Source organism: Methyloversatilis sp. (assembly GCF_030698125.1).
GTDB lineage: Bacteria > Pseudomonadota > Gammaproteobacteria > Burkholderiales > Rhodocyclaceae > Methyloversatilis.
Window position 1 is genome coordinate 1 of sequence record NZ_JAUYNV010000058.1, and the last position, 57,202, is coordinate 57,202.

The 57,202-nt window shown below is 64.2% G+C and carries 48 protein-coding genes, 2 tRNA genes, 4 pseudogenes and 1 other annotated feature (1 of these 55 cut by a window edge); of the genes and pseudogenes, 22 read left to right on the forward strand and 32 right to left on the reverse strand.

Annotation, left to right across the window (positions count from 1 at the left end):
* From Q8Q80_RS19085 to Q8Q80_RS19115, 7 genes are all read left to right on the forward strand, one after another.
* Positions 1-208: hypothetical protein (locus Q8Q80_RS19085; protein WP_305634650.1), on the forward strand; the 208-nt coding region annotated here is incomplete at its 5' end.
* 1,046 nt (positions 209-1,254) lie between these two features.
* A complete protein-coding gene (locus tag Q8Q80_RS19090; RefSeq protein ID WP_305634652.1) occupies positions 1,255-1,593 on the forward strand; it encodes an H-NS histone family protein in 339 nt (112 codons plus the stop codon).
* Between the two features lie 122 nt (positions 1,594-1,715).
* Positions 1,716-3,251 (forward strand): AAA family ATPase, encoded by a 1,536-nt coding sequence (locus Q8Q80_RS19095; RefSeq protein WP_305634654.1) that lies wholly within the window; start codon positions 1,716-1,718, stop codon positions 3,249-3,251.
* 446 nt (positions 3,252-3,697) lie between these two features.
* On the forward strand, positions 3,698-4,450 hold the full coding sequence (locus tag Q8Q80_RS19100; RefSeq protein ID WP_305634656.1) for a hypothetical protein: 753 nt from the start codon (positions 3,698-3,700) through the stop codon (positions 4,448-4,450).
* Between the two features lie 677 nt (positions 4,451-5,127).
* Positions 5,128-5,430 (forward strand): helix-turn-helix domain-containing protein, encoded by a 303-nt coding sequence (locus Q8Q80_RS19105; RefSeq protein WP_305634658.1) that lies wholly within the window; start codon positions 5,128-5,130, stop codon positions 5,428-5,430.
* 41 nt (positions 5,431-5,471) lie between these two features.
* Positions 5,472-6,407 carry a site-specific integrase gene (locus Q8Q80_RS19110; protein WP_305634660.1) on the forward strand — a complete coding sequence of 312 codons (936 nt, stop codon included), beginning with the start codon at positions 5,472-5,474 and terminating at the stop codon, positions 6,405-6,407.
* A 331-nt stretch (positions 6,408-6,738) separates the two neighbouring features.
* A protein-coding gene (locus Q8Q80_RS19115) for an IS3 family transposase (RefSeq protein ID WP_305634661.1) occupies positions 6,739-7,970 on the forward strand; the annotation gives its coding sequence in 2 pieces (ribosomal slippage) (positions 6,739-7,027 and positions 7,027-7,970; 1,233 coding nt in all).
* Positions 7,017-7,133: a sequence feature (AL1L pseudoknot), on the forward strand. Its footprint overlaps the gene before it by 117 nt.
* A gap of 55 nt (positions 7,971-8,025) precedes the next feature.
* On the opposite strand, the gene Q8Q80_RS19120 is transcribed toward Q8Q80_RS19115, so the two are convergent.
* Positions 8,026-8,340: a hypothetical protein gene (locus Q8Q80_RS19120; protein WP_305634663.1), complete on the reverse strand. Its 315-nt coding sequence runs from the start codon at positions 8,338-8,340 to the stop codon at positions 8,026-8,028.
* 561 nt (positions 8,341-8,901) lie between these two features.
* Complete coding sequence (locus Q8Q80_RS19125) at positions 8,902-9,972, reverse strand: hypothetical protein (protein ID WP_305634665.1); 1,071 nt, start codon at positions 9,970-9,972, stop codon at positions 8,902-8,904.
* Positions 9,973-10,344: 372 nt separating this feature from the next.
* Here Q8Q80_RS19125 and Q8Q80_RS19130 point away from each other — a divergent pair, with 372 nt between their 5' ends.
* A complete protein-coding gene (locus Q8Q80_RS19130; protein WP_305634667.1) occupies positions 10,345-11,559 on the forward strand; it encodes a hypothetical protein in 1,215 nt (404 codons plus the stop codon).
* 132 nt (positions 11,560-11,691) lie between these two features.
* Here the strand turns inward: Q8Q80_RS19130 and Q8Q80_RS19135 are convergent.
* The 14 genes and pseudogenes from Q8Q80_RS19135 to ilvD form a co-directional block, all read right to left on the reverse strand.
* Positions 11,692-12,712 (reverse strand): annotated as a pseudogene (locus tag Q8Q80_RS19135) (IS3 family transposase); the annotation flags it as partial.
* A gap of 331 nt (positions 12,713-13,043) precedes the next feature.
* A tRNA-Lys gene (locus Q8Q80_RS19140) sits at positions 13,044-13,119 on the reverse strand.
* Between the two features lie 39 nt (positions 13,120-13,158).
* Positions 13,159-13,234 (reverse strand) — tRNA-Lys (locus tag Q8Q80_RS19145).
* 86 nt (positions 13,235-13,320) lie between these two features.
* Positions 13,321-14,436, reverse strand: a complete 1,116-nt coding sequence (locus Q8Q80_RS19150) for a YeeE/YedE family protein (protein ID WP_305634669.1) — start codon at positions 14,434-14,436, stop codon at positions 13,321-13,323.
* Positions 14,437-14,475: 39 nt separating this feature from the next.
* On the reverse strand, positions 14,476-15,165 hold the full coding sequence (queC, locus tag Q8Q80_RS19155) for a 7-cyano-7-deazaguanine synthase QueC (protein ID WP_305634671.1): 690 nt from the start codon (positions 15,163-15,165) through the stop codon (positions 14,476-14,478).
* 14 nt (positions 15,166-15,179) lie between these two features.
* Positions 15,180-15,938: a tol-pal system protein YbgF gene (ybgF, locus tag Q8Q80_RS19160; RefSeq protein WP_305634673.1), complete on the reverse strand. Its 759-nt coding sequence runs from the start codon at positions 15,936-15,938 to the stop codon at positions 15,180-15,182.
* The gene (pal, locus tag Q8Q80_RS19165) at positions 15,938-16,501 is read right to left on the reverse strand and encodes a peptidoglycan-associated lipoprotein Pal (RefSeq protein ID WP_305634675.1); all 564 of its coding nucleotides are present in this window, start codon (positions 16,499-16,501) and stop codon (positions 15,938-15,940) included. The genes ybgF and pal overlap by 1 nt, the downstream gene beginning before the upstream one ends.
* 67 nt (positions 16,502-16,568) lie before the next feature.
* A complete protein-coding gene (gene tolB, locus Q8Q80_RS19170; RefSeq protein ID WP_305634677.1) occupies positions 16,569-17,843 on the reverse strand; it encodes a Tol-Pal system beta propeller repeat protein TolB in 1,275 nt (424 codons plus the stop codon).
* A 34-nt stretch (positions 17,844-17,877) separates the two neighbouring features.
* Positions 17,878-18,699 (reverse strand): energy transducer TonB, encoded by an 822-nt coding sequence (locus Q8Q80_RS19175; protein WP_305634679.1) that lies wholly within the window; start codon positions 18,697-18,699, stop codon positions 17,878-17,880.
* Complete coding sequence (locus Q8Q80_RS19180) at positions 18,699-19,109, reverse strand: ExbD/TolR family protein (RefSeq protein WP_305634893.1); 411 nt, start codon at positions 19,107-19,109, stop codon at positions 18,699-18,701. The genes Q8Q80_RS19175 and Q8Q80_RS19180 overlap by 1 nt, the downstream gene beginning before the upstream one ends.
* Positions 19,110-19,123: 14 nt before the next feature.
* Entirely contained in the window at positions 19,124-19,813 is a 690-nt protein-coding gene (gene tolQ, locus Q8Q80_RS19185) for a protein TolQ (protein ID WP_305634681.1), read from the reverse strand.
* Positions 19,814-19,815: 2 nt separating this feature from the next.
* Entirely contained in the window at positions 19,816-20,283 is a 468-nt protein-coding gene (gene ybgC, locus Q8Q80_RS19190) for a tol-pal system-associated acyl-CoA thioesterase (protein ID WP_305634683.1), read from the reverse strand.
* Between the two features lie 112 nt (positions 20,284-20,395).
* Entirely contained in the window at positions 20,396-21,193 is a 798-nt protein-coding gene (locus Q8Q80_RS19195; RefSeq protein ID WP_371132793.1) for a DMT family transporter, read from the reverse strand.
* A 75-nt stretch (positions 21,194-21,268) separates the two neighbouring features.
* Positions 21,269-23,134, reverse strand: coding sequence for a dihydroxy-acid dehydratase (gene ilvD, locus Q8Q80_RS19200; RefSeq protein WP_305634687.1), 1,866 nt, complete (start codon positions 23,132-23,134; stop codon positions 21,269-21,271).
* A 70-nt stretch (positions 23,135-23,204) separates the two neighbouring features.
* On the opposite strand from ilvD, the gene Q8Q80_RS19205 reads away from it, so the two are divergent.
* The 3 genes from Q8Q80_RS19205 (at position 23,205) to Q8Q80_RS19215 (ending at position 25,954) form a co-directional block, all read left to right on the forward strand.
* Positions 23,205-24,284 (forward strand): glycosyltransferase, encoded by a 1,080-nt coding sequence (locus tag Q8Q80_RS19205; protein WP_305634689.1) that lies wholly within the window; start codon positions 23,205-23,207, stop codon positions 24,282-24,284.
* 166 nt (positions 24,285-24,450) lie between these two features.
* On the forward strand, positions 24,451-25,041 hold the full coding sequence (locus Q8Q80_RS19210) for a hypothetical protein (protein ID WP_305634691.1): 591 nt from the start codon (positions 24,451-24,453) through the stop codon (positions 25,039-25,041).
* Between the two features lie 136 nt (positions 25,042-25,177).
* The gene (locus tag Q8Q80_RS19215; RefSeq protein WP_305634895.1) at positions 25,178-25,954 is read left to right on the forward strand and encodes a ferredoxin--NADP reductase; all 777 of its coding nucleotides are present in this window, start codon (positions 25,178-25,180) and stop codon (positions 25,952-25,954) included.
* Here Q8Q80_RS19215 and Q8Q80_RS19220 read toward each other — a convergent pair whose 3' ends face one another.
* The 4 genes from Q8Q80_RS19220 to Q8Q80_RS19235 all read right to left on the reverse strand — a co-directional run bounded on the left by Q8Q80_RS19220 (position 25,955) and on the right by Q8Q80_RS19235 (position 31,144).
* Complete coding sequence (locus Q8Q80_RS19220; protein WP_305634693.1) at positions 25,955-27,655, reverse strand: glycosyltransferase family 2 protein; 1,701 nt, start codon at positions 27,653-27,655, stop codon at positions 25,955-25,957.
* Positions 27,652-28,848, reverse strand: a complete 1,197-nt coding sequence (locus Q8Q80_RS19225) for a glycosyltransferase (RefSeq protein ID WP_305634695.1) — start codon at positions 28,846-28,848, stop codon at positions 27,652-27,654. Before Q8Q80_RS19225 ends, Q8Q80_RS19220 begins: the two co-directional genes overlap by 4 nt.
* A 72-nt stretch (positions 28,849-28,920) precedes the next feature.
* Positions 28,921-29,958: a PEP-CTERM sorting domain-containing protein gene (locus tag Q8Q80_RS19230; protein ID WP_305634697.1), complete on the reverse strand. Its 1,038-nt coding sequence runs from the start codon at positions 29,956-29,958 to the stop codon at positions 28,921-28,923.
* A gap of 124 nt (positions 29,959-30,082) precedes the next feature.
* A complete protein-coding gene (locus Q8Q80_RS19235) occupies positions 30,083-31,144 on the reverse strand; it encodes a glycosyltransferase (RefSeq protein ID WP_305634699.1) in 1,062 nt (353 codons plus the stop codon).
* A gap of 161 nt (positions 31,145-31,305) precedes the next feature.
* Between Q8Q80_RS19235 and Q8Q80_RS19240 the strand changes: the two genes are divergently transcribed.
* Positions 31,306-32,529, forward strand: coding sequence for a glycosyltransferase (locus Q8Q80_RS19240; protein WP_305634701.1), 1,224 nt, complete (start codon positions 31,306-31,308; stop codon positions 32,527-32,529).
* A 40-nt stretch (positions 32,530-32,569) separates the two neighbouring features.
* Positions 32,570-33,664, forward strand: coding sequence for a lipocalin-like domain-containing protein (locus Q8Q80_RS19245; protein ID WP_305634703.1), 1,095 nt, complete (start codon positions 32,570-32,572; stop codon positions 33,662-33,664).
* Here the strand turns inward: Q8Q80_RS19245 and Q8Q80_RS19250 are convergent.
* Positions 33,640-33,879: a demethoxyubiquinone hydroxylase family protein gene (locus Q8Q80_RS19250; protein ID WP_305634705.1), complete on the reverse strand. Its 240-nt coding sequence runs from the start codon at positions 33,877-33,879 to the stop codon at positions 33,640-33,642. The genes Q8Q80_RS19245 and Q8Q80_RS19250 overlap by 25 nt on opposite strands.
* Positions 33,880-34,032: 153 nt before the next feature.
* Here Q8Q80_RS19250 and Q8Q80_RS19255 point away from each other — a divergent pair, with 153 nt between their 5' ends.
* The 4 genes from Q8Q80_RS19255 (at position 34,033) to Q8Q80_RS19270 (ending at position 40,383) form a co-directional block, all read left to right on the forward strand.
* Positions 34,033-34,608: a TMEM165/GDT1 family protein gene (locus tag Q8Q80_RS19255; protein WP_305634707.1), complete on the forward strand. Its 576-nt coding sequence runs from the start codon at positions 34,033-34,035 to the stop codon at positions 34,606-34,608.
* A 210-nt stretch (positions 34,609-34,818) separates the two neighbouring features.
* Positions 34,819-37,797 carry an EAL domain-containing protein gene (locus Q8Q80_RS19260; protein WP_305634709.1) on the forward strand — a complete coding sequence of 993 codons (2,979 nt, stop codon included), beginning with the start codon at positions 34,819-34,821 and terminating at the stop codon, positions 37,795-37,797.
* A 56-nt stretch (positions 37,798-37,853) separates the two neighbouring features.
* Complete coding sequence (locus tag Q8Q80_RS19265; RefSeq protein WP_305634711.1) at positions 37,854-38,684, forward strand: spherulation-specific family 4 protein; 831 nt, start codon at positions 37,854-37,856, stop codon at positions 38,682-38,684.
* 7 nt (positions 38,685-38,691) lie between these two features.
* Positions 38,692-40,383, forward strand: coding sequence for a SulP family inorganic anion transporter (locus Q8Q80_RS19270; RefSeq protein ID WP_305634713.1), 1,692 nt, complete (start codon positions 38,692-38,694; stop codon positions 40,381-40,383).
* Positions 40,384-40,550: 167 nt separating this feature from the next.
* Here the strand turns inward: Q8Q80_RS19270 and Q8Q80_RS19275 are convergent, their stop codons facing one another.
* From Q8Q80_RS19275 to Q8Q80_RS19295, 5 genes and pseudogenes are all read right to left on the reverse strand, one after another.
* Positions 40,551-40,730 carry a transposase gene (locus Q8Q80_RS19275; RefSeq protein WP_305634897.1) on the reverse strand — a complete coding sequence of 60 codons (180 nt, stop codon included), beginning with the start codon at positions 40,728-40,730 and terminating at the stop codon, positions 40,551-40,553.
* A pseudogene (locus Q8Q80_RS19280) lies at positions 40,716-41,069 on the reverse strand (transposase); the annotation flags it as partial. The pseudogene Q8Q80_RS19280 and the gene Q8Q80_RS19275, both read right to left, overlap by 15 nt.
* A gap of 61 nt (positions 41,070-41,130) precedes the next feature.
* Positions 41,131-42,552, reverse strand: a complete 1,422-nt coding sequence (locus tag Q8Q80_RS19285; protein WP_305634716.1) for a GntP family permease — start codon at positions 42,550-42,552, stop codon at positions 41,131-41,133.
* On the reverse strand, positions 42,549-43,691 hold the full coding sequence (locus Q8Q80_RS19290; RefSeq protein ID WP_305634718.1) for a patatin-like phospholipase family protein: 1,143 nt from the start codon (positions 43,689-43,691) through the stop codon (positions 42,549-42,551). Before Q8Q80_RS19290 ends, Q8Q80_RS19285 begins: the two co-directional genes overlap by 4 nt.
* Before the next feature lie 207 nt (positions 43,692-43,898).
* A complete protein-coding gene (locus Q8Q80_RS19295; protein WP_305634720.1) occupies positions 43,899-44,324 on the reverse strand; it encodes a hypothetical protein in 426 nt (141 codons plus the stop codon).
* Between the two features lie 295 nt (positions 44,325-44,619).
* Between Q8Q80_RS19295 and Q8Q80_RS19300 the strand changes: the two genes are divergently transcribed.
* Entirely contained in the window at positions 44,620-47,349 is a 2,730-nt protein-coding gene (locus Q8Q80_RS19300; protein ID WP_305634722.1) for a cation-transporting P-type ATPase, read from the forward strand.
* Positions 47,350-47,445: 96 nt separating this feature from the next.
* Here Q8Q80_RS19300 and Q8Q80_RS19880 read toward each other — a convergent pair.
* From Q8Q80_RS19880 to Q8Q80_RS19310, 3 genes and pseudogenes are all read right to left on the reverse strand, one after another.
* Positions 47,446-47,523, reverse strand: a pseudogene (locus Q8Q80_RS19880) (hypothetical protein); the annotation flags it as partial.
* Positions 47,496-48,123, reverse strand: a pseudogene (locus tag Q8Q80_RS19305) (transposase); the annotation flags it as partial. The pseudogenes Q8Q80_RS19880 and Q8Q80_RS19305, both read right to left, overlap by 28 nt.
* 70 nt (positions 48,124-48,193) lie before the next feature.
* A complete protein-coding gene (locus Q8Q80_RS19310; RefSeq protein ID WP_305634724.1) occupies positions 48,194-49,396 on the reverse strand; it encodes an MFS transporter in 1,203 nt (400 codons plus the stop codon).
* Positions 49,397-49,499: 103 nt separating this feature from the next.
* On the opposite strand from Q8Q80_RS19310, the gene Q8Q80_RS19315 reads away from it, so the two are divergent.
* Entirely contained in the window at positions 49,500-50,276 is a 777-nt protein-coding gene (locus Q8Q80_RS19315) for a helix-turn-helix domain-containing protein (RefSeq protein WP_305634726.1), read from the forward strand.
* Between the two features lie 22 nt (positions 50,277-50,298).
* Here the strand turns inward: Q8Q80_RS19315 and Q8Q80_RS19320 are convergent, their stop codons facing one another.
* On the reverse strand, positions 50,299-51,090 hold the full coding sequence (locus tag Q8Q80_RS19320) for a hypothetical protein (RefSeq protein WP_305634728.1): 792 nt from the start codon (positions 51,088-51,090) through the stop codon (positions 50,299-50,301).
* A gap of 19 nt (positions 51,091-51,109) precedes the next feature.
* Positions 51,110-53,230: a type IV secretory system conjugative DNA transfer family protein gene (locus Q8Q80_RS19325; RefSeq protein WP_305634730.1), complete on the reverse strand. Its 2,121-nt coding sequence runs from the start codon at positions 53,228-53,230 to the stop codon at positions 51,110-51,112.
* Between the two features lie 303 nt (positions 53,231-53,533).
* Here Q8Q80_RS19325 and Q8Q80_RS19330 point away from each other — a divergent pair, with 303 nt between their 5' ends.
* From Q8Q80_RS19330 to Q8Q80_RS19340, 3 genes are read left to right on the forward strand one after another with little or no spacing between them, the layout of a single operon-like run.
* Complete coding sequence (locus Q8Q80_RS19330; RefSeq protein ID WP_371132794.1) at positions 53,534-54,574, forward strand: aliphatic amidase; 1,041 nt, start codon at positions 53,534-53,536, stop codon at positions 54,572-54,574.
* Positions 54,571-55,395, forward strand: coding sequence for a CbbQ/NirQ/NorQ/GpvN family protein (locus Q8Q80_RS19335; RefSeq protein WP_305634734.1), 825 nt, complete (start codon positions 54,571-54,573; stop codon positions 55,393-55,395). Before Q8Q80_RS19330 ends, Q8Q80_RS19335 begins: the two co-directional genes overlap by 4 nt.
* Complete coding sequence (locus tag Q8Q80_RS19340) at positions 55,379-57,085, forward strand: nitric oxide reductase activation protein NorD (protein ID WP_305634736.1); 1,707 nt, start codon at positions 55,379-55,381, stop codon at positions 57,083-57,085. Before Q8Q80_RS19335 ends, Q8Q80_RS19340 begins: the two co-directional genes overlap by 17 nt.
* Positions 57,086-57,122: 37 nt before the next feature.
* Here the strand turns inward: Q8Q80_RS19340 and Q8Q80_RS19345 are convergent, their stop codons facing one another.
* Positions 57,123-57,202: the end of a LysR family transcriptional regulator gene (locus Q8Q80_RS19345; protein WP_305634738.1), read on the reverse strand. Its footprint extends 835 nt past the window's final position; the window shows 80 of its 915 coding nt (coding positions 836-915); its start codon lies beyond the right edge, outside the window; the stop codon is at positions 57,123-57,125.

Here is a 57,202-nt window from a genome sequence, read left to right on the forward strand (position 1 = left end):
TCTGCCCATCCTTGATCCGTTTGACCGCCAGTTCCTTGAACTCGGTCGTGTATGCCTGTTTCGGTATCTTCATTTCCTGCCTTCCAAAAGTGACGCTAATTCTAGGTCACCCTTGGCAGACGAAATTTCGGGGGAAGCTCAGAAAACGTTCTATTCGCTGCGCCCATTTCGATCGAAGGCAGACCGAAATCAACCATCGCTGTTTTGAGGCTTCTTTTCTTTTCAGCCATGTGTGTGTTGGTCTTCGTCTCAGCGTCCTAAGACGCGAAGCACCCATCACTTTGATCCATTGATAGCCAAACAGTGCTTGCCGTCGTGTCCCCCTAAAGCCGGCGCTCACCCCCGGCTTTAGGGGGACACGCACCGCGTGCGCTGGGATCATCTCGACCCAAAACGCTTCAAAAAGGGAAAGTAATACTTTTGGCTGCTTTCCCTCCCCCAATTTGGGTTTTCTCCTCTTTACGTTATCACTACACGAAGTTTTCGCCTTCTCACAACCTTGTGAGAAAACTTGATGCTCGCGCTTACAGTGCTCGCGAAAAAAGACAACCTTACTCTTTTAAGCTCACTCAGGTTTTTAAGATTTCTCTTGTAGATAAGGATCCTTTCCCCCCGCATTTACAGCGCCGTCTGTCGCGCTGTAAAAGCTCCCCCTAAAGGGCGTGAGGCGTCGGAAAAGCTCCCGACGCCTATATTCTGCGCATGCGCAGAATATTCTTGAAAGGATCCCTTGTAAATCGCAAGAAATCTAATGTGTCAAGTTTTGTGAGCCTAAGCAAAAAATTGGGTTGTCTCTTTAAAAAGTTTTCACGCCTGCCCTTAAAGACATCTATCAGTGACCAAGAACTCATGGATTGAGGTACATCTGGTGTTCAGTTACTCATCGATGAACGCCAGGTCAATCAGCGAAGCTCCGAAACGATGTAACCGTTACCTAATCGATGAACACTCGTTGCTCGTTTGATGGTTTTCTAACGTGCACTTCCGCAGGGCCTTCTGGCACCGCGCCAGAGGTACTCCGCGATTGCAAGATCGTGGTCGTGGGCGACCGCCTTTGTGCGAGAAGGGAATAACCCTGTATTTTTTGGAGTTTTTCTACTTTAAAGCCCCTGAATCTGGCGTTTTTACAGTTTTCGACGCAAAATAAAACAGTGTTCTGCCCATCCATGTCCGCTCACTTGACAGACTGCACGTTTGGGGTAGCGCACCTAAAATTTGAAGTTTTATAGATATCTGACACCTAGAGAGTGAAAAATGGCTACTTATAAAGAACTGACGGCTCAGCTCCAGGCTCTTTCTGCCAAAGCAGAAGAAGCCCGAGTACAAGAGTTAGGCGAGGCAATTCAAAAAATCATTGAGTTAATGACCGAGTACGACATTTCTCTCTCAGAGATCAACAAGGCGCTTCCAGCGAAACTCAAGGCAGCCACAAAGACAAGTAGCAGCCCAAAGCCCGGAAAGACAAAGGGCGTAGCGTTTCGTGATTCGGTGACCGGAAGGGAATGGAACGGGCATGGCCGCCCTCCCGCTTGGGTTCTAGAAGCGGACCGCACCGCCGGGGGGCGTGAGCAATACAGGGTAAGTCAAGACTGAAGTGCGACTTTCCTGACGGGCAAAAAATAGGGGCCGAGTTTTTCGCCCCTATTTTTTGTATTTTCTTGCGGCTTTACTGTCTTTATTGTTAAATAGCCCGACTACATACAAAGTCAACGGGCATGTTTCAGGCCAAAGTCAAGGGTTTCATTGGCAGTCCTCGTGGGTACAAGAGTTACGTTTCTGGATTGAGGCGGCTGCTGTCTGTTCGCTGGCCTTTTGCATCCCAAGTATCTGGATTCCTTCCACCGGGTTATGCACGACTTCTTCCACGCTTCCTGGGTGAGGTGACGCGAATCGTCGGAAAGGACGATCTTTCTTCGAAAGACTTCTTTCTTCACGTTCGTTTCTCTAGACGGCTCGATGTATATGTCCATCTCGATGGGGCGAACCCTCAGGTTCTTGAGGCTCTGAGTGACATTGCCCGTGACTTCCGACACCGGACCGGTGCTCTGTGTGCCTTCTGTGGAGAGGACAGCACACAAACCAGTGCGTTCTGTGAAGCCCACGAGCACCTCGCAGGATTTCCAATCGCTGAGTGGTTCGGTAGAGCGATTGAGAAGATGCAGGTTGTTGAGCTCAGCGACCCCTCGTCAAGCATTGAAGAGATTGAAGTCGAAAGTGCAGCGAGCAAAACAAGTGAGTTTTCCGAGGCCGTCGGCGAGGCGCAGGCAGATGAGCCTTGCGAGGTGGAGGAACACCCCTCTGTACTACTCTGGCGGTGCGATGAGCTTGAGTCCATCGAGTCACAGGGGGCTCACCTTGATCGAGATAGTTCATCGCGGATTCGGGGTGTCATCAAAACCCTGGAACAGCTCTCGGCGAGGCGAAGTCTTTTGCGCTACTCCTCGGACGTCTTTGATTATCTTGATTATCTGCTGCGTATCTTCCCAAATTTCAACGATGTCATCGAGTATGTCCGCTCGCAAGCCCACCTCGCTGCACTGGGTAGTGGAGTCATTGCGCTGGAACCTCTGTTGCTGAGTGGACCGCCAGGTTGCGGCAAGACGACATTCGCTCAAGCGCTACGCGAAGTGCTCGGATACGAGAAACACCTGCACCTTGACATGGCATCGGCACAAACCGGAGCGCAACTGAGCGGCAGCGAAACATATTGGGCGAATGCGCATCCTGGGGAGTTCTTCTGGCATCTAGTCAGATCCCCCGTTGCCAATCCTTTTGTGCTGCTCGATGAAATCGATAAGGCATCAGTGGATCGGTACCCGCCGACAAACGCGCTCTACAGCCTACTGGAGCGTCGGACAGCAAATGAGTTTCGCGAGTTATCGCTCCCTTGGCTGGCGCTGGACGCGAGCCATGTGCAATGGATTGCAACGTGCAATCGGTTGCACAAGATCGATTCGCCACTGCGACAGCGGTTCCTCGTGTTCGAGATCCCGCGACCATCTCCTGAACAGTCAGCGCAGATCGTTCTTTCTGTCTTCACGCAGTTGCGTCGAGAGTGTTCATGGGCAACACAGGTGGACCCCCCAATACAACCGCACATCCTCCATCACTTGGCCAAACTTCCGCCGAGGCGAATTCGTCAGCAACTGACCGTGATGTACGGCAGAGCACTGGCAGCGGGCAGACGTTACGTCTCTATGGACGACTGTCTTCCGTCGGATTGGCTTCGTCTAAGCGAGACGGTGCACTGATTGAGGGAAGATCTTGTACAGATGTTGGTTGAGCGCTATCCGATTTTCATGCGGGGGATTGGAGGCACTTTTCGGCCCGAACTCCGTTACGGAGTATTCGAGTGTGGTGACGGGTGGTTCGAGATCCTGGATCGATTTTGCTTTCAGTGCGAGTCGTCCGTGCGCTACACGGTCGAGAGAAAATCGGGGCACATCAAGGATCAGGCCCTGCTCGTGCGCATCAAGAACAAGTTTGGAGAGATGCGAATTTCCGTGGCGCAATCGAACCCCCATATTTCGCGCTGTTCCACGGTGGCACAGATGCACGCGCGTGAGACCTGCGAACTTTGCGGACTGCCAGGTCACATGACAAAAGGTAGATGGCTACAAGTCCTGTGTAGTCAATGTCAAAACAAGTCAGGAGAGAAAATCTATTAATGGCTGGAAAAAAAGAGGGATGGTGAAGGATGGCGATAGCAGACGGCGACTTTCTTGCTGAAATGTGGCGGAGTTCGGCACGGCAACTTCAGGGCGTAGAAGCACATGTTGTCAATTGCCTGATCCGACGCTACGGCTCGGCATCAGAGATCGAACTGCTGGATGACACGGGTTTGTCTGCGCCCGCGTACCGGCTCACTCGGCAGAGTCTGATCCGAAGCGGATGGTTAAAAGCGAAGCGAGGCCCCGGACGACGCGTGTGCTTCAACAGTGACTCCGGAGAGATGGATGCCGGCCTCTTTGCGCCGGCCATCCCAGTGGAGCAATGGAAAGAGAATCAGTACTACGGCCCCTTGGCGCTGGCGTTCGAGCGGGGCATGTCGATTGTACTTGGGCGTCCGCTCGCTATAAAGATCTGTGCCCACGAAGGAAAACGACACGCCAGAGGATGGGGATCCTGTCCTGATGCGCGCGGCTACCTGCGCAATGACACGGGACAACTTGTCACGACATCTCCTGCTGTCACTGTCGAGTTCAAACGAGCCCCCGTAGCCGACGCGCAGGCGATCTACGTCGCCCACAACCAAATGCGGGTCGAGGGCGCCCGTGCAGCATGTGTGGTGATCGGGGCCTTCTCCTGCACGCATGTCGCGACGCTACGCAAGAAGATGCCCGCGATGATTCAGCGAGGCATGGAACTCGGCGTTGGCATCCTTGTAGTTTCGCCTGGTGAGCAAGGGTTACGCTGGACTGTCCTTCTGCGTCCACGTTGTAGTGTCTGACACCGTGATATCGAGGAAGTCCTCTTAACGTCGGATGCCCTCGTCAGCGAAATACCCAGGGTAAGCCGATATCAGGCGGACGCCCTGTCAAGCCGACACACCTCAACTACCTGCGCCTGCGCCCGCATATGGATATGCGGGCCGCGCCGAGCACGATCGCCCTGGGCGCAAACGCGTGCTGACTTCGCCCTCTAGCCTTGAGACGGACGGTGCGCAACTTGGGCCTCGTTCGTCCCGAATCGACGGTTCTTCGACCGTAATCCTTCTGGTTTTCCGGCGCTTGTCCCATTACGCGGACGCCCGTAGCGCATTCAACATTCCGGTCACGGATTCTCGTGTGTTCTTGCCGCGGGTCCCTGGCACGTAAGTCCGTTGATCAAAACCATGCAGTGCGATGGCCAAGTGACTGCACATCTATAAGGATGCGATCACGACTTTTACTCTAAATGCCCACTTTAACAAGCTCGATTGAAAAGCAATTGAAGTCAGGGCGGGCTTTTGTCCATCAAATCGCGCGCTATTTGTAGGAAAAATAGACTCCATTCGCCAGGGTGCCTTTGTGCACCCGAGAAAATGCCAGTGGTTCATTATATATATAATTTACTTATTTGCTGCGTCTCATATATTGAGTTTGGCATTTGCCAAAAGACCTTGTGCAACTACTCAATTTATTCGCCATGAGAAAAACACTTATTGTTTCGGAAGTCTCGACTTTTCTGCGTCTCCACAAGGTGACGGTCAGCGAAATGGCGAGGAAAGGTCGTTTGCCTGCCGCAAAAGTCGGCGGCAAGTGGATCTTTTTTCTTGATGAAATTGAGCAGTTTGTGCAAGAGAGCGCCACATTCAAGTTACAAGAAAAGGATATTTCGGAAAAATGGCCCTATTCAAACGGAAAGACTCTCAGTTCTTCTGGATCAAGATATCCTTCACTGGAGGACCGCCTATACAGGAAAGCACTGGGACTTCCAATAAAAAGCTAGCGAAGGAGTATCACGACCGTCGCCAAGCTGAGATATGGGAGATGCGTCGCCTAAACGTGCGCGCGAAGTACTCATGGAAAAAGGCTGCGGCGCGTTGGCTCAGCGAACGCGCATATAAGCGCACGATCGATGCAGATCGAAAAAAGCTGTGCTGGCTTGATACTTATCTGGCAGATTGCACGCTCGATCAGATCGATCGAGAGCTGCTTGAACGAATTCGACTCGCGAAGACGGAGGAAGCGTCCTCGACGACAGCCAATCGTTACATGGCGCTTGTGCGGGCGATCCTAAGATGTGCGCAAATTGAATGGGCGGTGATTGACCAAGTGCCCTCCGTCAGGATGACGCGAGAGAACAATGCCCGTGATCGCATGCTCAGTGAAGCGGAACTCCGACGCCTGTTGGCTGAGTTGCCTCCCCACCAGAGAGATATTGCGCTTTTTGCGCTGCTGACCGGTCTGCGACAAAGTAACGTGCTCAACCTCATGTGGTCGCATGTCGACCTTGAGCGACAGCATGCATTCGTGCCGCGCGATCAATCCAAGAACGGTCAAAGCATCCCCGTTCCACTGAGCCCGCATGCCTTGAGTGTTTTGGAGCGACAAAAGGGCAAGCATCCGACACACGTTTTCAGTTTCAAGGGAAAGCCCATGAAGTCGGTGAATACCCGTGCGTGGCACCTTGCCTTAAGTCGAGCCGGGATCGAGAACTTCCGTTGGCATGACCTGCGTCATTCCTGGGCCAGCTTGCAGATTCGCAATGGCACTTCACTGTACGAACTCCAGAAACTGGGGGGCTGGAAGTCCGACGCCATGGTGCAACGATATGCGCACCTTGCTGCAGACCAACTCAAGGTCGCAGCGGCGCGCATCGATCTGGGGGTGCCCGCCGACCTCGTCAATGCGGAAGACAACCTCCCCCGTGACGCTGACGCGGCACTACGGGAAAAGGAGTCGCCGTCGAAAGACGAGCACTAGCCGCAGAAAACGAAAAAGGCCCGCCGTGATGGCGGGCCGTGTGAAGGAGCGGTGGTGGAACGGCACCACGCAACAAACCATAGTACAAAAGCCTGTTGGGTTAACGAACAAAATTACGCAATTACCCACATCTGCCCACACGAGAAAAGCTTAGACGCATTGGGCAATCCCCATTTCTAGCGGTAGTCAGAATTATATTTCATTAAAAGTGCTGACTTCCCTTTCGGGGTGATGCGTTTCGTTCCCTGCAAGGAAATACAGAAAGTGAAGCGCCCCGGGTTTGAAGCGCCCCGGGTTTTGCGGAGGCTCCAACTCTTGAGAAGATGGAGCCATGAACAAGTCAAAGAAGTTCTCCCCTGAAGTACGTCAGCGCGCGGTTCGCCTGGTGCAGGAACATCGCGGCGAGTACCCGTCGCTGTGGGCAGCGATCGAATCGATTGCACCGAAGATCGGCTGCGTTCCGCAGACGTTGTTGGACTGGGTCAAACGTCATGAGATCGATTCAGTCATACGCGAGGACGTCACCACGGCCGAGACGCAATGCGTCAAGGAGCTCGAACGTGAGGTCAAGGAGCTTCGCCGCGCCAACGAGATCCTGAAGCTGGCCAGCGCGTTTTTCGCCCAGGCGGAGCTCGACCGCCGTTTGAAGTGATGTACGGACTCGTCGACACGCACCGCGACACCCATGGGGTCGAGCCGATCTGCAAGGCTCTGCAGATTGCCCCGTCGGCCCATCGTAGCTACGCGGCGCGATGCAGTAACGCCTCCTTGCTAAGCGCCAGAGCGAAGCGGGACGACGCCCTGCAGCCCCGGATCGAACAGGTCTGGAATGCCAATCTGCAGGTCTATGGCGCAGACAAGGTCTGGAAACAGATGAAGCACGAGGGCGTGGAGGTGGCGCGTTTCACGGTCGAACGCCTGATGCGCCGGCTGGGCCTTCGGGGCGTGATGCGCGGCAAGGTGGTGCGCACCACCATCAGAGACCACAAGGCGACGTGCCCGCTGGACAAGGTCAATCGGCAGTTCCGCGCCGAGCGGCCGAACCAGCTCTGGGTATCGGACTTCACCTATGTCTCGACCTGGCAGGGCTGGTTGTATGTGGCCTTCGTCGTCGATGTGTTCGCCAGGCGGATCGTGGGCTGGCGCGTGAGCGCTTCGATGAGCACCGACTTCGTATTCGACGCGCTGGAGCAGGCGCTTTACGCGCGCCAACCGGAGCGTGACAGCAAGCTGATTCACCACTCGGATCGCGGGTCGCAATACGTGTCGATCCGGTACAGCGAACGACTCAGTGAGGCCGGCGTCGAGCCTTCGGTGGGCAGCAAGAGCGACAGCTACGACAACGCTTTGGCCGAGACCATCAACGGGCTATACAAGGCTGAACTGATCCATCGCCGTGCGCCGTGGAAGACTCGGGAAGCGGTGGAACTGGCCACGCTGGAATGGGTGTCCTGGTTCAACCACCACCGCCTGTTGGAACCCATCGGCTACATTCCGCCAGCAGAAGCAGAGGCAAACTACTATCGGCAACTTACCCGTCAGGCTTCCGCGGTGGAGGCCTGACTTAACCCAGCGGGCCTCCGCGATACCCGGGGCGATTCATGTTCCTGAGTGGTGCTTAATCTACGTCATCGCATTGCCACGAAAGATCTCCGTCAGGGAACGAGCCCATGGCGTTTGACTTGCTACCTATCCCCGTGTCGCCGCGGTTTGTGTTCTTTCCAAAGCTGTCTAAAATAATTGCGCCGCCTACCCCAGGTCCGGTATGAAGAACAGCGGCTTTAAGCCCCCATGAGGCAACCCTGCCGTTCGAGACTCCAATGGCATTTCTATCTCCCTCCCATGTGTCGGAGCCAATAAAAGAATCAATAATCTTAATAATCGTTTTGTGAACACCCGTCGATTTAATTGTAACGTAGTATATTTTTGCCATCCTCTAAACCTCTCCTAAAAACCAATGGCCAAACCAACCTATAAGAATTTCTAACCAAAGCCCCGGGTTGCGCTTTTCTATCCAGAGTTTTCGTTTGCAAAATTTGAACCGATATAAAATCGATTCCCGCGCTATTTTTGCTATCCGATCAGTGATTCGCTTTCTTTTTGCAGGTACGCCACACAATTTCGCATTCTTAAGATCTGCATCGCCTAAACGATTGGGAACACAGAGTTCGCTGAGGTCACGCCGAATTGGCCAATGAGATCAAAGAAATTGCAGTTATGCGGTATTGCTCGCCAGACCCTTAATGCGGCACTTGTCGATGCCGGAACAGATTCGTCACTACACGGAACACCTTGGTGGCTTTTGCACGCGTCTTTGTCAATAAATTTGCGCACCGAGTATCTCTCGCCGAACTTCTTGTGCGTCGAACGCGTGAGCCTAATAACAAAACCAAGGCGATTCAATCGAGTTAAATCAGAGTATTCGTAGGGTGATTCTCGGCGCCGCAGCGAAGGCTGTGGCGCGTGGTTCTAAACAGCGGTAAATATAAAATAGTCAGTTCTTCTTACAAATAAATGGGTGGGTCCATCCCCATTTGCCACCGTGGGCGGTTCCTGGGGGTGATCCATATCTTTGGTAACCATGGTCCCAAATTAGGAATCCAATCTGCGCAATGTTCTGCCAACCAGACGGGCAATCCGTGGTTGGGGAAATAAATGTCGCGACAGCAGGTGCTAGACTGGACGCGACATTCGATGCGTTATCTGCTGTCTTCTGCGCGGCGCTGGCTGCGATTTCCAGTTTTGTTAGCTTCGCAGAAGTGGAATCGGAAAATTCTTTAAACTTGTTGTTTAGGGTCTCAATTTTTTCATCTATATGTCTTTTCTCGTTTCTTGATAATTTTGGTTCTGTCATTTCTTCGAAATTTAGAGAAATCGTGGTTCCAGTGGTTGCAATGTGGATATAACCGAACTCATAAAGATCTAACTTCTCTCCCTCAAATACAACTTCTACGGGTTCAGTTCTAGTGCAGTGGATTGGCATCCCGTCCGCGCTTATGTCGTTGTTGAAATCATTGGCATTCAAAGGACTTAGGCCGAGGTCAACTGAGCCTTTTTTGCAGTTAAATTTTTCCGCCCTGAGACTTTTTAATTGCTCGATCGCACCGTCGCCGCGTCTTAACAAGAACGCGACATATTTTTCGTTTTTTGATATATCAATATTGAATTCCGTTGTACTGCTTTTGCACGCGAGCCAAGCTTTCACCGACTCCGCGTAAACAAGTGAACTGCTACTTAATTGAGTTTTGTTTTTTTCGTACGTTTGCTGATTCGTAGTACACCATTCCCTTAGCGCCTCCTGCCTTTTATTTAAGCTTGCTCCACCGCCCCCGGCGCCGGAACCGAAGATCTCAACTTCAAGTTCATATGTTTGACTTTCAGTCAGTAAGGAGAAATCCTTTCCGCAATTCTTTTGGTGTTTGTTCGCGACCACGTGCTCAGAGCCAAAACTGCTCTCTACATTTCTAGCGGCGTGTATCAAGACTGAATCACAACCACCATTTGCCTCAATGTTAGTGGCTGTTATTTGCATGAGTCCGATTGCAATAAGATGTCGTTTATTCATTTTTTTCTCCAAAAAACAATCAAGGCATGACTTTTTAATCCATGATTTTTTGAGTGCGCCGATCCTGGGGGCGGATAATGATTGCGTAGTGCTCTTATTGGCTTGTTTCTTTATATTATCGGCGCGCAGACAGCTAACTCCTCTCACGCTATTCGATGCGCAAGTTCGTCAAGGTAGGCACGAAATTGAACCTCGGCATCCCCCATATTGGTGAAACCCCGTCCTTACGTTCAGCTTTTGCTCTGCAGGGCGGCATCTCCCCCATTTGGATGAGTGGTACATACCCTGTCGGCATGTAACATCAGGTATGTACCGTTTCCACAGTGTCGCCGCATCGCGCTTACGTGGCGTTATGCGTTGTTCGGAGATGTTATGGAGCAAAGGGCGGGACTGGATGAGGTGATCGCACGTCTTTATGAAGCCGGGGCGGGTAGCGCCGGCGTGAGTTGGACGGTGGCGCTGCGGGGGATGCAGCGCGCGGTTAAGGGACATACTGTGGCGGTGCTCGCGCTGGACGTGACGCGGCGCTCGCTGGTGTTTCATGCTGTGGTGGGCCATGCGCCGCCGGAGGCGCTGCTCGATTACATGCGCAGCATCCACTTCATCGATCCGCTGCTGGAGCAGATGCTGCAGAGGCCCGTCGGGCACTGGCTGCATTGCCACGAGGCTTTCGGCGTTGATTTCGTCGAAGCAAGTACCTTCTATCAGGAGTTCCTACTGCCGTATGGGGGGCGCTGGGCGAGTGGCATCAAACTAATTGAGCAGGGCGATACCGCGGTCATACTGGTGGTCACGCGGCGGCCGGATCAGGGTCCGCTGATGGGGGAAACTTTCGCGCTCTGCGATCGGCTCGCGTGGCATGTTGCCAAGGCATATAGTCTCAACGGCATACGCGTGCCGACCGATGATTGCCACGCAGCGGTGTCGGCGATGCTGCACCAATTGACTGCGCCCGTACTTCTGCTGGATGCGGAATGCCGCATAAGGTTCTCGAATCGGAGCGCCCGTGCGCTGATGTCCGCAGGGTTGGCGCTGTTCGAGATGAATGGGCGGCTTGCGCTGCGGTTCACGGAACAGGACAACGCCTTGCGCGCTCTGGCGGCTTCACTGTATGGCTTGCCGGAGGATGATCGCTTCCCAGCGAGTGCGTATCTGCCATTGGCCCCGACCGGCCACGAGGGGGTTATCAAGCCCGTACGAAACCGCGTCATGGGGGTAATGCTGAGTTCACTGCTGCCGGAGCGCACGAACGGTGCTTTCGGTTCCGGCCCGGTGTTGCTAGCTGTGGCCCATGAACTGCATGGCGTACCGGAACTCGACCCCGGAGTGGTCGCCAGTGCCTTCTGCATCACCCTTGCCGAAGCCGAAGTGGCCATTGGCCTCACCTCGGGCCTGTCGGTCGAGCAGATCGCCGCACGCCGTTGCAAGGCGGTGAGCACGGTACGCAGCCAGGTGAAATCCATGCTCGCAAAGATGGGCTGCAGCCGACAGGTCGAGGTAGTGAGCCGAGTTCTTTCGATGCCCTTCATTTTCCAGGGCATGCGATGCGGCGGTGGTAGGGGACGCCGGTTGCGCCGACCTGAGTGAATCGCCCCTGGTTTCGCGGACGCTCCAGTTCTTGAGAAGATGGAGTTGACCTGCCCCGATTCTTCGGGCCACGAATCACTTGAGAGAAGTGACTTCGTGGTCCTTGCCTGACAGGGATTCATCGAGCTGCGACGGGGTCAGGTAGCCCAGTGCAGAGTGTGGTCGTACTGCGTTGTAATGGCGCCGCCACTGCTCGATCACAACACATGCTTCTCTTCGGTTCCGGAAGTATTCCATCATCGACAGACACTCGTCGCGAAACTTACCGTCGATACTCTCATCGCTGCCGTTCTGCCACGGCTTGCCGGGCTGCGATAGCGCCATCTGCAATCCCTCGTCCGCAGCCAAATGCAACAACCGTGCCGAGACGAACTCCGGGCCGTTGTCCGAGCGCAGAAACTTCGGCGCACCGCGTTCGCTGATCAGACGGCTGCGGACATCGACTACGCGCTCCGAACAAATGCTGCCCGCCACATCGATCGCCAGTGCCTCCCGCGTGTGCTCGTCGATCACCGTCAGGCACTTGAGTTGCTGACTGTTGGCGCAGGTGTCGAACACAAAGTCGTACGCCCACACATGGTTTGCTGCGGGCGCACGTTGCACCTGGTCCCGCTGGCTTGCCACCCGCCGCCGCGGTCGTTTGCGCGGCACCTGCAAGCCCGCCTTGGTCCACAGCCGCCAGGTGCGCCCAATGCTCAGACTGAGTCCGGCACGGCGCAGGAAGATACGAATGCGCCGGTAGCCGTACCGTGGGTACTGACCCGCCAGCTTCTGCATCTGCTCGACCACCGGCCGATCCCGAACATCCAGTCGCGACACATAACCCAGGCAGGAGCGCGATACGTTGAGTAGCGCGCAGGCACGCCGCCTGGACAACCCTTTACCTTCTGCAAGCAGCACCTGCGCCCGACGGGCGCAGGTGCTCACCATTTTTTGACGCGATCTCATTCATCACGTCGATCTCAAGGTCGCGTTCAGCAAGCATCTTCTTGAGCCGTGCGTTCTCCACTTCGAGCTGGCGCAGACGCTTGACCTCATCGGAGTTCATCGCGCCGAAGCGCTTTCTCCACGTGTAGATCGTCTGCTCGCTGACACCGTGCTTCTTCGATACCTCCGCCACCGGCGCCTTGTCGGCTTCACGAAGAATCTTGATCCTCTGCTCATCCGAAAAACGGCTCTTGCGCGCATGACTTCCGCTTTGCTGTTGGAAGCCATCCTCTCAAGTTTCTACTGGTCCGAAAAGTCAGGAGCAGGTCAATGCAGGAATACGCTCACCTTGCTGCTGACTAACTGAGGGTCGCAGCGGCGCGCATCTATCTGGAGGGACGGCGCCGACCTCATCAATGCGCAGGACGACGTCGGCCGTGACGCTGACGCCGCACTTCCGGGGCAGGGGGGCGTAGTCGAAAAACGAGCACTAGCGACGTTTTAGCTACGGTCGGGGGAAAAAAAGCGGCCCGCATCGCTGCGGGCCGCTTGAGTACTGGTGGGTTGTGAGTGGCTCGAACACTCGACCTACGGATTAAGAGTCCGCTGCTCTACCAACTGAGCTAACAACCCGAAACTGGATCGCAATAACTGACCTTTCGGCCCACCGGATGGTGGGTCGGGCGAGACTCGAACTCGCGACCAACGGATTAAAAGTCCGCTGCTCTACCGACTGAGCTACCGACCCTCGCCTTGCGAAGAGGGCGGATTATAGGAAGCGGGTTTTGATGCGTCAAGGCTTTCCGGCGTTGGCGGCGTGCGGGAGCGTCCCGGCTACTCGCGCATCAGCCACCACATCGACGCCTTCATGGTCAGTGCCGAGCCGATGATGATGGCCAGCAGCGCAATGGCGGAGCCGAGCGACAGTGTCGATACGCCGGTGATGCCCTGGCCCACGCTGCAGCCGGATGCAAGCACGCCGCCGATGCCCATCAGCGCCCCACCGATGCCGTGGCGCACCAGGTCGGCGCTGCTGCGGAACCACTCGATGCGGAATTTGCCGGCCACGATGGCGTACAGGAAGGCGCCGACGATGACGCCGACCAGCGCCATGACGCCGAAGTTGAGCAGGGCGGTGTTGGTCGGGTCCAGCAGGTAGCGCGCGCTGTCGGCCATCGGGCCGACGAAGGTGTAGGACTGCGCCTCGACGCGGCTGGGCAGCACGTCGGCGAATTCGGCCCACTCCTTCCAGGCAGCGGCGCGCGGGCCGGCGGTGAGCCACCAGCCGGCCAGCACGGCCAGCCCGAAGCCGATGCCGCCGGCGATGTTGTCCCGGTCACGCCGGAACTCGGCATTCGCGAACGCCCAGACGGCGAGCGCGCCGGCGATCAGCCAGGCCAGTGCGCGGTTCAGCGTGGCGGCGTCGCCACCGACGGTGCCGGCGACGACCGAGCCGAGCGCCTGCGAGTCGATGCCGCGCGCGTCGAGCGACAGCGTGAATTCGCCCATCCAGCCGAAGGCCAGCGCGTAGAAGTCGGTGAAGATCATCAGGTAGGCGAACAGCGCGCCGACCGCCAGCACGAACACCGACTTGAGATTGCCGCCGCCGATGCGCACCAGCGTCTTGTTGCCGCAGCCGCTGGCCAGCGTCATGCCGACGCCGAACAGCAGGCCGCCGGTCAGATAGCGCAGCCAGGCGAGTTGCGGGCTGCGGTAGGGCGGATAGGTGGTGCTCAGGTCGATGACACCGGCCGACTCCATGCCGACCAGACCGGCCATCGCGGTGGCGATGGCGAGCATCCACGAGCGCATGCGGCCGAGGTCGCCGATGTTGATCCAGTCGGACACCGCGCCCATGGTGCAGAAATTGGTGCGCGAGGTCAGCGCGCCGAGCGCGATCGACAGCCCGAGCACGGCGGCCAGTGTTTCGGTGTGGATGTTGAGGTCCATCGTGTTCGGGTCCGGTTGTCGGCCCCTCGGACGGGGGCTCTATCTGTACGGCGTCGGGTCCGCGATGCCCGCGGCAGCGAAGCCTTCACGGCGCAGGCGACACGAATCGCACACGCCGCAGGCGCGGCCGTTGTCATCGGCCTGGTAGCACGACACGGTGAGACCGTAATCGACACCCAGATCCGCGCCAGCGCGGATGATACCCGCCTTGGTCAATGCAATCAGCGGTGCGTGCACGGTCAGTCGGGCGCCCTGCACTGCGGCCTTCGTGGCCAGATTGGCCATCGCTTCGAAGGCCTTGATGTATTCAGGTCGGCAGTCGGGGTAGCCGGAGTAGTCGACCGCGTTCACGCCGCAGTGGATGTCCTGCGCGCCGAGCACTTCGGCCCAGGCCAGCGCCAGCGACAGCATGATGGTGTTGCGTGCCGGCACATAGGTGACCGGGATGCCGGGCGCCACGCCGTCGACCGGCACGTCGATCGCGCTGTCGGTCAGCGCCGAGCCACCGAAGGCACGCAGGTCGAGCGTCAGCGTCCGGTGGCTGGCGGCGCCGAGCGCCGTCGCCACGCGCGCAGCGGCCACCAGTTCGGCGCGGTGGCGCTGGCCGTAATCGATCGACAGGCAGTGGCAGGCGTGCCCCTGCGCACGGGCCATCGCCAGCACGGTGGCCGAGTCGAGCCCGCCGGACAGCAGCACGACGGCCGGCCGCGAAGAAACCGCACTGCCCATTGCTTTGCCCCTTCCTACTTCTTCTTCGGCGGCGGGGCCAGTTGCTTCAGACGCTGACGCGCGACGTCGGCCGCGGGGGTGCTGCCGTATTCGGCCACCACGGTGTCCAGCGTCTTCTTCGCGCCCTTGGTGTCGCCCTGGATCTGCTGCGTGTTGGCCAGACCGAGCAGGGCCTCGGGTGCGCGCACGTCGGACGGCCACTGCGCATGCACCGTCTGGTACAGCTCGGCGGCACGCGGGTAATTCCTGGCCTGGAAGCCCGAGCTGGCGGCCCAGTAATGCGCGGCAGGCTGGAAGCTGCTCTGTGGCCAAGCGGTGATGAAGGCCTCGAACGCGCTCTGCGCGTCGGCAAACTTGCCGCCCTTGAGCAGGTTGAGCGCGGCTTCATAGTCGCGTGCCTCGGCCGCCGGATCGGCCGCCGGCGCAGCAGCAGCCACCGGCGCGGCTTCGAGTGCGCGCAGGCGGTTGTCCAGATCGAGGTAGAAATCCTTCTGCCGCTTGGTGGTCGCTTCCAGTTCGTAGGTCAGCACCTCGTTCTGGCCGCGCAGCTTGGCGATTTCGGCGCGCAGGGCTTCGATCTGGTTGGTCAGATCGAGCTGCACGCGCTGCGACTGTTCAACCTGCGCATCGAGCTTGCCCAGCCGTGTGGTGGATTCAAGCTTGAGTGCTTCGATGCGCTGACGCGCCACGTCGTCATCGAACAGCGCCCACGCCGGGGCGCTGCCGATGGACAACATGGCCAGCGCCGTCGCGATGCCGCGACGGGCCAGCATCAGAACTCACCCGAATAGAGCATTTCCGAGCGGCGGTTCTCGGCGTAGGCGGCTTCGTCGCTGCCTTCCATGCGCGGCTTCTCTTCGCCCAGGCTGACCGATTCGATCTGCACTTCCTGCACGCCCAGCAGCATCAGCGCGCGCTTGACGGCTTCAGCACGTCTCTGGCCGAGTGCCAGGTTGTATTCGCGTGAACCGCGTTCGTCGGTGTTGCCCTGGATCAGCATCTTCAGCTTCGGATTGGCGGCCAGCACCTTGGCGTGCGCCGAAATCAGGCTGGCGTAGCTGTCCTTGATGGCATAGCTGTCGTAGTCGAAATAGATGATGCGCTTGGACAGCGGGCTGTTCGGGTCCTTCAGCGACGCCATCAGTGCCTCTTCCGGCGTCATGGTCTTGCCGCTGACGTCGGACGGGGCGACCGGCGTGCCGCTCGGGCCCGAGGGCGCAACCGGCGTCTTGCTTTCGGTCGGGGCGGCGGGCTGCTCCGGACCGGATGACGAGCACCCGGCGAGCAGTGCGAGAGTCAGGGTGGCGATGGCGATCTTGCTGGTGGACGTTTGCATGGCTGGGGCCTTTCTTGTGGTCGGAACGAGGAGTGTGACTTGAATCCGGAATTCGGTCGGTGCGGTATCAGGGCTGGTTGAACGGTCCCCAGGCCGGTTCGCGGACATCGCCGCCGGCCTGCCCGGACAGTTTCTGCTTCACGCGGCCGTCTGACGATACCGCCGACAGCACGCCGCGCCCGCCCACTTCCGATGCGTACAGGATGATGCGGCTGTTGGGTGCGAAAGACGGCGATTCGTCGCGTGACGAATCGGTGAGGATCTGGATCTGCCGGCTGGCCAGATCCATCACCGTGACCTGGAACCGGCCGCCGTTGCGCGACACGTAGGCCAGCATCTTGCCGTCCGGCGACAGCCGGGGCGACACGTTGTAGCTGCCTTCGAAGGTGACGCGCTCGGCGGTGCCGCCGGCGGCTGCGACGCGATAGATCTGCGGGCTGCCGCCGCGGTCAGACGTGAAATAGAGGTACTGGCCGTCGGGCGAAAATTGCGGCTCGGTGTCGATGGTGGACGAGCCAGCGATGCGGCTCAGTCCGCTGCCGTCGGGGTTGATGGTGTAGATCTGCGAACTGCCGTCCTTGGTCAGCACCACGGCCAGCCGCTTGCCGTCCGGCGACCAGGCGGGCGCCGAATTCGAACCCTTGAAGTTGGCCACGACGGTCTGCGCGCCGGTCGCCAGCGAATGCACGTAGATGATGGGTTTCTTGGCCTGGAACGACACATACGCGAGGCGCGTGCCGTCCGGCGACCAGGCGGGCGAAATGATGGGCTCGCTCGAGCGCAGCGCGGTGCGCGGGTTCTGCCCGTCGGCGTCATCCACCTTCAGTTCGTAACTTTTGCCGGTCTTGACCACATAGGCGATACGGGTCGAGTACACGCCGCGCTCGCCGGTCAGCTTTTCGTGGATGAAGTCGGCAATGCGATGGCCAGTCTCGCGCACGGTCGAGGCACCGAACAGGAAAATCATGCCGTCCGGCTTGTTCTGCCGCGCGATGTCGTAGAGGCGCATGCGCACTTCGTAACGTCCGCCCGGTGCCGGCAGGATGCTGGCCAGCGCCAGCGCGTCGGCGCCGCGGTCCTTCCACTGGTTCAGGTCGATGGCCGCGTTTTCCGGCACCGGCGTGGTACCCGGATCGACCAGCTTGAACAGGCCGCTGCGCTCCAGATCGGCGCGCACGACACCGGTCAGCGCCTGCGGCAGCAGTCCGTCGCCGGCAAAGTTGGCGATCGCGACCGGAATGCGGTTGGCGCCGGCGCCGGTGATCTCCACGGTGAGCTGCGCATGGGCGGCGGTTGCTGCCAGCAGCAGCGTGGTGGCCATCAGTCTGAATACCTTGAACATCTGATCCTTTCGATGAGAAGTGGTGGGTCGGCGGCTACTGTCCGAGCGGCCGGAACACCAGATCCAGGTTGCGCACGAAAACCGACGGATCGTCCGGTTTCGGCAGCGGTGACGACTTCACGATGGCGCGTAGTATCGCGTCATCGAGCGCCGGATTTCCGGTTGATCTTTTCATGCGTGGTTCTCCCACCACGGAGCCGTCCGGCAGCAGCGCGATCGCGACCAGCGCCTCCGGATTGCCGCTGGCGCCCGGCGGCAGCACGATGTTGCCGCGTATCCTGGCGCTGATCTTGTCACCCCAGGCATTGGCAGCACTCCGGCGCGCGCCTTCCGCGGCTGCCTGCGCGATCAGGTCCGCTTCGCGCGACGCTTCGCGCTGCGCCTGTTCGGCGCTCTCCCGGGTCATGGCTTCCTTCAACATCCTGTCCTGCGCTTCGATCTCGCGCCGCGTGTCCGGCGGCGCCGGCTTCACGTCGGGCTGCTTCTCGACCGGCTTGGGTTCGGGTTTCGGCCTGGGCTCCGGCTTCGGTTCGGGCTTCGGTTCCACCTTGGGAACCGGTTTTGGCTTCGGAGGTTCCTTGAACGCGATATCCGGTTTGGCCGGCGGTGGCGGCGGGGGCGGCTCGACCACCGGTTCCGGCCGCTTCTCGACCACCGGCTCGGGCGGCGGCGGACGCACCGGCGCTGCCACGGTCGGCATGCTGCTGATCAGTTCCACCTGCACCGCAGCCGGCTTGCTGGTCTGCCAGCGCACGCTGTAGAACAGGAACAGCCCGAGCAACAGATGCATGCCGGCGGCCAGCACGGCCGACTGCCATTTGCCGGGTTCAGGGCGTTTGAGTGCGTGCTCGCGCATCAGCGGGCCGGTTTCGCAGCCTGGCCGGTCTGCACCAGCAGACCGATACGGGTGATGCCGTTGCCTTGCAACGTATCCATCACCTTCAGGATTTCTTCGTAGCGTGCCGCCTTGTCACCGGCCACCACCACGGCGCGATCGGGTCTGGCGCCCTGCAGGTCGCGGATGCGCGTCACCAGCGCATCGCGCGTGACGGCTTCTTCCTTGCCGCCCTGGTCACGGTCGCGCAGCGCCAGCTTGCCGTCGGCCTTCACGATGACTTCGATCGGCTGTGCCGGGGGCTGCGACGCCTGACCAACGCTGGGCAGTTCGATGCTGCCGGTCGGCGTGGCCTGCGGCGCCACCATGAAGATGACGAGCAGCACCAGCATCACGTCGATGTACGGCACGACGTTGATCTGGTTCATCAGGCGGCGCTGTCTTGTCATTGCGCCTTACCGGGGCCCTGGCGCTGCAGGATGTTGGAAAACTCTTCCATGAAGCTTTCCCAGCGGATGGAAATGCGATCGATGTCGTGCGCGAAGCGGTTGTAGGCGACCACCGCCGGAATCGCGGCGAACAGGCCGATCGCGGTGGCCACCAGCGCTTCGGCGATGCCCGGCGCGACCTGGGCCAGCGTCGCCTGGCCGACGTTCGACAGACCGCGGAAGGCGTTCATGATGCCCCACACGGTGCCGAACAGACCGATGTAGGGGCTGACCGAGCCGGTCGAGGCGAGAAAGGCGAGATGTGATTCGAGTTCGTCGACTTCGCGCTGATAGGTCGCGCGCATGGCGCGCCGGGCGCCATCGACCGCGGTGGCGGTGTCGATGTTCTGCCGCCCGCGCAGCTTGACGAATTCCCGGTAGCCGGCTTCGAAGATGCGCTCCATGCCGCCCGCGTTGTGGCGGTCGTTGGCCGCGCTCTGGAACAGCGCGTTCAGGTCGCCGCCGGACCAGAACTCCAGTTCGAACTTGTCGGTGCGGCTGCGCGCGCCGCGGATGGCAAAGGATTTGCGGAAAATCCAGTACCAGCTCATGAACGAAATGCCGATCAGCAGCGCCATCACCAGCTTGACCAGCAGGCTGGCATTCAGGACGAGCGAAATGATCGAGAGGTCTTCTGAAAGGTTCATGGTCAGTTCGTGAGCGGGGGCAGAAGAGGAAGCGGGGATGAAGGCAAGAGCCGCGCGCGCAGTGCGGGCGGAATCGACACCGGACGGCCGCGCGCCGGATCGATGCAGATCACGCGCACCAGACCGTCGAACAGCAGCGTGTTGCCGCGGTACAGCCGCTGCGCGAAGTCGATGGCGACCCGGCTGACGCCGGCGATCGTGCTGCGTACTTCGAGCGCGTCGTTGAAATGCGCCGGCTTCAGGTATTCGCCCTGCACCGAACGCACCACGAAGCCGTGGCCGGCGGCGCTCATGTCCACCTGATCGAAGCCGAGCGCGCGCAGCCATTCGGTGCGCGCACGTTCGAGAAAGCGGAAGTAGTTTGCGTAGTAGACGACACCGTAACTGTCGGTGTCTTCGTAGTAGACGCGAACCGGCCACGAAAAACCTTGGGCGTGCGGGCCGTCATCGTGCTGCGCGGATGGAGTCATGGGCCGCGATTTTACCCGAGCGGCCGGCCCGGCTTGCTGCATGGCATCAAAAAGCCTCGCAAGGGGATGTAACAGGCGGCTGGGCGGCGCGGAGGCGGGCAATGGGCGGGGTTCAGCGGCGGCTGGTCACGACCAGCGCGATGCCGCCCAGCGTGGCGGCCGACGCCAGTGCCAGGCGCGCCGTCAGCGGTTCGGCCAGCAGCAGCGCGCCACCGAGCGCGGCGATCACCGGCACGCTCAGCTGCACCGTGGCGGCCTGCGTCGCCGTCAGCCCGCGCAGCGCGCTGTACCAGATCGCGTAACCGACGCCCGATGCCAGCGCGCCGGATAGCATGGCATACCCCGCGCCCGCCAGATCGATCCGGGCGTCGGCCGCCGACACCATCGACAAGCCGATCGCCAGCGGCACGGCGCGCACGAAATTGCCGGCCGTCATGGCCAGCGGCGTGGCGCGTGCGTGGCGCCCGCGCAGCGAATACACGCCCCAGGCCAGTCCGGCCAGCATCATCAGCAGCGCCGCATCGACCGGCGGCGCGCTGACGCCGGGCGCCAGCAGTACGGCCAGCCCGGCCAGCGCCACCACGAAGCCGGCGATCTGCAGCGGCCGGAAGCGCTCGCCCTTGAACAGTCCGGCGGCAATCATGCTCACCTGCACCGTGCCGAACAGCAGCAGCGCGCCGGTGCCGGTCGGCAGCGCGCGATAGGCGAACGAGAACGCGGCGGCATAGACGAACAGCGCGCAGGCACCCGGCCAGTCGCCGGCCAGCCGGCTGCCCGACTGGCGGCGCACCAGTGCCCACAGCACCAGCGCGCCCGCCGCCAGACGGATCAGCGTGAAGCTGGCGGCATCAATCGCCGTATCGGCCAGCGCCAGCCGGTTCAGCACCGAATTGGCGGCGAAGGCGAGCATCGCCAGCGCGGTCAGCGCGGCGATGCGGCCGGCGGAAAGCGGCGCGGTCAAGACCTGTGCGACGGCGCCGCAGCCTTACGGGCGGCGCAGCTGCGTCAGGTCACGCACGGCGCCGGTATCGGCGCTGGTGGTCATCAGCGCGTACGCCTGCAACGCCTGCGACACCACGCGGTCGCGCTGCTTCGGCGTCCAGGCGTCGGCGCCGCGTGCTTCTTCGGCCGCCCGGCGATGCGCCAGTTCGTCGTCCGCAATGACCAGATGGATGGTGCGGTTCGGGATGTCGATCTCGATCACGTCACCGTCCTTCACCAGCGCAATCAGGCCGCCCTGTGCCGCTTCCGGCGAAGCATGGCCGATCGACAGGCCGGACGTGCCGCCCGAGAAGCGGCCGTCGGTCAGCAGCGCGCACGCCTTGCCCAGATCCTTCGACTTCAGATAGGTCGTCGGGTAGAGCATCTCCTGCATGCCGGGGCCGCCCTTCGGGCCTTCGTAGCGGATCACGACCACTTCGCCCGGCTTCACCTCGTCGCCCAGGATGCCGGTCACCGCATCGTCCTGGCTTTCGTACACCCGGGCGGTGCCGGAAAATTTCAGGATCGAGTCATCGACACCGGCCGTCTTCACGATGCAGCCGCGCTCGGCGATGTTGCCGTACAGCACGGCCAGACCGCCGTCCTGGCTGAAGGCATGCGCCTTGTTGCGGATGACGCCGTTTTCGCGGTCGAGATCGAGCGTCGGGTAGCGCCGGTCCTGCGAGAACGCGACCTGGGTCGGGATGCCGCCGGGTGCCGCGCGGTAGAAGGTGCGCACCGCTTCGTCTTCGGTGCGCACGATGTCGTACTTGTCGAGCGCCTCACCCAATGTGGCGCTGTGCACCGTCGGCAGGTCGCGGTGGATCAGACCTGCGCGGTCCAGTTCGCCGAGAATGGCCATGATGCCGCCGGCGCGATGAACGTCTTCCATATGCACGTCGGCCTTGGCCGGCGCGACCTTGGACAGGCAGGGCACGCCGCGCGAAATGCGGTCGATGTCGGCCATCGTGAAATCGACGCCGGCTTCGTGCGCCGCGGCCAGCAGGTGCAGCACGGTATTGGTCGAGCCGCCCATCGACACGTCCAGCGTCATCGCGTTCTCGAATGCCTTGAAGCTGGCGATCGAGCGCGGCAGCACCGATTCGTCGTCGTTCTCGTAGTACTTGCGGCACAGCTCGACCGCCAGCTGGCCGGCGCGCAGGAACAGTGCGCGGCGGTCGGCGTGCGTGGCGAGCGTCGAGCCATTGCCCGGCAGCGACAGGCCGAGCGCTTCGGTCAGGCAGGTCATCGAATTGGCGGTGAACATGCCGGAGCACGAGCCGCAGGTCGGACAGGCGCTGCGCTCGTAGGCGTCGGACTCTTCGTCGGAACAGTTGCTGTCGGCGCCCTTGACCATGGCATCGACCAGATCGACCGCGATGATCTTCATGCCGCCGGGGTTGGGCAGCACTACCTTGCCCGCTTCCATCGGCCCGCCGGACACGAACACGGTCGGGATGTTGAGCCGCAGGGCGGCCATCAGCATGCCCGGGGTGATCTTGTCGCAATTCGAAATGCACACCAGCGCGTCGGCGCAGTGCGCATTCGCCATGTATTCGACGCTGTCGGCGATCAGTTCGCGGCTGGGCAGCGAATACAGCATGCCGCCGTGGCCCATCGCGATGCCGTCATCGACCGCGATGGTGTTGAATTCCTTCGCCACGCCGCCGGCCTTTTCGATCTCGCGGGCGACCATCTGGCCGAGATCCTTCAGATGCACATGGCCCGGCACGAACTGCGTGAAGCTGTTCGAAATGGCGATGATGGGCTTGCCGAAATCGCCGTCCTTCATGCCGGTGGCGCGCCACAGCGCGCGGGCGCCGGCCATGTTGCGGCCGTGGGTGGAGGTACGTGAGCGGTAGGCGGGCATGGCGGCTCCTGCTGGAAATCGGGTAAAAGCGGGATTCTATCCGTCCCCCGGCCTGCCGGCCCGCATGTTGATGACCCGACCGCGCGTGCTGTTCGTGACCCGCAGCCGCTACTGGCGCGCCGGCAACGGCGAGGCCACCCGTACGCGCACGCTGGTCGAGGCGCTGGCCGGCGTGTGCGAACTGACGGTTTTCTTCCTCGAAGCCGCCGACGCCGACGCGTCAGCCGCCGTGGCGGCCAGCCCGCATCGCTACCAACTGGCGGTCGGTGGCGCCGACAAACCCGGCCGCGTTGCCCTGCTCGGTGCCCTGCACCGACTGTGCGGACAGCGCAGGCCCGACGTCGTGTTGCTGTCGCGGCTGCAACTGGATTTCCTGCGCCAGGCGGTGCCGCCCGGCACCCGGCTGGTGATCGACACCCACGATCTGGTCAGCGACAACGCCGCCTCGCGCCGGCAGGCCGGCGTGGCGGTCGAGGAGCCGCTCGATTTCGAGCGCGAAATCGCTTTCCTGCGCCGGTACGACCGGGTGCTGCTGATCCAGCCCGACGATCATGCGCGGGTCGCCGCCGTACTCGGCGACCGGGCGCTGTGCGTGCCGCATCCGGTCGAGCTGCCGGCGCAGCCGGTGCGCCCGGGCTCGCGCGTGCTCGGTTATGCGGCGAGTCATTCGCCGGCCAATCGATACGGGCTGCAGTGGTTTTTCGGGCAGGTGTGGCCGCAACTGGCCGGGCACGGGGTCGAGCTGCAGCTGGCCGGCCCGCTGTCGGCATTGCTCCAGCAGCCGCTGCCAGCGGGCGTGCGCGCATGCGGTGTCGTACCGTCACCCGACGCACTGTGGGCCGGCGTCGACGTGGCGATCAATCCGGTGCGCTGGGGCTCCGGCCTGAAGATCAAGACGGTCGAGGCACTGGCATCGGGCCTGCCGCTGGTCACCACGCGCGAAGGCGCGCGCGGTGTTGAACATCTTGCCGGCGACGCTTTCCTGCTGGCCGACGATCCCGCCGCGTTTGCCGGCGCCTGCCTGCGGCTGCTCGATGACGCCGATGCGCGCCGGGCGATGTCGGCCGCGGCGCGCCGCTGGGCCGGTGCGAACCTGTCCGCGGCCGTGTGTTTCGGGCCGTTCTTCAGCTGGCTGTCGGGAAATTCATGAATCTGCGCCGACGGTCGCGCGGCGGCCGGCAGAGCCGGAACCCGGTCTGCGGTCTACAGTCAGGAGTGCGTAATCGACATGTATGACGCGACCGGCAGGTCGCTCTGCGCACATCGCGTCTGTCGAATACCTATCCGACCGCCTGACAAGAAAAAGGAGATTCGCCATGTCACATCCCGCGTTGTCGACCTACCGCTTCGCCGAAGGCACCTGCATCGCCCAGGCCACGCCGCCCGAAGCAGAACGCGTGTCGCTGGACAGCCCCGCGACCGCCGTGATGACCGATCTGGCCTGCGTGCGCGCCGCCTGCATCGGCCCGCGAGCCTCGCTCGATGCGGCCGAACAACGCATGCGCGAAAGCGGTGTGCGCATGCTGTTCGTCCTCAGCGACATGCCTTGCGTGGACGGCATCGTCACGCTGTCAGACCTGCAGGGCAGCAAGCCGATCAGGTTGATACAGGCGCAGGGTCTGACGCGCGCCGAGCTGACGGTGAAGCAGGTGATGCAGGCGCTGAGCGACATCGACGCGGTGGATTTCGAGGCAATCCGGCGCGCCACCGTGGGCAGCGTCGTGGCGGCGCTGCAGCACTACGGTCACCCCTACCTGCTGGCGGTCGAGGCGGCGACGCGCGGCGCACCACCGCGCATCCGCGGCATCTTTTCCGCGGCGCAGGTCGAGCGCCAGCTTGACGTGCCGTTGAATTCGGTCGAGGTCGCCGCCACTTTTGCAGAGATCGCCACTGCACTGCGCGGTTGAAGGGATGTGACGGCGCCGGCCGCCGCATCACCGGGGCGGATAACCTGAGGTTATCAAATCATTGGTTGTTCGCCCCTTGAGTTATGGGTAGTGACCCGGCTATAAAGCAGACTGTTCAATGAATCCGATCATCGCCATGGCCACCGTCGCACCCGAAAAAGTCCTCAGCGTCCATCACTGGAACGACACGCTGTTCAGCTTCAAGACCACGCGGGACCCGAGCCTGCGTTTCCGCAATGGTCATTTCGTCATGATCGGCCTGGACACCGGCGGCAAGCCGCTGCTGCGCGCCTACAGCATCGCCAGCGCCAATTACGAGGAGCATCTGGAGTTCTTCAGCATCAAGGTGCCGGACGGTCCGCTGACGTCGCGCCTGCAGCATCTGAAGGAAGGCGATGAAATCCTGGTCGGGCGCAAGCCGACGGGCACGCTGGTGCTCGATGACCTCAGGCCGGGCAGACACCTGTACCTGTTCGGCACCGGCACCGGGCTGGCGCCCTTCCTGAGCCTGATCCGCGACCCGGAAGCCTACGAGCGATTCGACAAGGTGATCCTGTTTCACGGCGTGCGCCACGTGAACGAACTGGCCTATCAGGACTACATCGAGCACGAACTGCCGAACGACGAATTTCTCGGCGACGACGTGCGCGACAAGCTGCTGTACTACCCGAGCGTCACGCGCGAGCCCTACCGCAACCGCGGCCGGCTGACCGACCTCATCATCAGCAACAAGATGACCGACGACCTCGGCCTGCCGCCGCTGAACCCCGACACCGACCGCGCAATGATCTGCGGCAGCCCGAGCATGAACAAGGACACCGCTGACCTGCTCGACGCGCGCGGCTTCGTCGTGTCGCCGGGTGTCGGCGAACCCGGCGATTACGTGATCGAACGGGCTTTCGTCGAGCGCTGATCAGCCACGCTGGGCGTCCAGCCAGACCGGAAACCGCTGCTGCCAGGCCCCCGGCAATCGCGCCGCGAGTGTGTCCCGATGTCCGGCATGCCAGTTGCGCAGCCAGTCCGTCACGCCGGCGACCGCCGGTTCGATCACCCGTCCGTCCGGCGTGTGCGGCGCCGACAGCCAGCCGTAGCTCGCCTGCGTGCCGCTGACCATCCGCACGCTGCACAGCGTTTCCCGGAAGCGCAGCAGGCCTGACGTGTGCAGCGCCAGCTGTACCGGCCACCAGCCACCGGCTTCAGCCATGTCCGCCGGCCAGGGCTGGCCGTCCGGCGCGCCGGCCAGTTCGACCAGCAGGTCGCGCCGGAACATGCAGGCCGCCAGCGGTGGCGCGACCCACTGACTCAGCCCGGTCGCGAACGGCGGAATCTGCTGCACCGCCTGTGCCCAGGCGCCGCTTTGCGCGAACGCGTTCTGATGCACCAGTTCGCCGCCCGGCGTGATCAGCCGGACGTCGCTGCAGGTCACGCCGACCAGCGCGCCGTACTGGCGATAGAACAGATGGCGTTCGACGAAATCGCGGTCCAGGCGGTCACCCACCGGCAGGAACACGATGGATTCGCCCGAGGCCGCGCGCGCCGCCGCGATGAGGCGCGTCAGGGCGTCAGCCCCATCCGGGCCGTCGTCGTAGCGGCGGATGTCGGCACCGTCGGGCGTTGCCGGACAGGACAGCTCGGCGGGCAGCAGCACCTCGCAGGCCGGATGCCGCTGGTTGAGTGCCGAAGCGACGCTCGCCGATACGCCGGCGGTGTCGCCGCGACCGATCAGCGCGATGCTGATGCGCGCCGCCGCGACGCCGCGGTCGCCGGTCGGCATGCGCTGCAGTTTTTCCCAGCGCCGGAAGTAGCTGCGGGCACGCGCGTGGTGCGCCGGTTCCAGATCGGCCATGTCCACCCACTGGTCGAGAAAGTGCAGCTGGCGCGGCGTGCGGTCGCGCAGATCGATGCGCGGCGCATAGCGGCCGTTGCGCAGGCTGCCGAATTCGTTGGCGGAATGGATGCGATAGATGCCCAGGCTCTGGCGCAGGTAGTGAACGCAGCCGCTCCTGATCAGCGCCGCCGGGCACAGCGCACCGTCGGCACCGCGCGGAAACGCCCAGGCCGGAATCGCGGCCAGGCACTCGGTGACCAGCGTGCGCCCGAACACCAGCCCGGTCGGCACCGAGAACGGAAAGAACATCGGCCGGCCGTCGAGGTCGTAGATGTCGTCCAGCTTGTCGATGCCGACGATCTGGAACCAGGTGTCGAGCGCCGATTCGCCGGTGCGCTCGTCGCGCAGGATGAGGTCGTGGCACAGGAACAGCCGCTCGGTGTCGATCGCCTTCGAAGCGATCCAGGCGGCCACGCCCGCCAACTTGTCCGGCAGGCACAGGTCATCGGAATCGAGCAGGCATACCAGTTCGCCGGCGGCCGCCCGCACACCGGCATCGAAGGCGGCGGTCTGGCCGCGGTTGGGCTGCTCTACCAACTTCACCTGCGCATGGTCGCGGTAGCGCGCCAGCACCGCGAGCGAATCGTCGGTCGATCCGTCATCCACGACGACCACCTCGACCTTGTCGGCCGGGTAGCGCTGCGCCAGCGCACTGTCGATCGCCTGACCGACGAACTGCGCGTAGTTGTAGTTGCAGATGACGATGGAAAAGGACGGTGCGCTCATCGGTGCGGCTCCAGCAGGCTTTCGCAGCGATCGGCGACTGCCCGGATCGTCTGCTGCGGTTCGTACCCTTCGTGGCGCTGCGCGAAGGCGCGTGCAGCCTGACCGAGGGCTGCGTTCGAGAGGGCCTTCCGGAACAGCGCCGTAATGGCCGCCGCCGCATCGGGCATCACCACGGCGGCGACACCGAGGGTTTCGAGACGTTTGGCGGTCATGACCTGTTCCATCTGTGATGGCAGCACGATCAGCGGTTTGCCGGCCAGCAACATGGCCGACACCGTGCCGTTGCCGCCATGGCAGACCGCCAGGTCGCAGTCCCGCCGGGCGGCTTCCATGTCCAGCGGCTCGACGCTGACGCGCATCGATCCGCGCGAAAACGTGGCGACGGTCTGTGCCGAGGCGCCCGGCACATGGGCCAGTACGCGCGCCGGCAGCTTCGCCAGCGCGCCCAGCGCAGCATCGATCGCCGGATAACCGGGTTTGAGATAGGCAAACACGCGCGGGCCGTTGCTCTCCGGCCAGCTGACGTCGCTGCCCTGGCCGAGGCTGAACAGCGGTCCGAGCCAGTGCGCGCCCGGGTGATCGGGATAGTGATCGAGTTCGGCGAAGGCCAGCATCAGCGAGGCGTCGCAGCCAGCCAGTTCCGACAGGCTCGCCAACGGTGGTGCGTCCAGCGCAAACAGCACCTCGTTCGCGGTTTTCCACACGTGCGCTTCCGAATCGGCGACACGCGTCAGGTTTTCCTGCTGCCACCAGCGGAACGGCGGCATCGGCCGGCCCGTTGGCGGAATGCAGAAGCCGTCGCCCAGATTGACGCGCGGCGCACTCAGCCCGCGGGTGGCGAGCAGCGCCGTCGGCGCGTGATCCATCACCAGCAGGTCGGGTTGCACGAGGTCGATCAGCGCGCGCCAGGCCCGGGCGACACCGGTCAGCGCACGCGTGTTCAGGAAGCCGAAGCGCATCAGCAGTTCGGCGTGGCTGATCGGCGGCGGCAGGCCGGTGACCTGGCCGATCCACAGCGGCGCCTGCAGCCAGCGCAGTTGATGCCTGTGCAGCAGCGCTTCCGCACCCAGCAGGTCGCGCACGGCGAACACCGGTTCGTGTCCGCGTTCGCGCAGCGCCAGCGCGATCGGCAGCAGACGCGACAGGTGACCGTAGTCACCGCCCAGTTCCCAGCAGAAAAGAATGCGCGCCATGGATGCGATGGTAGCGGCTGGCCAAACAACAACGGCACCCGCAGGTGCCGTTGTGTGAAGGCTGTCGTGAAATCAGCCGGGTTTGCGTCGTCGCGCGGCTGCCAGTCCGGCCAGAGCCAGTCCGGCCAGTGCCAGGGTCGTCGGTTCGGGCACCGTGTTGTCCACCGCGCGCTGCGTGATGGCGAACGGCGAGGCATTGTTCGCCGGGATCACCAGTTGCTGCGGGCCCGGATTGGCGAACGAGAAGTTGTTGGGGTCACCGCTGCGGGCGATCGCCTGGCCGGGGCTGCAGCCGAAACCGGGGATCAGGATCGGTTCTTCACCATCAACCGTCGCAGCCGCGAACTGGGGTTGCTGTTCGACGACATTGCCGAACTGGATAGCGCCGTTGCCGTAGCCGTCCTCGACGAATTCGCCGTAGGAACTGCAATCGGTGCCGCCCAGCATGTTTCCGGACACGGTGGCGATGATGTCGTACTGCAGCGTGAAGTCGCTGGAACGGATGCCCAGATCGGCCGAGAAGTCCCGTGCGTTCTGCGAAATGCTCGCCAGCGCCGAGGGCGGGCATTCGATGTAGCTGTCGAGCTGACCGGTGCCGGCGTCGGTACAGGTGATCGTGCCGGTCGCAGCGAGATCCAGGCGAATGTCTTCGCGCGTCAGCTCGGTGCCGTCGATGCTGATGACGAGCTCGAGCCGGGTGCTGCCGGTCTGGCCGATGAACGCGTTGTAGAAAGCCAGTTCGGTGTTGTCGACGCGGAAGTCGAAGTTCACGGCCTGGGTGCCGGTGACATCCACCAGCGTGCTGTAGCTGACCCGGCTCCACGCGGTGAAGACGCCTTCACCGGATGAGCGGGCACCGAAATTGGCCTGACCGCCGCTTTCGTACCCGTAGGTATGGAAGAACACGGAGTTGCCGCCCGGGGTGTCTTTCCACAGGTAGTAGTCAACATTGCTGCCGGTCAGCGTCGGTTCGGTGATTTCCGAGCCGCCGCCGAGGCTGTAGCGCGCGTCGACCGATATCGGATTGGCCTGCGCCTGCAGTGACAACGCGCTGAAGGCGGCACCGATTGCCAGGGCGATGATTTTTGCGTTGGGAAGTCTGGCTTCCATGGTCTTCTCCGGTCTTGGTTGATGTGTGAAGCCCCTAAGCAAAAACAAGGCCGGAAAAAAAATATTGAATAATCAAAGGGGTTGCGGAGCGCCGTACCCAAAGTGTTAAAAAATCTGACGGAATCTAGATCAACAGCGCGTGAATCAATGGCGCGAAACAGGTTTGCGGCGAAAAGTGCAGAGCCGCATAGTCATGGCCTCGCGCGCCGGTCTGTTCGCGCAGTGCCGCGTCGGCCAGCAGTTCGCGGCAATGGTGCGCGAAGGCATGCGGATCGTCGGCCACACGGAAGCAAAGGCCGGCGTCGTCAGCCAGTCCGCGTGCGCCTTCGGTCGTCGTGACCAGAGGCACGCCATGGCCGAGCGCCTCGACGTTCTTGATCTTCAGGCCGGACCCCCAGCGCACCGGATTGATGGCGACGTCGATACGGCCCCAGATGGCGGTGTAATCCGCGACGAAGCCGTGTGCGACGGCGGTCACCCCGGCGGGCGGTGCCCAGACCTGGCATACCGACCCCCACACGTGCAGCTCGGCCGGCACGCCCTCCAGCGCAGGCCAGACCTCATGTGCGAACCAGTCCAGTGCATCGACATTGCCTTGCCATCCGCTGGCGACAAACCCAAGCACGCGGCCTTGCGCGCGCACCGGCTGGCGGGCAAACATCACCGGGTGCGGCACGCACAGCGCCCGCGGCCCGATGGCAGCCGCCACGCGACGTGCGTCATCCTGCTGGATCAGCAGTACGTGATCGAAGCGGGCCAGCCGCTGCATTTCCTCGTCGAACGACAGATCGACGCCGCCCCAGGGCTCGAGCCCGGCGCGCGCGCGCGACGCCACGTTGTCGCTGACCAGGTCATGCGTGTCCAGGATGCGCAGCATGCCGGGCGGCAGCGCGTCAGCCAGAAAGTCGAGCCGCAGGCGCGCAAACAGGCAGGCATGGGCAGCGATCGCGCCGACCAGATCGGTCAGCTGCGCACTTGCGGCCGCAGGCGCCGCATCGGCGCAGGGATGCAGCGTGGCGGATACGCGCAGGGCGGCGAGCCGCTTGCGGTCGGCCTCGCCGACCGGCGCGAGGCAGAACAGGTGAAGGTCGAACAACTGCCCCAGCATCCAGGCCAGCGCCAGATTGCGCGTGCGCTCGCCGCCGCCCAGACGCCAGAACGGGTCATGGGTGACGAACAAAACCACCCGGCGCGCCGTCATCGCCGGTCGCCCGGCGCGTGACAGGGCGCGTGCGGCGCCCGTATGCTCTGCGCCTGCTTCATGTCATTGCCGGATGAGTCGGACACCATGGAAAACCCCTGCGCGCGGTCGGAACGGACGCGCGATTCTTGCACAGGCTTGTCGCCATGAGCCGCGTGCTGCTGGCGTGGGAGCTCGGCGCCAACATGGGCCACCTCGACCGCATGCTGCTGACCGCGCGCGTGCTGCGCCGGCGCGGTCACGAGGTGGTGTTCGCGCTGAAGGATCTGTCGCGTGCGCATGGCCGCGTGGTCGGCGAGGGATTTGCGGTCATGCAGTCGCCGATCTGGCTGCCGCGCATGGCGAAACCGCCCGGACTGGTCAATTTTTCAGCGGTGCTGGCGTCAGCCGGCTGGCTCGACCCCGCCGGACTGGCCGGGCTGCTGTCCGGCTGGCGCACGCTGTTCGATCTGTGTCGACCTGATCTGCTGGTGTGCGACCACGCGCCGAGCGCGATGCTGGCGGCGCGCGCCTGCCGCTTTCCGGTGGCCGCCGTCGGCAACGGTTTCGAAGTGCCTGCCTTCGGCGACGTGTTCCCGGCGCTGCATTACTGGGACGCGGCCGACACCGCGGCCTGCGCCGGCAGCGACGCCACCGTACTGCGTGCGGTCAACGCCGCGCTCGCCGCGCTGGGCCAGCCTGCGTTGCCCCGGCTCACCGCCTTGTTCGCCGACGTCCTGTGCATCGTTGCCTCGCTGCCGGAGCTGGCGCATTACCCGGCCTATCCGGACAGCGTGGTGCGAGTCGGCCCGAGTTTCGTCGACGACGCCGGCGCGCAGCCGCAGTGGCCACAGGTTGAAAGTGAAGGAGGCGGCGAGGGCATCCCCGTGTTCGCCTATCTGTCGCCCGAACACGCCGATTTCACGGCGCTGATGGCGGCCCTGCGCCAGCCCGGGCTGCGCAGTGTGGTGCATGCGAAAGGGCTGTCGGCCGCGACGGCGCGCGAACTGGGTGCGCCCAATATCCGTTTCGAACCGTCGCCGGTGCGCATGGACCTGGCGACCGCGCAGGCGCGCATCGTGCTGTCGCACGCCAGCGTCGGCACGGTCAGCGCGGCGGCGCTGGCCGGCTGCGTGCAACTCGTGCTGCCCAATCACATGGAGCAATACATGGTGGGTCGCCGCGTGGTCGAAGCCGGCATCGGGCTGATGGTCGAGCCGGGCAGCCGCGGCACCGACTACCCGGCGCTGCTGCGCAGGCTGCTCGACGACACTTCATTCTCCGCGGCCGCGATGGCGCTGGCCGGGCGCCATGCCGGTGTGCGACCGGACCATACCGGGGTACAGGTCGTGGACGCGCTGGAGCGGTGCCTCGCGCACGGCGCGGCGTGACTGGCAGCGGAACCCCTGCCGCGGCGGGCGTCCAAGGCGCATGACGCCCCCTCACGCCGACCTTGCGCTGCGACGCCTGCTGCTCAAGCTGCCGCTGCTCGCCGCCCTGCCGGCGCTGGCGCACGGCCCGGAGTTCGACCCGGTCGTGCGCGGCACGCCCCTCGTGCTGCCGCGCGACCATGGTGCGCACCCGCGCCACCGCATCGAGTGGTGGTACATCACCGGCTGGCTGGAGCGCGACGGCGCGGCGCCGGTCGGCTTCCAGCTCACCTTCTTCCGCGTGCGCCAACCGGCGCATGACGCCAGCGCCAGCCGCTTCGCACCGGGACAGATCCTGTTCGCGCACGCCGCCGTGTCGGACGCCGCGCACGGTCGCCTGCTCCATGCACAGAAGATTGCGCGCGCCGGCTTCGGCCTGGCCGAAGCGTCGGTGAGCGATCTGGATGTACACATCGACGACTGGAGCCTGCGTCGCGACCCTGCGCCGGAACATCTGGCCGCGCGCATCGCGGCGCCCGACTTCGGCTATGCACTCGACTTCACGCCGACCCAGCCGGTGCTGTGGCAGGGCGATGCCGGTTTCAGCCAGAAAGCGGCCGACCCGGCGCACGCCAGTCATTACCTGAGCTGGCCGCAGCTTGCGGTCGCCGGCATGCTGGACATCGGTCGGCGTCGGCAGCGCGTGCGCGGCCGCGCCTGGCTGGACCATGAGTGGTCGAGCGCGCTGATGCCTGACGGTGCCACCGGCTGGGACTGGCTGGGGCTGAATCTGGACGACGGCGGCGCCCTGATGGTGTTCCGCATGCGCGATGGCGAGGGCCGTGCGATGTGGGCGTCGGCGACGCTGCGCGACGCGCGTGCCGAGCGGCAGTTCGCACCGGCCGATATCGAATTCACCGTGCTGCGCACCTGGCTCAGCCCGCGCACCGGCGGCCGCTATCCGGTCGCGCTGAACATCCGCGTCGGCGATCACCGCTTTGTGCTGCAGCCGCTGATGGACGATCAGGAACTCGACAGCCGCGCCAGCAGCGGCGCCATCTACTGGGAAGGCGCGGTCAGCGCATCAGAGGCGGGTCGCCCGGTCGGACGCGGCTATCTGGAGCTGACCGGCTACGCGGGCGCGCTGCGCCTCTGACGCGGGCGGCGATCGCGGTGCCGCTGCTCGGTCGCCAGCAGATGGCGCTGCGCGAATTCACGCGCGACCGGGTCGCGCGACACGGCGAGGCTACCGCGGTCGATCCACACCACGCCCGTTTCACCCGCGTGGTCCGAACGCAGTTCGCCGATCAGTTCGTGGCGCGCGCCGGGCGTGTCCAGTGCGCGCGCGACGCGCTGCATCGACGGGCGCACGCGCAGAACGTCCGGTAAGCGACTTCGAGAGGCTGGCCACGCCCGGCAGCGCACCCGCGCCGTAATTGCTTAACCCTGCAACAGGGTCACAGCCGATCGTTCGTGCTAAGTTCCCGCCCCGGTCGCCTTCCGACCGGCAAACCCGAAAGCGTCATGGAATCATTCATCGTGTCGACCGGCGTGGTCGCGCTGGCCGAAATCGGCGACAAGACCCAGTTGCTGGCCTTCATTCTGGCCGCACGGTTCAGGAAGCCCCTGCCCATCATCGCCGGCATCCTGTGCGCAACCCTGGTCAACCACGGTCTGGCAGGCGCGCTCGGCGGCTGGATCACTTCGGTACTGAGTCCGGAGGTGTTGCGCTGGGTGCTCGGCCTGTCCTTCATCGGCATGGCGATCTGGACGTTGATCCCGGACCGGATCGAGGACGAGGAAACGAAGGTCGCGGCGCGCCTCGGCGTGTTCGGGGCCACGCTGGTCACCTTCTTCCTGGCCGAGATGGGTGACAAGACGCAGATCGCCACCATCGCCATGGCAGCGCATTACGCCAGTCCGCTGCTGGTCGTCATGGGGACCACGCTGGGCATGCTGATCGCCGACGTGCCGGCGGTGTTCGTCGGCGACCGCTTCGGCGCGAAGATTCCGATGAAGCTCGTGCACGGCATTGCTGCCGCGATCTTCGCCGCACTCGGCTTGCTGACCCTGCTCGGTGTCGATCGACTGCTCGGGTAGTTTCACAATGCAACGCCCGACGCAGCGGTTCAAGCCAGCGTGATATTTTTCCGATAAGGCCTGCACGAGAAGCTTCGCGCCTCTACGGCGCTGGCATATTGGGTCCACGGTCAGCCAAGGGTTGCGGAAACCTGCAACGGGGCGCCGATGGCAGGCGCCCCGGCGTGCGCCGGAAAGACCCGACAACAGGGCAGTCAGCACACATTCGGCATGCACGACAGGGATACGTCCATTGATGAGGAATCGAAGCGTCTCGACACACTGAGACGCTACGACATACTCGATACGCCGCGCGATGAGCGCTTCGACAACATCACTGCGCTGACGGCCGAACTCATGCAGGTGCCGCTGGCCCTCGTCACCCTGGTCGATGCCGACCGACTGTGGTTCAAGTCAACGCACGGTCTCGATGTACGCGAGATTCCGCGCTGCAACGGCCTGTGCTCGTCCGCCATCCATCAGGACGGCCCCTATATCGTCGAAGACGCCCGGGCCGCGCAGGTCGAGCGCGACCACCCGCTGGTTACGGGTCCGCTCGGTCTGCGCTTCTATGCGGGCGTTCCGCTCAGGGCCGACGACGGCCGCGCCCTCGGCGTGCTGTGCATCGCCGATCGCCAGCCCCGCCAGCTCGCTCCCCGCGCGGCGACCCAGCTGCAGGCGCTGGCCCGGATGGTGATGGACCAGTTCGAACTGATGCGCGCGCTCAGACGGGTGACCACCAAGGCCGAAGACGACAGGCGCTTCCGGCTGCTGTTCGAAAACTTCGCCGATCCGATGCTGCTGCTCGACCCGGCATCAGGCGTGTTCATCGACTGGAATCCGGCGGCGATGGAAATGCTCCGCTATCCGGACCGGGACGAAATACACGCTCTCAGCCCGGCGGACATTTCACCGCTGCGGCAGCCCGACGGTCGGGACTCGGCCGGCAAGGCAGTGGACATGATGGACATCGCGTTGCGCGAAGGCAGCCATCGCTTCCAGTGGGCTATATGCAGTCCGTACCGCGACACGCTGGTTGTCGAGGTGCTGCTAACCGTGCTGACGATGCAGGGCCGCCAGGTGTTCATCACCACCTGGCGCGATCTGACGCTGCAGCGACGGGCCGAACAGAAACTGCTCGACAGCGAAATCCGCTGGAAATTTGCCATCGAAGGCTCGGGCGACGGACTGTGGGACTGGAACATTCCCGACAGTACCGTCTTCTTCAGCCGGCGCTGGAAAAGCATGCTGGGCTTCGAAGAGCACGAAATAGGGTCGGATCTGACGGAATGGACATCGCGTGTACATCCGGATGACCTGCCGTCGGTCAGGGCGGATGTGCAGGCACACCTGCGCGGCGAAACCACGGCCTTCATCAACGAATACCGCGTGCGCTGCAAGGACGGCGCGTATCGCTGGATACTCGATCGCGGCAAGATCGTCAGTCGCGATGATGCTGGCGAGCCGCTGCGCATGGTCGGCACGCACACCGACGTGACGGATCGCCGGCGCGTGCTGATGGAACTGGAAGCCGCCGAGTTCGGCCACCGCGCGCTGCTCAACGCGATGGCCGACGGCGTGTTCGTGTCGCAGGATTTCCGCTTCGTGTTCAGCAACCCGGCGCTGCCGCAGATGCTGGGCTACACGCCGGACGAATTCACCGGCTTGCGCTTCGACCAGATCGTGCATCCGGACTTTCTTGAACTGTGGACCGAACGCTTCGTCCAGCGCATCAGCAGTGCCATCGAACCGGTGCGTCAGTACGAGGCGAAGTTCCTGCGCAAGGGCGGTGTCGAGGTCATCTGGATCGAACTGATCGCCTCGCGTTTCATCTTCAAGGGCGCGCCGGCGGTGCTCGGCATCGTGCGCAACATCAACGAAAAGAAGAAAACCGAGGACATCATCTGGCGCCAGGCCAATTACGATGCGCTGACGCAGTTGCCCAACCGGCTCATGCTGCTCGACCGGCTCGATCACGAGTTACGCCAGTCGCGCCGCACCGGTCAGCCGCTGGCGGTCATGTTCATCGATCTCGACCGCTTCAAGGAAGTCAACGACACGCTCGGCCACCACCGCGGCGACCTGCTGTTGCAACTGGCGGCGCAGCGCCTGTCGTCCTGCCTGCGCGAGACCGATCTCGTGGCGCGTCTGGGCGGCGACGAATTCACGGTCGTCGTGCCGGGGCTCGACGACATGGACACGGCCGAGCGCATCGCGCAGAACATCCTCGATGCCCTGCAGCGCCCTTTCCATCTCGAATCGGAACTGGTGTACGTGACGGCCTCGATCGGCATCACGCTCTATCCGCATGATGCGCGCTGCATCGAAGATCTGCTCAAGCAGGCCGATCAGGCGATGTATGACGCCAAACATCTGGGCCGCAACCGCCTCAGCTATTTCACGCCATCGATGCAGCAGCGTGCCGAAAGGCGCATGCGCCTGGTCGGCGACATGCACGAGGCGATCGCAAAAAAGCAGTTCTACATGGTTTATCAGCCCATCGTCGATCTGGCGACCGGGCAGACCCGCAAGGCCGAGGCGCTGATCCGCTGGAATCACCCGGAACGCGGCATCGTGTCGCCGGCCGATTTCATTCCGATTGCCGAAGAGACCGGCCTCATCATGGAGCTGGGCGACTGGATCGCGCGCACCGCGCTGGCCTTCGCGCTCTATCTTCAGCAGCAGTTCGACGAGCCGGTGCAGATCAGCGTGAATCAGTCACCGGTGCAGTTCCGCAACAAGAAGTCGCAGTATCCCGACATCGTCGATGTGCTGCTTCAGGCCGATGCGACCGGCGAACTGGTCACGGTCGAAATCACCGAAGGCACGCTGCTCGACGCCGATGCGCAGGTGCTCGAAAAGCTGCGTCGCATGCGCGAAGCGCACGTCCAGGTGTCGCTGGACGATTTCGGCACCGGCTATTCGTCGCTGTCCTATCTGAACAAGTTCGCCATCGACTACCTGAAGATCGATCGCTCGTTTGTGCAGGGCCTGGCGCCGCATTCGAGCGAGCTGGCGCTGTGCGAGGCGATGATCGTCATGGCGCACAAGCTGGGCATCAAGGTGATCGCCGAAGGCGTGGAAACTGCCGGACAGCGCGACCTGCTGATCCAGGCCGGCTGCGATTATGCGCAAGGCTATCTGTTCGCCCGTCCGCTCACCGCCGAGGCGTTCGAAGCCTTCCTCGAACAGGGTGCGCAGCCGCTGTGATCGACAAGGCTGCACAATGACCGGATGATCCGTGCATCGCCCGATCCGGAATCGTCATGAACAAATTCATTGCCAGTGCCGTCATCATGTTCAGCAGCCACACCGTCAGCGCACTCGAACTGCTGGTACCCGCCTACTTCTATCCGGTGGATGATGGCGTCGCCTACTGGCAGACGCTGGCCGAAGCCGCGCCGGACGTGGCCATCACCGCCATCCTGAACCCCGACAGCGGACCCGGCGCGGCCTTTGACAGCGACTACGCAGCGGTGGCAAACGCCTTCCAGGCCGCCGGCGGCCGCCTGATCGGTTATGTGTACACCGGCTATGGCGCGCGCAGCGAAACGGTGGTGAAGGCGGAAATCGACCTCTATTACGCCCAGTACGGCGTCGATGGCATCTTTCTCGACGAGGTGTCGAATCTCGCGCAGCACCTCGGCTATTACCAGTCGCTGCATGCCTACATCAAGGGCGGCTTCGAGCGAAACCACATCGTCGCCAACCCGGGCACGCAGACGCCCGAGTCGTACCTCGGAACGGCCGACGTGCTGGTCACCTTCGAAAGTCCGGCCGCCGAGTACGCCGGCTACGAGCCGGATGCGTGGTCCGCCTCGCACGACGCCACGCGTTTCGCGCATCTGGTCTATGACGTGGCGGACGCCGATGCGATGCGCGCCGTCATCGACACGGCGCGGGCGCACAACGTCGGCCACGTCTATGTCACCGACGACGGCGGCGACAATCCGTGGGATACGCTGCCATCGTACTGGGCGGCTGAAACTGCCCGCGTGGCCGCCGTGCCGGAGCCGTCCGCATGGGCCGGTCTGCTGGCCGGTCTGGCGCTGATCGCGGCCCGCCTCAGGGGCAGCACCCGCCAGGGCAGGCGCTGAGTCAGGCATGAACATCCAGTTCCGACCCAAGCTGCTTGACACGCTGCGCGGCTATGACCGCGGGCAATTTTCCGGCGACCTGTCGGCGGGTATCACGGTCGGCGTGCTCGCGCTGCCGCTGGCCATGGCGTTCGCGATCGCCAGCGGCATGTCGCCGACAGCCGGCATCTGGACCGCCATCGTCGCCGGTTTCCTTGTTTCGGCGCTGGGCGGCTCGCGGGTGCAGATCGGTGGTCCGACCGGCGCCTTCATACCGATCATCTACGCCATCGTCGTCGACTACGGCGTGCAGAACCTGCTGATCGCCACCATGATGTCCGGCGTCATGCTGCTTGCCATGGGCGCGTTCCGGCTCGGCAGCATGATCCGTTTCATCCCGCTGTCGGTCGTCATCGGCTTCACCAACGGCATCGCGGTCGTCATCTTCGTATCGCAGATCAAGGACTTCCTCGGCCTGCGTGTCGACAGTCTGCCGGGCGAATTCTTCGGCAAGATGGAAGCGCTGTACCGGGCGCTGCCGACGCTCGACGGCGCCACGCTCGCGCTGTCGTGTGCGTCGCTGGCCGTGCTGCTGGGCTGGAACCAGCTGGCAAAGCGGGTGGCGTGGATGCGTCGCCTGCCCGGCCCGCTGGCGGTGCTGGTCATCGCGACCGCAGTGAATGCCTTCATCCAGTTGCCGGTCGACACGATAGGCAGCCGCTTCGGCGGCATTCCACGCGAGCTGCCGGACATCGGCCTGCCGGCCCTCTCCTTCGGACTGCTCGGCAAGCTGATCGCTCCGGCACTGACCATCGCACTGCTGGGCGCCATCGAATCGCTGCTGTCGGCGCGCATCGCCGACAGCCAGATCGATGACCGCCACGACCCGAACCAGGAACTGATGGCGCAGGGCATCGCCAATGTCGCGGCGCCGCTGTTCGGCGGCTTCGCCGCCACCGGCGCCATTGCGCGCACCGCGACCAATGTGCGCACCGGTGGCCGCACGCCGGTGGCCGGCATCATCCACGCCGGCGTGCTGCTGACCATCGTGCTGGCGCTGGCGCCGCTGGCCAGCCACATTCCGCTCGCCACGCTGTCGGCCATCGTCGTCGTCGTGGCGGTCAACATGGGCGAATGGCACGCCTTCGCGCCGAAGGAACTGGCGCGCTACTCGACGCCCTACCGCACCATCCTGCTCGCCACCTTCTTCGTCACCGTGGTGTTCGACCTGACGCTGGCGGTCGAACTGGGCATGGCGCTGGCCAGCCTGTTCTTCATCTACCGCATGTCCGACCTGACGCGCATCGAGCGCCTGCCGCTGGAGGACTTCTACGGCGTCGAGGCGCTCGCCCGGCCCGATGGCACGCCGCGCATCCTGGCCTACCGGCTGACCGGCTCGCTCTTCTTCGGCGCCGCCAACAAGCTGGAAAACCTGCTGCTGATGCAGGACGGTCACCCGGACGCGGTCATCCTCGACCTTGAAAAGGTGATCAGCATCGATACCACCGGGCTGGACATCCTGCAGACACTGCAGCGCAACCTCGCCCGGCGCGGCGCCACGCTCATCCTGTGTGACCTGAACGAACAGCCGGGTTCGCTGATCCGCCGCTCGGGCTTCGCCGACCGGCTGGGCGAGGAGAACATCGCCGGCAACATCACCGATGCGCTGCTGCGGGCGCAGTCGGTGCGTCCGCGTGAGCCTGCGGTGGCCTACGCCTAGGAGTCTGCGCGGCAGCGCCACCCTGATCGTGATAGCGCATGGCGCAAACGATTGGCGGGCGACAGGCGAGGCGTGATCATGGGTTCATTGCATCTGGCGGGCGGGCGCGAGGGCTCAAGCGAGCGCCATCTGCACGGTGGGGAATGGCTTGGCCTCATCTCGGTCCCTCATGTCGGCACCAGATAGCTCATGCGGCGCAGGTTGAGTACCAGACAGACGAGCTTGAATTCGCGGCGTACCGTGTCGACACCTCGCAAGCTGAACTGGCGCAAACCGAGGATGTTCTTGATCCAGCCGTTGGGCGGTTCGACGATCGCCTCGGTCGGACCGGCCGCCAGTTCATTCAGGTGCCGCGCACGAAAGTCGCAGATCGTCCGGTGCTTCGGATAGTTGCTCGCTGCGAGCACCCGGAATGCCACGTCCTCACGCAGCTTGCTGGCGATCTTGCGCGAGGAGAACACGCCCGTGGCGTAGGCGTAGAGCAGAATCTTGACCATCATCGCCGGATCGAACGGCTGGTTGCGCGGCCCGCCGCCGGCGTAACGCGCATGAAAAGCGCTCAGGTCCAGCGCATCCACCGTGTCGCTGATGTAGTAGGCCAGATGCCCCTGTGGCAACCACTCCTGCAACGCCGGTGGAAGAAGCAAGGCCTGGCTCGGATCGTAAGGTAGGTAGCTCGCAGTCATTCCCATCGAACGCATTCATCGATTCTTTGTTGCCCCCGTAACGCTTCTGCCGCGCAGACTCCTAGAAGCTGCCGAACAGGCTGCCCAGCGTCACCACCGACACCAGTGCGAGCACCGGCACGGCGACCGCCACCACGAAGATGTCCAGATAGCTCTGCCGATGCGTGAGCTTGCAGATGCCCAGCAAGGTGATGACGGCGCCGTTGTGCGGCAGCGCATCGAGCCCCCCGGTCGCAATGGCGGTCACCCGGTGCAGCAGGTCCGGCGCGATGCCGGCAGCGCGCCCCATCTCCAGCCAGGTGGCCCCGAGGGTCTGCAGGGCAATGCTCATGCCACCCGATGCCGAGCCGGTGATGCCCGCCAGGATGTTGATCGCGATCGACATCGACACCAGCGGGTTGCCCGGCGCGATGCCCAGCACGGCGTCCCGGATCAGCGCAAAGCCGGCCAGCGACGCAATCACGGCGCCGAATCCCACCTGCGAGGCCGTGTTCATGAGAGGCATGACCGAGGCCCCCGCCCCTTCCTCCAGCACTGTCTTCAAGGCTATACCCTGCCCGCGACGTGCCCGCTCTGCCAGCCACCACAGCACGGTCAGCAGCACGATGGCGGCACCGAGGGCGCCGATGACCGCCCAGATGCCGCGCACGGCCTGAACGGAGGTGGCGCCAAACCGGGCTTCGGCCAGGTACGAAGTGTCCAGCGCAGGCCACAGCCAGGTGGAGAGCAGGTAGTTGAGCGCGATGACAAGCACCACCGGCGCGATGGCCATGCCGAACGGCATGGCCGGGGGGGCGTCCGCCGCTGCCGCATCGGACTGCGCAGGCGCGACTTCTTCGGCGCCATAACCCTCCCCCGCCCGTCGGGCAGCCGCGGCACGCCGGCTGAGCCACCACCAGCCGAAGCCCAGCATCACGGCGCCGCCGATCAACCCCAGCCCAGGCGACGCGAACGGCGTGGTGCCGAAGAATGGCATCGGGATGGCGTTCTGGATCGCCGGCGTGCCCGGCAGCGCCGTCATCGTGAACGTGAACGCGCCCAGTGCGATCGTGGCCGGGATCAGGCGCTTGGGAATCTGCGCCTCGCGGAACAGCGCGGCGGCAATCGGAAACACCGCGAAGGCCACCACGAACAGCGACACGCCGCCGTAGGTGAGCACGGCGCAGGCGGCAACGATCGCCAGCACCGCCTGTTGCGCGCCCAGCCATCGCACGATGGCCTGCGCGATGGCCAGGGCCGCGCCGCTGGCCTCCATCAACTTGCCGAACACCGCACCCAGCAGGAAGAGCGGGAAGAAAGCAATCACGAAACCGCCCAGGGCCTTCATGAACACCTGGGTGTAGCTCGCGAACAGCGGCGCGTCGGGGCTGAACAGGACTGCCAGCAGTGCGCACAGCGGTGCCAGCACGAGAACGCTCACGCCGCGGTAGGCCAGCGCCATCAGCAGCACGAGCGCGAGCACGATGCCGGCCATGCTGGTCATTCGAGGAACTCCCGGCCCAGGTCGAAGGTGGATCGGCGCCCCAGGTCGCTGCCGTGCGCGTGCAGCCAGCGCTCGGCGGCCTCGCGCCCGAGTCCATGCAGTCGTGACAGGAAACTCCAGCGCGTATCGGACTTGGACGACGCGCCCAGCTCCGCGAGCGGCCCGCCGCCGTCGATGCGATGCACCCGCAGGGCCTCGACGCGCTGGAAGGTCGCCTCCCGGTAGTGGTGGCCCGGGCGGCCTTCGGCCTCGATCAGATGCTTCAGCAAGGCGATCGAACGCAGTTCCTTCAGCAGGCTGGTGTTGAATGTCACCTCGTTCATGCGGTCGAGGATGTCGCGCGCGGTCGTCGGCACGCTCTCGCGCAGATGCGGATTGATCTGCACAAGCAGCAGGTCGTCAGCCGGGCTTTCGGTGATCAGCGGCAGCAGCGACGGGTTGCCGGCAAAGCCGCCGTCCCAGTAGGCTTCACCGTCGATCTCGACCGCCTGGAACAGCAGCGGCAGGCAGGCCGAGGCCAGCACCACGTCGGCAGTGAGTTCGCGCTGGCGAAAGATGCGCAGGCGGCCGCTCTTGACGTGTGTGGCCGAGATGAAGAGCTGCAGCTTGTCGCAGCGGCGCACGGCGTCGAAATCGATCGTCTGCGCCAGCATGTCGCGCAGCGGGTTCAGGTTCAGCGGGTTGAGCTGGTAGGGCGAAAAGTTGCGACCGATCGCCTCCGACCACCACGCCTGCGCACCGCGCGCCCAGGCTTGCGAAGGCGAGGCCCACAGTTCGGCCCAGGCGCGTGCCGGCGCCAGCCACGGTGCCAGCGGCCAGCCCGGGAACGACGACTCGGTGGCCATCTGGCTCGAGCCGGCTTGCACGCCATCGGGCCAGCGTCCCATGCCGCCCACGCGCTCCCACAGGCGCCGCAGCGCCGCGCGCGCGCCCTCGCGTCCGCCATCCGTCAGCCCCGAGGCCAGCGCCACTGCGTTCATCGCGCCGGCGCTGGTGCCGCTGATGCCCGCCAGCACGAGTGAATGTTCCTCAAGCAGGCGATCCAGCACGCCCCAGGTGAAGGCGCCGTGGGCGCCTCCGCCCTGCAAGGCCAGGTCGATGGGCTGTCGTTGTGTACGGGAACGTCTTGGGATGACCATGGAATCAGTGTGACATCAGTGCGGGCACCGCGATCATACCGAGCGGGGTCCGGGTGATGCCACCGAGCGCCAGTTCCCAAGATCGTGACTGGCCTTGGCCACCCTTGACCACCAAGTCGACGGGTATCTCGCTGGAGTGCGTCGACTCGACCTCGCGACGGACGGGACCAACGGGCCCTGCATCGCTGTCGTCGTGCAACGCCTCGCTCAGTGCAGATGATCCTGCATGATGGCGTGCGCCAGCATCGTCTGCGTCACGCCCCAAGAGCCCGGCAGCGATGCATACACCTGGCGGCCGTCGCCGGTGACCCGACCGTCGGCCGTGATCACTGCGGCCGACAGTCGGCATACCAGAAGCCGATGCCCGGGGTCGCCCACGACCCGTTGCAGTGCCATCATGAGCGACCGGTCACTCGAGCGCAACCGCTGCGTCTGGCTCAGGGGAATGCCAATCTCCTCCAGAGCCGACTCGGCCGCACCCCGGAAGCGGTCGCGCTGCACCCCCAATCGATCAAAGTCCTGCAGCCGTTCGAGCTCAGCCACCACGCAGGAGTCGATGCGTCCATTGGCCGATACCACGATGGCCAACGGCATGGCGGAAGGATCGACTGCCTGAGATGCGACCGAGTGCATGGCTTGCTCCTGGGTTTGTGGTATCTGCGCCGCCACTTCAGGCTCACCGATGAACAGGGAGAGCTCGCATCCTTATGGGCGTTCCATCGCACAAATCTGAGGTTCTCTGCCCTGCACTCCGGCGTTCCCTCTTCCCCTGAACCCGCGCAGGAGACATGGCGGCCGGGTCATTGACGCATCTCAATCCCGGGAGTGGAACCAGGCGCCACACTGAAGCTTTACCCTTGGACACACTGCCGAGCCGGCGGTATCACACTGGAGGCTTCGATGTGCCACACGGTTGATGGAGGATTCCTTGCAAGCTGAAGCTGTATTGACCACACAAGACAAGCGCAGCAACTGGCACGCGTGCGAGAGCACTGACGTCCTGCTTGCACTGGGTTCGGGGCCCCATGGCCTCGATCAGGCGGAGGTCAGTCGCCGGTTGACGATGCACGGCCCCAACCGTCTGGCCGAGGCGCCACCCCCGGGGCTGCTCGCGCGATTGGCCCGCCAGTTCAACAACCTGCTGCTGATCGTGCTGATGGTGGCTGCGGTGGTGACCGTGGCGATCGGCCACTGGATCGACGGCGGGGTCATCGCTGCGGTCGTGGTGCTCAATGCCCTGATCGGCTTCGTGCAGGAAGGCAAGGCCGAGCGGGCATTGCAGGCGATCCGCCATCTGCTCTCGCCGCACGCGGTGGTGCTGCGCGACGGCCGGCAGCACGACATCGATGCCGCGGACCTGGTGCCCGGTGACATCGTCCTGCTGGCGTCGGGTGACAGCATCCCGGCCGACGTGCGCCTGCTGCATGCGCGCAACCTGCGTGTCGACGAATCCGCCCTCACCGGCGAGTCGGTGCCGGTGGACAAGGAAACCGGCCCGGTGGCCGCCGATGCGTCCATCGGCGACCGCCTGTGCATGGGCTATGCCGGCACGCTGGTGACCCAGGGCCAGGCGCGGGCGGTCGTCGTGGCCACGGGAGCCGCCACCGAGATCGGCCGCATCGGGCGCATGCTGGCTTCGGTCGAGGAAGGCACGACGCCGCTGCTGGCGAAGATGGCCGTCTTCGGCCAGCGACTGACGTTCGTGATCCTTGGGGCTGCCGCGCTGTTGTTCCTGTTCGGCACGCTGGTGCGCGGCATGTCGGCCGCCGAGACCTTCATGGCCGCAGTCGGCCTGGCGGTGGCGGCGATCCCCGAAGGCCTGCCGGCCATCCTGACCATCACGCTGGCGATCGGCGTACAGCGCATGGCGCGGCGCCATGCAGTGATCCGTCGCCTGCCGGCGGTGGAGACCCTGGGCTCGGTGACCGTCATCTGCTCCGACAAGACCGGCACGCTCACCCGCAACGAGATGACCGTGCAGTCGGTAGTCTGTGCCGGGCAGACGCTCGACGTGCAAGGGGCGGGGTACGCGCCGCAGGGCCCCCTGATGCTCGACGGCCAGGCCATCGACACCGCGGGACTGTCAGCGGCCGCCCCGGTGGTGCTGCGCCTCGCCGAGGTCGCCGCCTTGTGCAACGACGCCAGCCTGCATGAAGACGACACGGGCTGGCACCTGGCCGGCGACCCGACCGAGGGCGCCCTGCTCACCCTGGCGATGAAGGCCGGCCTTAACCCGGCCGGGATCAAAGTCGACCGCGAGCGGCTGGACGTCATCCCCTTCGAGTCCGAACACCGCTACATGGCCACGCTGCATGCCCGCGGCGATGCCACGGTGCTGCTGCTCAAGGGAGCGCCCGAGCGGGTGCTTGCCATGTGCACGCAGCAGGCCGGACCCGACGGCCGCGCGCAGCCGCTGGCGGCTGATGTGTGGCGCGATGCCATCGACGCCCAGGCTCGCGCCGGGCGGCGTGTGCTGGCGCTGGCAGAGCGCGAACTGCCGGCCGGCCGGCAGGACCTTCGTCACAGCGATGTCGAACCGGGGCTGACGCTGCTGGGCATCGTCGGCATCATCGATCCGCCGCGCGCGGAAGCCGTCGAGGCGGTGGCACGATGCCATGCCGCCGGCATCCGCGTCGTGATGATCACCGGCGACCACGGCGTGACCGCCAGTGCCATCGCCGGCCAACTCGGCATGGGCGAGGACCATCGCGCCATCACCGGGCCCGAGATCGAGGCCATGGACGACGCGGCCCTGCGCGAGGCGGTGCGCGATGCACGCGTGTTCGCGCGTGCGAGCCCCGAGCACAAGCTGCGCCTGGTGCGCGCGCTGAAGGCCAACGGCGAGATCGTCGCGATGACCGGCGACGGCGTCAACGATGCACCGGCGCTCAAGCAGGCCGATGTCGGCGTGGCCATGGGCATGAAGGGCACCGAAGCCGCCAAGCAGGCCGGCGCCGTGGTGCTGGCCGACGACAACTTCGCGTCGATCGCCCACGCGGTCGAAGAAGGCCGCACCGTCTACGACAACCTGAAGAAGACCGTCACCTTCCTGCTGCCGATCAACGGCGGCGAGTCGCTGACCCTGCTGCTGGCCGTGCTGCTGGGCGTGGCCTTGCCGATCCTGCCGGCGCAGGTTCTCTGGGTGAACATGGTCAGCTCGGTCGCCCTGGCGATGGTGCTCGCGTTCGAGCCGACCGAAGCCGACGTCATGCGCCGACCGCCCCGGCCCGCCGGCGAACCGCTGCTGTCGCGCTTCCTCGTCTGGCGCATCGTGTTCGTCTCGTCCCTTTTCCTGGCGGGCATCTTCGGCATGTACGAGTGGGCGCTGTGGCACGGTGCCAGCGTGGAGACGGCACGCACGGTGGCGGTCAACACGCTGGTGTGCATGGAGGTGTTCTATCTGTTCAGCGTGCGCTACCTGAAGTCCCCGTCCTTCACGTGGCAGGGGGTTCGCGGCACGCCACGGGTGCTGGCCGCCGTCAGCGGCGTGTTGGCGCTGCAGTTGCTATTCACCTATGCGCCGGTGATGCAGCAGCTGTTCCGCACCGAGGCGCTGCCGCTGGCCTGGGGCCCGCGCATCATGGCGGTTGGCGTCGGGCTGCTGATGATCCTCGAGGTCGAGAAGGCCGTGCTGCGACGCCTTGGCGCGGTTCCATGAACGCTGGCTGCTCGATCGCGCCGGGATGCCGCCCTCCTTGACGATCATCACCTGCATCGGCGACAGCATCAGCACCTTGCCAGCCACGCTGCCCGGGACCACGCGCGCGACACGGGTGCGACCGTGCGATCCCATCACGATGAGGTCGGCGCTACCGCGGCCGGTTTGCCGGATCGAAAGAGCGGCCTGCGCCCGGACCCTGTCTGTGACTTCATCTTCGCCAGGCGCATCAGACGCGCTGCGCGATGCTTGCCACAGCGCTCAGCCAGGTCACGCAGATCGTTGTTGATCTTGCGATACCCATATACGTATCCACTCTCTTTCCAACTCGTGCGGATGAGCGCTCCCAGCCGGGCATCCTCTTGGGCGCGAGCCGACCCGGGCTGTGCGCGCCACGCGCAATAACCACTCGGATACCACGCATTACCGAACACATTCGCCGTACGCGATACTGCATCTCGTGGGCCTTGATGAAGGCGTACTTCACCCGGACTGATTGGAAAAGTACGCGGCTGCCTTCTTCAGGATGTCACGCTCCTCGCTCACCCGGCGCAACTCCGCCTTCAGGCGTCGAATCCCATCGGTTTGACCGTCTTGCTGTACCCGCTGAGCTGGACTTGGCGACTAGCGCTTGATCCAGCCGTACAGGCTGTACGTGCTGACACCAAGGCGCGCGGCAACCTCTGCGACTGGATGGCCACGCTCGGTGACCAGCTTGACCGCTTCAACCTTGAATTCTTCAGTGACGCGACGACCCGACTTCCTCTCATCCATACACCTCCGTCATGCTTCGATCGTGAGGCTACAGGGTGTCTAGAAAAACCGGGGCGATTCACCGCGCGATTCAGGCGGCCTCTCCACGAGGCTGTTCGAGCGCGCCGGGCTGGCGGGCAAACATCAGGATCGGGATGGCGCAAACGAAAATGACGCCGCCGACCACCGCCGTGGCGCCGAGCACCACCGAAAAGCCGCCCTGACCATGCAGCAGCGCAATCAGCGGCAGCGCGAATCCGCTGACCGTGAAGCCGAGGAAGTACCGGATCGCGAAGGCGCGGGTGCGCAAGGCGGGCGGCACGTAGCGCGCCACCATGGCATCGGTGATGACCACCTGGCCGTAGATCGACACGATCGCCAGCGTGAGCCCGAACAGCAGCGTGAAACCGGCGCCCGCGCTGGCGATGCCCAGTCCCAGCGGGGCCAGCGCCACGATGCCGATGAAGATCGCGGGCAGGCTGATGCGGTCGATCAGGCGACCCACCGCGAGCTGCGTGGCCGCGCCGAACACGAACACCACGGTCGCGAGCGATCCGGTCAGCAGCAGCGGCAGTGTCAGACCGAGCCGCTCGTCGATGATCTTGGGCAGCGCGATCGTGGTCACGTTGAAGGCGATGCCACCGGCCAGAATCGCCAGCCCGAACAGGATCATCAGCAGGCCGGGCCTGCGCACCGGCAGGGCCGGGGCGTCGTTCCTGCTGCGGCTGCCGGGCACGCCGTCGCTGCGCACCATCCACAGGAAGGCTGCGCCGGCCAAAGCGCACACCAGGGCGGGCAGCAGGAAGGCAAGGCGCCAGCCCAGCGTGACCGCAATCAGCGCGGTCACGCCCGAAGCGGCGGCGGCCCCCAGATTGCCCCACACGCCGTTCCAGCCGAGATCGCGTCCGAGCCGGCTCGCGTGAGTGACCAGCATGGCCGATCCGATCGGATGGTAGATGGCGGAAAAGATGCCCAGCAGCAGCAGCCAGCCAGCGAAGGCGGTGGGCGATGTCGCCGTCGACAGGCCGGCGCACGCTGCGGCGCAGCCGAGGTAGAAGATGCCCAGCATGTTGCGGCGGCCGAGCCGCTCCGCCGCCCAGCCCGATGGCAGCGCAAAAAGACCGAAGGCGACGAACGCACCGGTGGCCAGCGCAATCAGCGTGGCGTAGTCGAGCCCGAGTTCGGTCGCGATCGCGAGTACCGCAGTCGGATAGATCAGCAGCACGAAGTGGTCGAGCGCGTGCGCGATATTGACGAAGATGACGGTGCGGCGGGACAGCGTGGCGGGGTTCATGGCGCGGGAGCTCCGTTCGATGAGGGCGGATTTCCAGCCTACGTTGACCCGTTCGCGCGTCCGGGTCGAAAATCATCGCGATCGGGCCAACCCTGGACAGACCATGTTGATGCGCTCCACCAACCCGGCAGACTTCCAGCACGTGCCGCACGCAGTGGCCGTGATGGCACGCCGGTATCCGTCGCTGTCGCATACCGGGCAGCACAGTCATGTACGGGCACAACTGCTGTACGCGATCAGCGGCCTGATGATCGCCAGAACGTCGCGCGGCACCTGGGTGATTCCACCGGGGCACGCCCTGATGATCGCCGGCGGCGTGACGCACGACATCGCCATGCACGGCGAGGTGGACATGCGTACCGCCTATCTCGTGCCCGACGACAGCGTGCGCACCGTGGCCGAACAGTGCCGCGTCATCCTCGTGTCGCCGCTGCTGGATGCCGCGCTGCAGGCGCTGGCCGACGAACCGGTGCTGTATGACCCGGCCGGACGAGGGCCGCATCTGGCCGCGCTGATCATGTCGGAAATTGCCCGCGCGCCCGCCACGCCGTTCGCGCTGCCGCTGCCGGACGATGCACGCTTGCGCAAACTGTGCGAAGCGCTGGTGAATGACCCGGCCATCGGCTTCGACATCGACACCTGGGGGCTGCAGGTCGGCGTGAGCCGGCGCACGCTGACGCGCCGCTTCAGGGCGGAAACCGGTCTCAGCTTCGGTGAATGGCGGCGGCGCCTGCGGCTGCTGCACACCTTGATGAAGCAGGCGGAGGGCAGCGCGCCGAAGGACGTGGCGCGCCGCGTCGGCTATCGCAGCACGCAGGCACTGCAGGCGATGATGCGGCGCCTGCTCAAGAACGAGCCCGCCGGTCCGGCGTCACGCTGAATGCCGGCCCGACCGTCATCGTTCAGCGACTGAAGGGGTCGTCACGGGTGTCGCGCACCGCATTCGCGCGCGCCGCCTGCTCCCGTGCCTGAGCCTCAAGCGCGCGCTGGCGTTCCTGCTCCTGCGCCTTTTCCAGCTGTGCGCGCAATTCCTCGAACTGCTTGTCGAGCTTGGCCTGAAGGGCCAGCTTCTCGTCGGTGCTCTTGTCGGCATGGCGCTCGTCGAACTTCTCCTGCAGCGTGGCGAGCTTGCCGTCGAGTTCCTGCTTCTTCTGCGCGAACGTCTGGTCTATGGCCTCCAGCGTCTTGCCAAGCTGCGGATCGAGATCGACACGCCGCACTTCGTCGAGCAGGGCGTTTTCCCGTTCGGTTTCCTTCGAGTTGATGTGCGAATCGGCCAGCGCATCGACCAGCATGCCGCGGTTCTTCATGTGCATTTCGACATGCTCGACCGCCTGAACGATCTGCTGTCCCACGGGGCCGTTCAGCGCGCCTTCCAGCACGACATCGCCGAACTGCGCGACCTTGTCCACATCTTCCAGAAGAAGCTCCGTGACCGGCGCCGACGTGGGCTTCAGGTCCAGGGCCATCGCCTGCTCCTGTGCTCGCATCGCGTGGTCGATCTGCCGATCGACCACGGCCAGATCGGCGTCGATCTGCGGTATTGCGCGTGCCGCCGGAACCTGCCCCTGCGCTGCTGGCTGGCTCTTGGCCATGTCCTGCTGCCGGATGGCTTCCATGTACTCGTTGCGCAGTTCGGTGCGCCGGGCGTTCAGCCGAGCCAGTTCTGCCTGGTAGTCGATGCCGTCACTCATGGCGTGCTCCCGCGGGTCGTCATACGCTGCCCATGCGCGCCTTCAGGCCTTCGTTGCGCCACGCATAGTCCTTGCTGACCTTGGCCGGACGCGCCGCCAGACCGAGCACGATCTGCTGTTCGCGGTAGTTGGGGCCGGCCAGTTCCGACGCCTCGACCAGCTTCTTGCGCGAACCATCGAGCGCATCGACGAAGCCGATCTCGTCCGACAGCCGTTCGGCCAGACCGTCGGCGCCGGTCGGGTTCATGAAGATGCGTACCGCGCAGCTGCCCAGCATGCCGTCGGCGTTCTTGTAGGCATTGCGCAACTGCCCTACGCTCTGCGCGAACATCCACAGCCGCAGGCCGTACTTGCGGCCGATGTTGAGCGCCTCGTCGACCGGCGGCATTTCCTTCAGGCGCGGCAGCTCGTCGAGCATGATCAGGATCGGCGCCGAACCGCGCGCCGGCACCTTGCCGCCGGTCAGCATGCGGATGTGCTGGCCGATGAACACGCGCAGCAGCGACAGATAGGATTCGACCGCATTGGGCGGCACGACGATGTAGATGGTCGGGTTGCTGCCGTTGCGCAGATCTTCCGGACTCCAGTCGGAGCGATCGGTGATGCGTGCCACCCGTTCGCCGGTCCATGCGTTGAGGCTGGAACGTGCCGTCTGCAGCACGCTGGAGCGGGTTTTCTCCGGCATTTCGCCGAGCGCGGTGGCGGTCTGCATCATGACACGCACGTCCACCGCGATCTTCAGTTCGAGAATCATGGTGTCCCAGGCCTCGCCGCCGAACATCACGTCGAGTACCGCATGCATCGGCCGCTTGTCCGGCGGGTTCTGGTAGCACACGTTGGCGATGGCGGCGCACAGCACGGTGCGCGCCTCGTTCTCCCAGAACGGATCGGCGGCGCCGCTGGGCACGATCATCATGTCGGCCAGAAGGCGCGCATCTTCCCAGATGAATTCCGGTGCGCTGCGCACGAAGGCGAGCGGGTTGTAGTGATGGCTCTGATCCGGTTCGAGCGGATTGAAACGGAATACCGGGCCGACGTTCTCGGCGCGCCACTTGCTGGTGTTCTCGTAGATGTCCCCCGACACGTCGAGCACCACCGCCGGTCCCGGCCACGCAAGCAGATTCGGGAATACATTGCACTGCGTCTTGCCCGAGCCCGGCGGCGCAATGGTGACCATCGAACCTTCACCCGAATAGGTCAGCGGCGTACCGTCGGCAAACGAGCCGATGTACAGCGGAAAACTGCCTGACTCGGCGAATACGGTCTTGCCGATGTCGGCCGGCCGCAGCCAGGTGCTGCCACCGCCGATCAGCTGGTCGCTGGCGTCCTGCACGAGCTCGCGGATGCCCGCCGGCAGGTCGGGCTTGCCCTTCAGTTCGGCGAGATGGCTCAGGATTTTCGTGATGACGTTGTCGACCGAAAAATGGAGCCGCTCGACGGCATGGTCAAGCGCCTGACGCGGTGTCCTGGTCTCGCCGATCGCGTCGCCCAGATTCCACTGCGAGGCGCCGCTGGTCCCCTTGCCCTGCGACCACACCAGCGCAAATCGCCAGCCACGGTAGAGCGGATCCTTGCCGTCAGCCGAACTGTTGAGCAGTTCGGCGATGCGCAGGAATTCGCGTTCCTTGTTGTCCATCGCCGCAAGGCTGCGGCTGACGGTTGTCCAGTAGTAGGCGTCCATCCAGCGGTTGTTCTCGCCCGCGTACTGCCAGGTGCAGTAGTGGCTCACATCAAGCGTCTGCGACCGTTCGGTGAACAAGGCATCGATCACCGGCACGCGCGCCGCATGGGTCGGGCCGAGACTCTGCAGCCACTGCGCGGCCGCTTCGTCGGCCTTCTTCTTCAGATCCTTTTCCTTCGAAAAGGTCACCTTCTCTGCGCCCTTCGGCTTGAACCACAGCCAGCCGCATATCCCGAGCACGATGGCGCTTCCGAGGACATCGAGCACCCAGGTCGCGATGATGCCCACGATGACCGCGACGAAATGCAGCCTGAACCACTGCGGAAGGAAGGCGGCGAAGTCCGCCGGCACCCGGGCCGAGTCGGCGCCCGCCAGCTTCCTGCGGTGCCAGAAGAAACCGAGCGCTGCAAATCCGGCCAGAAAGATACCGATGCTGAACAGTCTGAAGAAGAACTCCATGCCTACTGACTCCCGGTTGATCGGCAATCCGCATCGGGCCGGAAACGGTGACCTGTCCGTTCCGGCGTCGCGTCGTTCTGCTGCGCGCGGATGCACCAGTTTTTTTGTATCGAGCTGTCGAACGGGGCTGACCGCCCCGGGGGGAGTTTGCGGGCGCTGGCGCGCAGGCGCAAGGCTTGCGGCTCGTGACCGACCGATCGCGAGGCACCATGACACGCCGCCCGATACGTCAATCGACGTATTGGCGCGCGGCACTGCGTTTGCACAATGGACAGTCACTTCCATTCTGCCAGCGAGGATTTCATGCACCACGGAGACATTTCGAGCAGCAAGGACACGGTCGGCGTCGCGGTCGTCAACTACAAGATGCCGCGCCTGCACACCAAGGCGGAAGTGCTCGACAACGCACGCAAGATCGGCGAAATGCTGATCGGCATGAAGGCCGGCCTGCCCGGCCTCGATCTCGTCATCTTCCCGGAGTACAGCACCCACGGGATCATGTACGACTCGAAGGAAATGTATGACACGGCGACCACCGTGCCCGGCGACGAGACGGCGATCTTTGCCGAAGCCTGCCGCAAGGCCAAGGTGTGGGGCGTGTTTTCGCTGACCGGCGAGCAGCACGAGGAACATCCGAACAAGGCGCCGTACAACACGCTCATCCTGATGAACGACCAGGGCGAGGTGGTGCAGAAGTACCGCAAGATCATGCCTTGGGTGCCGATCGAAGGCTGGTATCCGGGCGACTGCACCTATGTGTCCGAAGGCCCCAAGGGTCTGAAGGTCAGCCTGATCATCTGCGACGACGGCAATTACCCGGAAATCTGGCGCGACTGCGCGATGAAGGGCGCCGAACTGATCGTGCGCTGCCAGGGCTACATGTATCCGGCCAAGGAACAGCAGATCATGATTTCGAAGGCGATGGCCTTCGCCAACAACGTCTATGTCGCGGTATCGAACGCGGCCGGCTTCGATGGCGTTTACTCCTACTTCGGCCACTCGGCCATCATCGGATTCGATGGCCGCACGCTGGGCGAATGCGGCGAAGAAGAGATGGGTCTGCAGTACGCCGCACTGTCCAAGAGCCTGATCCGCGACTTCCGCAAGAACGGCCAGTCGGAGAATCACCTGTTCAAGCTGCTGCACCGCGGCTACACCGGCCTGATCAATTCGCGCGAAGGCGACAAGGGCGTGGCGGCCTGCCCGTACGACTTCTACTCGAAGTGGATCAACGATCCGGAAGGCACGCGCAAGGCGGTCGAAGCGTTCACGCGCGACACCGTCGGCACCGAGGAATGTCCGATCGAAGGGCTGCCCAACCCGGCCACGATCGGTCACAAGTGAAGGCCGAGGTGCCGCCGGCCGATCCTCTGTCGGACTGGCGCGTCGCCGACGAGCCGTACTACGCGGCCGCCGGCGACGAGGTCGACGCCTTCGAGGCGGCGCATGCGCGCCACCTGCCGGTCATGCTCAAAGGACCGACCGGCTGCGGCAAGACGCGCTTCGTCGAATACATGGCGTGGAAGCTCGGCCTGCCGCTGATCACGGTTGCGTGTCATGAAGATCTGACGGCCGGCGACCTGATCGGGCGCTTCCTGCTCGATGCCGCCGGCACGCGCTGGCAGGACGGCCCGCTGACGCGCGCGGTGCGCTTCGGCGCGATCTGCTATCTCGACGAGGTGGTCGAGGCGCGTGCCGACACCACCGTGCTCATCCACCCGCTGACCGACGCACGGCGCCAGCTGCCGCTGGCCGCGACCGGCGAACTGCTGCACGCGCACCCGGATTTCCGGCTGGTCGTGTCGTACAACCCGGGCTACCACGGCCTGCACAAGACGCTCAAGCCGTCGACCCGGCAGCGCTTCACCGCGCTCGAATTCGGCTATCCGGACGCCTCTCACGAGTGCGCCATCGTCATGCACGAGAGCGGTGTCGAGGCCGACACCGCGCGCCAGCTGGTGGCGCTCGCCGAGCGCACGCGCCGGCTGGCCGGTGACGGCCTGGACGAAGGGGCCAGCACGCGCATGCTGATCCACGCCGGCGCGCTGATCGCGCAGGGCCTGTCCGCGCGCTCTGCCTGCCGGCAGGCGGTTGCCGGCCCGCTGACCGACGACCGCGAGGTCGCAGCGGCGCTGATCGCGGCCATCGATGCCTGCTTCGCCTGACCGCGCAAGTTCGCGCGCGCTGTCGCTCTACCTGCGCGCGCTGTGGGATGTCGCGCCCAGGCTGACCGCGCTGCCGGCAGCCAATGACGCGGCGCGCCCGATACTGGGCATCGAAGGCAGCCGGCCGGTGCTGCATCTGCCGGCCACGGGCGACGCAGCACTGCAGCGCGCCCGCGCCGCGCACGCGGCCGCGCATCTGAGTTTCGGCGGCGAGCCGTTCGAGCGCGCCCGGCTCAAGCCGGTGCAGCGCGCCTTGCTCGAAATCCTCGAAGACGCGCGGGTCGAATGGCTGGCCATGCAGGCGCTGCCCGGTCTGCGCCGGCTGTGGGCGCCGCACCACGTTGCCGATGCCAGCTGGGGCAACGGTGCCGAAGCGCTGCTGGCGCGGCTGTCGCGCTGTCTTTTCGACCCGTCGCACGAAGATGGCCACGCCTGGATGGCGAAGGTGCGCGGCCTGTTCTTCACGCCGCACGGTGCGTTGGCGCTCGAAACTCCAGCACAGCTGCGCGAGGCTGCGTCGCGGCTCGGCAACGACGTCGGCCAGATGCGGCTGCGCCTGAACCCCGGTGGCTGGCAGATCGAACCCGTCGCCTACCGCGACGACAATCACCATCTGTGGACGCGTGACGACACGCTGCCGCCGTCGGCTACCCCCCTGGAGCAGGAACTGCCCGATGCCAACGGTGCGTCGGGCGATGACGACGCCGACACGACCTTTGAACGGCCGCCGCCGCAAGGCACACCGGGCAGCGACGCCGGTGACGCTGCGACGAGCGTGCTGCAGATCGAGGCTGCGCTGCGCACCGCCACCTATCCGGAATGGGACCGCCTGATCGGCCGGGCCAGACCCGACTGGTGCACCGTGATCGAAACCCATGCGCCCCGGGTGGACGCTTCCGCCTTGCGCGCCGGACTGGAACGTCACCTCGCGCGCACGGTGCGCCTGCTGCAGGCGGCTGCCGTATCGGATCGACGACCGACGCAGGGCCGGAACAAGGACGGCGACCTGCTGCACACCGGCGCACTGATCGACGCCGGCATCGCGTTGCGTGCCGGACACGACCCGGAGCGCCGGCTCTATCGCGACAGCGCGGCCCGGGTCGACGCGCTCGACGTGTTGCTGCTGCTCGACACCTCCGCCTCTACCGCTGCGGTGCTGCCGTCAGGCCGCACGGTGCTGGAGGCGCTGTGCGAAGCCGCGCTGCTCGCTGCCGCGGCGCTGGAGGCGACCGGCCATCGCTGCACCCTTCAGGCCTTCGCATCGGACACGCGCCATCGCGTACGCGTGCAGCGCGTGAAAGACCGCGAAGAAATGGCCTGCGACGACGCCGTACTGGCACGCGCCGGCGGTCTGGTCAGCGCCGGCTCGACCCGCATGGGCGCTGCACTGCGCCACGCCACGGCACAACTGCCGGCACGGTCGCGCAGCCTCATCCTGCTGCTGACCGATGGCGAACCGCACGACGTCGATATCCACGACCCGCGCTATCTGACCGAAGACCTTGCGCATGCGCTGGCCGACGCGCGCCGCGCCGGTATTTCGGTCGCCTGCCTGCACAGCGCCCCCGAAGGCGCCTCGTCGGCGCTGCGCCGCGTGTTCCCGCCCGGCGCCTACCTGCCGCTTGGCAGCGCCAGGCACTTGCCGCACCTCCTCATCCGCCAGATGCAACATGCGACCCGCAAGTTCTGACCTTGCCCCTTGCCCCTTGCACCTTGAATCTTGAACCTCACCCATTGGCCGTCTGGAAGTGGTCGATGAACACGCGCAGCCGCGCCGGCATCTGCGCGCGGCTGGGGAAATAGAGAT

Excerpts from the sequence above, each read along its gene's own strand:
- Q8Q80_RS19090 (WP_305634652.1), top strand. The coding sequence starts at position 1,255 with ATGGCTACTTATAAAGAACTGACGGCTCAGCTCCAGGCTCTTTCTGCC.
- Q8Q80_RS19095 (WP_305634654.1), top strand. The coding sequence starts at position 1,716 with ATGTTTCAGGCCAAAGTCAAGGGTTTCATTGGCAGTCCTCGTGGGTAC.
- Q8Q80_RS19100 (WP_305634656.1), top strand. The coding sequence starts at position 3,698 with ATGGCGATAGCAGACGGCGACTTTCTTGCTGAAATGTGGCGGAGTTCG.
- Q8Q80_RS19105 (WP_305634658.1), top strand. The coding sequence starts at position 5,128 with ATGAGAAAAACACTTATTGTTTCGGAAGTCTCGACTTTTCTGCGTCTC.
- Q8Q80_RS19110 (WP_305634660.1), top strand. The coding sequence starts at position 5,472 with ATGCGTCGCCTAAACGTGCGCGCGAAGTACTCATGGAAAAAGGCTGCG.
- Q8Q80_RS19120 (WP_305634663.1), bottom strand. The coding sequence starts at position 8,340 with ATGGCAAAAATATACTACGTTACAATTAAATCGACGGGTGTTCACAAA.
- Q8Q80_RS19125 (WP_305634665.1), bottom strand. The coding sequence starts at position 9,972 with ATGAATAAACGACATCTTATTGCAATCGGACTCATGCAAATAACAGCC.
- Q8Q80_RS19130 (WP_305634667.1), top strand. The coding sequence starts at position 10,345 with ATGGAGCAAAGGGCGGGACTGGATGAGGTGATCGCACGTCTTTATGAA.
- Q8Q80_RS19150 (WP_305634669.1), bottom strand. The coding sequence starts at position 14,436 with ATGGACCTCAACATCCACACCGAAACACTGGCCGCCGTGCTCGGGCTG.
- queC (WP_305634671.1), bottom strand. The coding sequence starts at position 15,165 with ATGGGCAGTGCGGTTTCTTCGCGGCCGGCCGTCGTGCTGCTGTCCGGC.
- ybgF (WP_305634673.1), bottom strand. The coding sequence starts at position 15,938 with ATGCTGGCCCGTCGCGGCATCGCGACGGCGCTGGCCATGTTGTCCATC.
- pal (WP_305634675.1), bottom strand. The coding sequence starts at position 16,501 with ATGCAAACGTCCACCAGCAAGATCGCCATCGCCACCCTGACTCTCGCA.
- tolB (WP_305634677.1), bottom strand. The coding sequence starts at position 17,843 with ATGTTCAAGGTATTCAGACTGATGGCCACCACGCTGCTGCTGGCAGCA.
- Q8Q80_RS19175 (WP_305634679.1), bottom strand. The coding sequence starts at position 18,699 with ATGCGCGAGCACGCACTCAAACGCCCTGAACCCGGCAAATGGCAGTCG.
- tolQ (WP_305634681.1), bottom strand. The coding sequence starts at position 19,813 with ATGAACCTTTCAGAAGACCTCTCGATCATTTCGCTCGTCCTGAATGCC.
- ybgC (WP_305634683.1), bottom strand. The coding sequence starts at position 20,283 with ATGACTCCATCCGCGCAGCACGATGACGGCCCGCACGCCCAAGGTTTT.
- Q8Q80_RS19195 (WP_371132793.1), bottom strand. The coding sequence starts at position 21,193 with ATGCTCGCCTTCGCCGCCAATTCGGTGCTGAACCGGCTGGCGCTGGCC.
- ilvD (WP_305634687.1), bottom strand. The coding sequence starts at position 23,134 with ATGCCCGCCTACCGCTCACGTACCTCCACCCACGGCCGCAACATGGCC.
- Q8Q80_RS19205 (WP_305634689.1), top strand. The coding sequence starts at position 23,205 with ATGACCCGACCGCGCGTGCTGTTCGTGACCCGCAGCCGCTACTGGCGC.
- Q8Q80_RS19210 (WP_305634691.1), top strand. The coding sequence starts at position 24,451 with ATGTCACATCCCGCGTTGTCGACCTACCGCTTCGCCGAAGGCACCTGC.
- Q8Q80_RS19215 (WP_305634895.1), top strand. The coding sequence starts at position 25,178 with ATGGCCACCGTCGCACCCGAAAAAGTCCTCAGCGTCCATCACTGGAAC.
- Q8Q80_RS19220 (WP_305634693.1), bottom strand. The coding sequence starts at position 27,655 with ATGAGCGCACCGTCCTTTTCCATCGTCATCTGCAACTACAACTACGCG.
- Q8Q80_RS19225 (WP_305634695.1), bottom strand. The coding sequence starts at position 28,848 with ATGGCGCGCATTCTTTTCTGCTGGGAACTGGGCGGTGACTACGGTCAC.
- Q8Q80_RS19230 (WP_305634697.1), bottom strand. The coding sequence starts at position 29,958 with ATGGAAGCCAGACTTCCCAACGCAAAAATCATCGCCCTGGCAATCGGT.
- Q8Q80_RS19240 (WP_305634701.1), top strand. The coding sequence starts at position 31,306 with ATGAGCCGCGTGCTGCTGGCGTGGGAGCTCGGCGCCAACATGGGCCAC.
- Q8Q80_RS19245 (WP_305634703.1), top strand. The coding sequence starts at position 32,570 with ATGACGCCCCCTCACGCCGACCTTGCGCTGCGACGCCTGCTGCTCAAG.
- Q8Q80_RS19255 (WP_305634707.1), top strand. The coding sequence starts at position 34,033 with ATGGAATCATTCATCGTGTCGACCGGCGTGGTCGCGCTGGCCGAAATC.
- Q8Q80_RS19260 (WP_305634709.1), top strand. The coding sequence starts at position 34,819 with ATGCACGACAGGGATACGTCCATTGATGAGGAATCGAAGCGTCTCGAC.
- Q8Q80_RS19265 (WP_305634711.1), top strand. The coding sequence starts at position 37,854 with ATGAACAAATTCATTGCCAGTGCCGTCATCATGTTCAGCAGCCACACC.
- Q8Q80_RS19270 (WP_305634713.1), top strand. The coding sequence starts at position 38,692 with ATGAACATCCAGTTCCGACCCAAGCTGCTTGACACGCTGCGCGGCTAT.
- Q8Q80_RS19285 (WP_305634716.1), bottom strand. The coding sequence starts at position 42,552 with ATGACCAGCATGGCCGGCATCGTGCTCGCGCTCGTGCTGCTGATGGCG.
- Q8Q80_RS19290 (WP_305634718.1), bottom strand. The coding sequence starts at position 43,691 with ATGGTCATCCCAAGACGTTCCCGTACACAACGACAGCCCATCGACCTG.
- Q8Q80_RS19295 (WP_305634720.1), bottom strand. The coding sequence starts at position 44,324 with ATGCACTCGGTCGCATCTCAGGCAGTCGATCCTTCCGCCATGCCGTTG.
- Q8Q80_RS19310 (WP_305634724.1), bottom strand. The coding sequence starts at position 49,396 with ATGAACCCCGCCACGCTGTCCCGCCGCACCGTCATCTTCGTCAATATC.
- Q8Q80_RS19315 (WP_305634726.1), top strand. The coding sequence starts at position 49,500 with ATGTTGATGCGCTCCACCAACCCGGCAGACTTCCAGCACGTGCCGCAC.
- Q8Q80_RS19320 (WP_305634728.1), bottom strand. The coding sequence starts at position 51,090 with ATGAGTGACGGCATCGACTACCAGGCAGAACTGGCTCGGCTGAACGCC.
- Q8Q80_RS19325 (WP_305634730.1), bottom strand. The coding sequence starts at position 53,230 with ATGGAGTTCTTCTTCAGACTGTTCAGCATCGGTATCTTTCTGGCCGGA.
- Q8Q80_RS19330 (WP_371132794.1), top strand. The coding sequence starts at position 53,534 with ATGCACCACGGAGACATTTCGAGCAGCAAGGACACGGTCGGCGTCGCG.
- Q8Q80_RS19340 (WP_305634736.1), top strand. The coding sequence starts at position 55,379 with ATGCCTGCTTCGCCTGACCGCGCAAGTTCGCGCGCGCTGTCGCTCTAC.